Genomic DNA, 57,283 nt, shown 5'->3' with positions numbered 1-57,283 from the left:
GGGTGCCGTAGTCCATGACCTGCAGCAGGATGTTGAAGATGTCGGGGTGGGCCTTTTCTATCTCGTCCAGCAGGACCACGGAATATGGGGCCTTGCGCACGGCCTCGGTCAGCAGACCGCCCTGGTCGAAGCCCACATAGCCCGGCGGCGAACCGATGAGCCGCGAGACCGTATGCGGCTCCATATATTCGCTCATGTCGTAACGCAGGAACTCCACTCCCATGATTTGGGCCAGCCCGCGGGCCAGCTCCGTCTTGCCCACACCGGTGGGACCATAGAAGAGGAAGGTGCCCGTGGGCCGCTGGCGCTGCCCCAGGCCCGCGCGCGAGCGCAGGATGGCGCGCACGGTCTGCTCCACGGCTTCTTCCTGCCCGAAGACGATCTGCTTGAGGTTCTTTTCCAGATTGGCCAGGCGGTTCCGCTCCTGCCCGGAGACCGTCCTCACGGGCACACCGGCCATGCGGGCCACGACGCGTTCCACGTCCGCCACCGTGACGGCGGCCGTCCGCTTGTCATCCTTGCGGCGCAGGTCAACGGCGGCCCCCACTTCGTCCATCACGTCGATGGCCTTGTCCGGCTGCAGGCGGTCACGGACATAGCGGTTGGAAAGGTCCACGATGCTGCGCAGCACGGTCTCGCTGTAGCGCACGCGGTGGTGCCCCGCGTAATGGGCCTGCAGGCCGTTGAGGATGGCAAGGCAGTCCTCGGCATCGGGTTCCCCCACGTCGATGCGCTGGAAGCGCCGCGTCAGGGCCCGGTCTTTTTCCAGATGGTTGCGGAACTCCTCATGGGTGGTGGAGCCGATGCAACGCAATTCCCCGCTGGCCAGCACCGGCTTGAGCAGGTTGGAAGCGTCCATGGAACCGCCGGAAGTGGCCCCGGCGCCCACGATGGTGTGGATCTCGTCGATGAAGACCACCGCATCCGGGATGGCCCTGAGCTCTTCCACGATGGCCTTGAGACGGCTCTCGAATTCACCGCGGTAGCGGGTGCCGGCCAGGATCAGACCCATATCGAGGGCGTAGATCTTGACGTCCTTGAACTTTTTGGGGACCTGCCCCTGGGCGATGCGCAGGGCCAGGCCTTCGGCCAGTGCGGTTTTGCCCACACCGGGATCGCCCACGAACAGGGGATTGTTCTTGCGGCGACGGCACAGGACCTCGATGGCCCTGTCCAGTTCTTCCTGACGTCCCACCAGGGGGTCGATCCTGCCCTCACGGGCACGGGCGGTGAGCTCGGTGGCGTACTTTTCCAGAACATTCTCCCCGGCTTCGCCCTCTTCCTTCCCTTTGGCCGCATCGGGGGCCACCCCCCGGGATCCGCCCCCTTCCGGCATGCCGTGCGAGATGAAGGTCAGCGCATCCAGGCGATCCACTCCCTGACGCGTCAGGAAGTAGTGGGCATAGCTGTCCTCTTCATCCAGGATGGCCACGAACAGGTCGCCCAGCTCCACCTGGCTCCGTCCCGAAGCGTGGATATGCCCCAGGGCCCGTTCGAGCACCCGCTGCACGCCGGCCGTCTGATGGACCTCGTGTTCTCCCTGATCCGGCAGCACCTGCATCTCGTTACGGAAAAAGCCTTCCAGCTGTTCGCGCAACACCGCCACACTGGCCCCGCTGCCTTCCAGCAGCAGACGGCCGGGGGCCACGGTCGTCAATGAGAACAGGATGTGCTCCACCGTCAGCAATTCATGCCGGCGGCGTTGCACTTCCTGGACGGCAACCTTCAAAACTTCCTGGACAGCAGCACTGAGCATATGATCCTCAACGATATTTTTCCATGGTGCAGCGCAAGGGAAACCCCGCCGCCCGGGCCCGTTGCCTGACGAGCGCCACCTTTGTTTCCGCTATCTCCTGCGTGTAGACACCGCACTGGCCGATACCCTGCTGATGAACGGCCAGCATGATGGCCGTAGCTTCTTCCGGCGTCTTGTGAAAAATATCGCACAAGACGCCGACAACGAAATCCATGCTCGTGTAGTCGTCATTGTGGAGCAGGACCACATAACGGTCCGGCTCCTTGATCTTTTTCGTGACGATGGTGGCAGTATCCGTTCCCGGCTCGTTCCAGGTTTCATCGGCCATGAGGGCTCTCCTCCACGGTAGGCAGGCCCAGATCCCGGCGCCGGCGGGCCAGTTCTTCGGGCTCGAAGACAAACGACAGGTCGGGCGGCAGACCGTTCTGCTGTCGCCATTGCTGATGCAGATAATGATAACTTTGAGTACTCACAGGCACATCGTCAAGACCCAGCGGGCCTTCCAGGCGCAGGATCTCCTCCTCGGGTCCTTCCAGTTCCACCACACGGGCGAAGGGGACGATATCCATGTCGACAGTGGTGTGCTCCAGCGTCCAGGTCTCCCGGATCTTTTCGTAGCAGGCACGGACCACATAGCCCAGGCCTTCCAGAATGCCGTGCATCTGTGCGGCATCGGTGACGGGCGTTTCCCGTTCTTCGCGCACCTTGAAGGCCGCATCCGGCACGGAGGCGGGCGGCAGCTTGAGCGTCAGCACGTTTTGTACATGATCCGGCCATTCCTGCGTGCGCAGGCGCAGCAAATGATGTCCGGCACGCAGGGATCCGTCAGGCAGGTCATAGATACGGTTCCGTTCCAGATGGACCTCCCCTCCCTGCGCGCCGCACTGGCGCAGGCGCTGGCGCAAGCTGTCGAAATCGACCTCGAGATATTTGCGTTCTATTTCAAGAGCCATGCTATGCTCACTGTTTGCGATGGAAAAGTTTCTGCTGCAGGGCCGCGATGGTCGCGATACCGCCCTTGCCGGGATGGATCACGGGGTCGAAGCCCAGACGGCGTGCCTGGGCCAGGCGGAGGTCATGGGCGGCCACGGGCCGCACCTGGCCGTTGAGGTCCACCTCGCCCCAGAGGACGCATTTTTCCGGCAGCGGAACGTCATAATAGGATGACAGCACCGCCGCCACCAGGGCCAGGTCAAGCCCGGGTTCCTGCAGTTTCATGCCGCCGCCGACCTTGGCGTAGATGTCCACCTGCCCGAAATTGAGCTTGAGGCGCTTTTCCAGCACGGCCAGCAGCAAGTGCAGACGGTTGGCATCAAAGCCGAGGGCCGCGCGCCGGGGGATGCTGAGGAAAGTCCGGGCCACCAGGGCCTGTACTTCCACCGCCAGCGGGCGCTGGCCGTCCACGGCCATGACCACCGCCGTGCCGGACAGGGAGGCGTCGCGGTCGCCCAGAAAAAACGTGGACGGGTCGTCCACCACTTCCATGCCCCGGCCCCCCATGCGGAAGACCAGCAGTTCCTCATTGGGGCCAAAGCGGTTCTTGAAGACACGCAGCAGGCGGAACATCTGGCGGCGGTCGCCTTCAAGGGAGATGACGGTGTCCACCATATGCTCCAGCAGCCTGGGCCCGGCCAGGACACCGTCCTTGGTCACATGGCCCACCAGCACCAGCGTGACGCCCAGACGGCGGCAGGCTTCCAGCAGGGCCATGCTCACGGCACGCACCTGGTTGACATTGCCGGGCAGGCCCTCGGCATCGACGCTGCTCATGGTCTGCACCGAGTCCACCACCAGCAAACGCGGCGGGGCCAGCTCCACAGCGGCGATGACCTCGTCAACGCTGGAGGTGGACATGGCCAGCAGGTTGTCGTGCAGCATGCCGAGCCGTTGTCCCCGGGCCTTGATCTGCGGCAGGGATTCTTCGCCGCTGGCGTAAAGCACCCGGCCCCCCTGGGCAGCGACCAGCCCCGCCACCTGCAACAGGAGCGTAGATTTGCCGATGCCCGGTTCACCGCCGATGAGGATGGCCGCCCCCGGTACCAGGCCCTTGCCCAGCACCCTGTCCAGCGAGGCGATGCCGCTGGGATAGGGATGATGCCCTGTCTCGGTCACGTCCTGCAGCGGCACGGGACGGCTGCCTGCCGGTACGGATCCCCTGGCGCTGCTGCGGGACAGGGCTTTGGGCTGGGCCGCGGCCTGCAGGGTGTTCCACTCATGACAGCCGGGGCACTGGCCGCGCCACTGCAGGGTCTGTGCCCCGCAGGCAGAACAGATAAAGACTTCTCTCGTTTTAGCCATGGCTAAAAAATAAAAAAAAAGTGCAGCCCATGCAAGCATGGCGGCATAGGTTGGCCTTTCGTGGGGATGATGTTGCAGTATCGCGCCTGTATGGATGCAGTCATGATGCGAAATTGCGCCAAAGATCCATCCCGCTACTTGTGTTTTCTATCACATACATGGCAGGGTGATATATCCAGCCCCTTTTCCCCACCGCGGGAGTCAGCCATACCATGCGCAACGGGCGGCCGTCCGGCTGCTTCCACGGCATGCCCAAAGGCATAAAAAAAGCCCCGTCACGGGGCTTTGAATCAGTCTGGCGGATACCTAACGGGGCAGGGGCACGCCCTTTTGCGCATCCACGATGGCAACGTAGAATTCGCTGACATCACCGGGAGGGCTGTCGAATACCACCATGAAGGGGGCACTGGCGCCGGGCAGAAGGGTCACATTGGCCCCCTGCTCTTTTTCCGGGTCAGCCAGGCGGCTGGCCATGGCTTCCTTGTCCAGCACAGTGAGCTGCAGGGGCGTCAGCTGGTTGCCGGCGGTCTGGCGGTTGGACGCGATGGCCTTCTGATCCTGACCGTAGAGCACGGCTTCCACGGTGATCATGCTCACGGGCTGGGGGAATTCATTGACCACCCTGCCCTCGATGACCAGTATCTTGCCCATTTTTTCATTGTTCACATAATACTGGCGCACGTCCTTCATGGTCAGCAGGGCAATATTTTCGGCAGCGGCCGCCGTCCCCTGGACCGGGGCCAGGGGGCGCTCATGCCAGCAGTACCAGTAGACCGCGGCGCCGCCGCAGGCAAGCAAAAGCAGAAGCATCAGCCAGAACAGCCAGCGCCGCCGGGGACGGGGCTGTTCCACATCGTCCGGCAAGAGATCCGGGATGGGCTCATGGGCAGGCTCGGGCATTTGCAGGGCAAAGACCGTCCTGCATACGGAGCAGCGCAGTTTCGCACCTGGCCGGGCAAGGTCTTCCGGCAGGTTGAAACGGCTGGCGCAGTGGGGGCATTGGATTTCCATCTTTTGGCTCCAGGTGCGGGCGGATGCTAATCGGCGGCAGGCTCGAAGACCAGCTCTTCCACATCGGGGAGGGCCCGATATTTTTCAGCATAGTCAAGGCCGTAGCCGATGATGAAGCCTTCCTCGAGCTTGAAGCCCGCAAAATCGACGCGCACATCCGCTTCGCGGCGTTCGTTCTTGTCCACCAGGGCGGCCAGGCGCAGACTGCGGGCCCCGCGGGCCTCGAACTGGCGCATCAGGAACTGCATGGACAGTCCGCTGTCCACCACATCCTCGACGATCAGCACATGCTTGCCGGCGATGTCGCAATCCACGTCCTTGCTGAACACCACATGGCGGGAACTGGATGTCCCCCTGCCGTAGCTGGACAGACGGACGAAATCCAGTTCGAGGTTCTCCGAGCGCATGGCCCGGACAAGATCGGTGAAAAAGAACACCGCCCCCTTGAGGACGCAGACGGCCACCACGGGGTCATCGCCGTAACAGGCATCGATCTCGGCGGCCATGGCACGCACGCGTTCGGCGATCTGGCCGGCAGTAAAGACGATCCTGCGCTCCTTGATGGTGTTCATGCTATGCAAGCTCCAGGAACATGGCGGTTTCGTCGCAGTCGGGATACTTGGCGCAATGCACGCAGTCCGCCCAGATCTTCTGGGGCAGGACGCCCTTGTCCACCTCATGGAAGCCGATGCGCTCGAAAAAAGCCGCCTGATAGGTCAGGGAAAAGACCTTTTTGAGATGCAGGCTGCGACAGTCGTCGACACAGGCCGTCACGATCTTGCGGCCCAGGCCCTGCTTGCGCAGGTCTTCGCGCACCGCCAGCGAACAGACCTCGGCCAGGTCCTCCCAGACAGGCGCCAGGGCGCAACAGGCGGCCAGGCCGCCCCGGGGATCGTCGATGACCAGAAAATTGCGGACATGACCGTACAGGAAGATCAGCGCGCGGGGCAGCAGCAGGCCCTTGCGTGCACTGTCCATCAGCAGGGCGTGGATATCCTTCACATCGTCCATGGTCGCACGGCGCACCGTGTAGGTATCGTTCATTACTTTTGCTCTCCGAGAGAATCGAATATTTCCGTCAGTTCCTTGTTCGAGACCATGCCCGACCCCATCAGGGCCAGCCGACCATTTTTGCCGTAGAAAACGTTGTGCGGGATGGTGCGCACGTTGAAAGCACGGATCACATCCTCGCTGGCCCTGTAAACAGGGTAATTGACCTTCAGCCGCTTGAGGAAGGCCGGGAGCGCGCCCGCGTCTTCGTCCACCGAAAGCCCCACGATGACGGCTTTCCCTTCGTACCGGGACGCCAGACTGACAAGGAACGGGATCTCTTCCCGGCAGGGGGGGCACCAGGTGGCGAAGAAATTGAGCATGACGACCTTGCCCTTGTTCTGGGCCACTATGGCGGTCAGGTCCTTGAGCTCCACGGTCTTGAAGTCCTGAGCCTGCGCAAGGCAGGGCAGGAGCAGCGCCAGAAGCAGCAGGGGCAAAACGAATCGCTTCATGAGATTATCCTGTGACAAACTGTTTGGCGGCCCGCACTGCGCTGACCGCATCTTCACAATAGGCGTCCGCACCAATGGCATCAGCAAAGGCCTGGGTCACGGCAGCGCCGCCCACCAGCACCTTGATAGGAAGCTCACGCTCCCGCACCAGGCGGATGGTGTCTTCCATCCGCACCATGGTCGTGGTCATCAGGGCCGACAGGCCGATGATACGCGCCTTATGTTCCAAAGCGCAAGCGACAATCTGCTCCGCAGGGACATCCTTGCCGGCGTCGATGACCTCGAAGCCGTGGTTTCCCAGCAGCAGGCAGACGATGTTCTTGCCGATATCGTGGATGTCCCCTTCCACGGTGGCCATGACGATCACGGGCCGTTCCTCGGGGCCACGGCTCTTCTCCAGCAGGGGCCTGAGGTGGGCAAAGGCCTTTTGCATCGTCTCCGCCGCACGGATGAGCTGGGGCAGGAAGTACTCCCGGCGCTCATAGCGCGCGCCCACTTCGGTGATGGCCGGGATCAGGACGTCCTGCACCAGGGCGAAAGGCTCGGCACCGGCGGCCAGCTCTTTTTCCAGCAGGGGCAGCACGTTCTCCAGGTCCCCGAAAAGGACGGCATCCCCCAACGTCTCGGCAGCGGCGCCCGGCCCCTTCCCTGCCCTGACCACACCGCCGCTGGCTTTCCAGTCGGCATAGGAGGCGATGAACGAACCGGCGTTGCTGTCGCTCCCCTGCAGCACGGCCACGGCATCACAGGCCTCATGCAGGCGTGGCGCGGAAGGATTGGCGATGCAGGACGAGAGCCCGGCGCCCGCGCACATGGCCATGAAGGTGGCATTGAGCAGGTCGCGGGCCGGCAGGCCGAACGAAACATTGGAAAGCCCCAGCGTGGTCGCCAGCCCCTGGCTGCGGCACCAGCGGACCATCTCAAGGCATTGCAGGGCGCCCTCGGGCTTGGAGGACACGGAAAGGGCCAGGATGTCCACCATCACCAGACGGCGGGGGATGCCCAGGGCATCGGCCTGTTCCAGCAGCTTTTCCACGATGGCGATGCGCTCGGAGGCCCGGACGGGCAGTTTCGTCCCCTGCAGGGGGAGCAGGATGAAGGGCGCGCCGAAATCGCGGCAGACCGGCCCCAGCAGCTCCATGCGCCCGGCTTCGCCGCTGATGGAATTGACAAGGAAGGAGCCCGGACAGTAGGGCAAGGCACGGGCGATGGCCTGGGCGCTGGAAGAATCCAGCGACAGGGGCACGTCCACCCGGGAGACCAGACGCTGCACCAGGTCGGGCAGGAGCACGGTCTCGTCCACCAGCGAGGCGCCCACGTTCACATCAAGGATGCGGGCCCCGGCCTGCAGCTGCTCATCGGCCAGGCGGAAGGCCTCGTCGAACTGTCCGGCCTGCAGCTGGCTGGTCAGCTCCTTCTTGCCCGTGGGATTGATGCGCTCGCCGATGACGCTGAACGGCTGCCCTTCTCCCAGACGCAGGAGCTGCGAACGGCTGGTCAGGCAGATGCCCGCAGGGCTGACCAGCGGACGTTCTTCGCAGGACACGCTTTCCAGGGCCTGGCGCAGGGCCGCCAGATGCCGGGGCGTGGTGCCGCAGCAGCCGCCCAGCACCCGGGCCCCACGGGCCGCGAACGCTGCCGTTTTTTGGGCAAAGGCTTCCGGTCCCAGCGGGAAGACGGTCTCCGAGCCGCGCAGCTCCGGCAGACCGGCATTGGGTTCCGCGACGACAGGGCAGGAACAGGCCGACAGCAGCTCTTCCACCACGGGCAGCATCTGGTCCGGCCCCAGACTGCAATTGGTGCCCAGGGCCGCCACGCCCATGTTCTGCATGGTCTCGGCAAAGATGGTGGGGGAAGAGCCCGTCAGGCTGACGCCCTGTTCGAAGGTCATGGAGACCATGACGGGCAGGTCGCAGACCTGGCGCGCGGCCGCCACGGCAGCCCTGGCTTCGGCCAGGTCGAACTGGGTCTCGATGAAGATGAGGTCCGCGCCACCGGCCACGAGGCCGCGTATCTGCTCCGCGAAGGCCCTGATGAGATCTTCAGGCTCCATATCGCCCAGGGGGCGGGCAAAGTGACCGCTCGGGCCCACGTTGCCGGCCACGAACACGGGGCGTCCGGCCTGGGCGGCCGCGGCGCGCGCTGTCTCCACCATTCGCTTGTTGAAGGCAAAAACATCCAGGGAGGCCGGGAGCTTGCAGGGATTGCCGCCGAACGTGCATGACGTGATGATGTCCACTCCCGCATCAAGGTAGGCCTTGTGGATAGCCTGAAGGATATCCGGCCGCTCCATGCAGAACTCTTCCGGGCTGACCCCGGCCGGCAGGCCGGAAGCCTGCAACATGGTCCCCATGGCGCCATCAAGCAACAACGGGCGCCTTTCCGCAAGGCGCTGAACAAATTTCATTCCTGTACCCAGCCTTTTATAAAATAAGATGTGGCATCCGCCCGTCAGCGGGCCGGCCGCAAGCAGCCGCAAGGCTTTTACTACTGAAAATCATTGAAAAGGACAAATCAAAACTATAGCATGGGGCTGCACCGACATCAGGGATGTCATCAGCCCCCTGAGGAACATAATGAAAAAAAGCAACAAAAATGTCCCTGACCCCTCTTCTTCCGCGCCCGTGGCGGACGTGGAAGTCCTGGATGCCGCCGACGAAGACAGCTCTCTGGACCCCCTGGAAGAGCTCGACGAGGACAGCCTCGACCAGGGTGAGATTCTGGATGTGGGCGAAGACGGCCCCATGCTGCTCACGGAAGGCAGCCATGACGAATCCAGCCTCCCTGCGCCGTCCATGCCCCGCCTGCCGTCTACCGGCGGCCGGGACAGTCTGCAGCTTTATCTGCGCGAGGTGAGCCGTTTCCCCATGCTCAAGCCCGAGGAAGAGCACGAGCTGGCCGTGCGGGTACGCGATCACAATGACCCCGACGCCGCCTTCCGGCTGGTGTCGTCACATCTGCGCCTTGTGGTACGCATCGCCATGGATTTCCAGCGCCGCTGGATGCAGAACGTCCTCGACCTTGTCCAGGAAGGCAATGTGGGCCTTATGCGGGCCGTCAACAAGTTCGACCCCGACAAGGGCATCAAGTTCTCCTACTATGCCTCGTTCTGGATCAAGGCCTATATCCTCAAGTTCATCATGGACAACTGGCGCATGGTCAAGATCGGCACCACCCAGGTGCAGCGCAAGCTGTTCTACAATCTCAACCGCGAGCGGCAAAAGCTGGTGGCCCAGGGCTTCGACCCCGATGCTGCCATGCTCTCCGAGCGTCTGGGCGTCAGCGAGGAACAGATCACCGAGATGGATCAGCGCCTTGCCGCCAATGACCTTTCCCTCAATGCGCAGGTAGGTGAAGAGGCCGGCGGTGCCACCCGCATGGATTTCCTGCCGGCCCTGGGACCGGGCATCGAAGACAGCCTGGGGGATTCCGAAGTGGCGGAACTGCTGCGCGAAAAGCTCAAGACCATCCTGCCCAAGCTCAACGAAAAGGAACTCTACATCCTGCAGAACCGCCTGCTGACAGACGACCCCGTCACCTTGCGCGAGATCGGTGAACGATATAACGTGACCCGCGAGCGTGTACGCCAGCTGGAAGCCCGTCTTCTGGAGAAGATCCGCCAGCACCTGGCCCTGGACATCAAGGACTTTTCCGACGCCTGGATTCAGTGAGTTATGAGAAACAAGACCATCTTCCTGCTCTGCTCTGCCCTGCTGAGCGGTTCGCTTTCCCTGTCCCTGCTGGGCTGTGGCGGCTGTGCCTCCACCCAGCCCCGGAGCGGGGCCGCCTCTCCCTCCTTCCAGGGCATCGAGATCCTGCCCGAGGAAAAAGAGCTTTCGCCGGCCGCCAAGGATACCTACGCCTATCTCCTTTATATGCAGGCCCTTGCCGACGAGGATGAAGAACTGCTCCTGCAGGCGGCCCGGCAGATGACCGGCGGGACCCTTCCGCCCAAGGCCTGGCTGGAAGGTGCCCTGTGGCTGGACAGCCGCCATTCGGAGAACGTCCTTTCCCTGCTGGCACTGGGCTTGCAGGTCTGGCCCGACGATCTGCCCCTCAATCTGTTCAATGCCGAGGCACTGGCGGCCCACGGCAAGGCCGAACAGGGGCTGGAACAGATACAGGCCTTCGTGACGCGGCATCCCGACTCCCTGGATGCCCGCATGGAGCTGATCCTGCTGCTGGTCAAGGCCAAGAGATTCGATGAGGCGGAAAAACATATCGGCAGTATCGCTGCCGGCGAGCGCACGCCCATGGTGGACTATTACCATGCCCGGGCCCTGATCGGGATGCAGCGCCGTGCGGAAGCCATACCGCTGCTCCAGAAGGCCATCCAGGCCATGCCGGATTTCGTCGAGGCCCTGGTGGAGCTGGCCTATGCCTACGAACAGCAGAAGCAGTGGAACGAGGCCCGCTCCGTCTATGAGAAGCTGCTCAAGCTCCAGGTCTCGGAACAGGATGTCTGTCTGCGTCTCGTCCACCTTTCACTGCGTCTCAACCAGCCGGAAAAGGCCTTGAAATATTTCCGCAAGGGCCCGGACTCCGCGGCCTTCAAGCTCACAGCCGTCAGCATGTTCCTGGAAAGCCGTCATTACCTGCAGGCAGAGCGGCTGCTCAAGGAGATGCTGGACGAGCCCGGTGTGCCCCCCGATGTTTTCCTGATGCTGGCCGGCATCGCCCGTGACCAGCGCCGCGACACGGAGCTGGCCCTGAGCTGGCTGGCCAGGATCCCCGCCACCAGCCCCGCAGCCGTACGGGCGGAGGGCCTGAAAGCCCAGATCCTCGCCGATGCAGGCAAGGAGAAGGAGGCCCTGGCCTCCGTGCGCAGCCTCCAGCAGCGCCATGCCCGCAACGAGACCCTGCTGTTGCTGGAGATCCGCCTGCTGGCCCGCATGCACGCCATGGACGAAGCACTGGACAAGGCCCGCCAGGCCGTGACGCTTGTACCGGACAGCCCGGAGCTGGCCTTTACCCTCGGCAGCCTCCTGGACAGCCTCGGCAAACATGATGGAGCCATGAAGGTCATGCAGGGCATCATCGCCAGCCATCCCGAACACTATCAGGCCCTGAACTATGTGGGGTACAGTCTGGCCGTGCAGGGAAAGGACCTGGAGCACGCTCTGGAGCTGCTGCAGCAGGCCGACCGTCTGGCTCCTGACCAGTTCTTCATCGTGGATTCCCTGGCCTGGGCCTTGTTCCGCCTGGGCCGTACGGAAGAGGCACTGCAGGCCATCCGGCGCGCTGTGGCCCTCACCCCCTCGCCTGAAGCCGAGATCCTGGAACACTACGGCGATATCGCCGCCGCCGCGGGTCAGAAAGAAGAAGCCCGCAAGGCCTACGAACAGGCCCTGAAACTCAAACCCGCCAATGCGGATTCCCTGCGCCTGCGTCTGGGGGACCTATGAAAAAGATCCTTTGTCTCATCGTCCTGATGTTCATGGCTTCGGCCTGTGCCCGCCAGCCCGTGACTGTACCGCCGGCTGACGGCGCCGGTCGCTGGCAGGCTTTCGTGGCCCGCAGCGAAGCCATCAAGGAAGCCCCCTACCTGCTGAACGCCAGCCTGCGTTTCGGCACGGAAGGCGATACCCGGCGCGTCACGGCCCTGCTCTGGGGCAATGACAGCCGGAGCCTGCGCATGGATGTCATGGCCGGTATCGGAGCCGTGGTGGCCAAGATCTGGGAATCCGGCGATGAGTTCCTCGTTTACAGTCCCACGGAAAACCGGGCCTTTTTCCATCAGGGCAGCAACAAGCCCCTGCTGCGCGTCGGCGTGCCGGTGCCCTTTGCCCTGGATCAGCTGGCGGCCCTGCTCAACGGCCGCCTCGTGACGGTCTTCGGCGACCGCTACTCCGACAGCCGGGCCCTTGCCAACGGGCATGTCGGCTTTACCCTTTCCTCTGCCACAGGCGGCCTTCTGGAGATCGACGCCCAGGGCCAGGCCGTGGCCTGGCAGGAAAACGGCCGTCGCGGCTGGAGCATGACCATCGCCTACGATGACGCTGGCCTGCCCCGTCGCCTGAGCCTGCGCCACCCTGACGGCCAGACGGCCGTGCTGCTGGTCAAGGAACGTCAGGCCCCGGCTCCTTTCAATAATGCGCAGCTGAGTCTGCTTTTGCCGGACAGCACCCCGGTACTGCCCCTGGAACGTTACACGGTTCCCCAGCAATAACCTCAAGGAGAGATCATGAAATCCATCCACATGGCCTGTGACCACGCCGGTATCGAACTCAAGGAAACCCTGCGCGCCCATCTGGAAAAGATGGGCTATACGGTCACCGATCACGGCACCCACAGCAAGGAAAGCTGCGATTACCCCGTCTTCGCCCACGCCCTGTGCCATGCTGTCGAAGCTGAAGGTGTGCCCGGCATCCTGATCTGCGGTACGGGGATCGGCATGTCCATAGCGGCCAACCGCCACAAGGGCATCCGGGCGGCGCTGTGCACCACGGAACTGCATGCCCGCTTCACCCGCCTGCACAACAATGCCAACGTGCTGTGCCTGGGGGCCCGGGTCACGGGCGTGGAGCTGGCGCTTGCCATCGTCGACACCTTCCTGTCCACCGGGTTCGAGGGTGGCCGCCATCAGCGCCGCATCGACCTCCTCAATGCCTAGTCCGGGGGCCTGTCATGCAGCTCTACAATACCCTTACCCGCAAAAAGGAAGAATTCGTCCCCGTCCGGCCCGGAAAAGTCAACATGTATGTCTGCGGCATCACCGCCTATGACTACTGCCACATCGGCCATGCCCGTTCCGCCCTGGTCTTCGACGTGCTGGTGCGCCACCTGCGCGCCCTGGGACTGGATGTGACCTTTGTCCGCAACTTTACCGACGTGGACGACAAGATCATCCGCCGCGCCAATGAGGAAAAACGTGACTGGCGCGAAGTGGGCCAGACCTATATCGACGCCTTCCATGAAGACATGGACCGCCTGAATGTGGTGCGTGCCGATCACGAGCCCCGCGCCACAGAATACATCCAGCAGATGCAGGATCTCTGTTCCGAGCTCATTGCCCAGGGCAAGGCCTATGCCGTGCCGTCCGGCGACGTGTACTTCCGTGTGCGGGCCTATCCGCCCTACGGCAAGCTCTCCGGCCGCAGCCTGGACGAATTGCAGGCCGGTGCCCGCGTGGCCCCCGGTGAAGAAAAGCAGGACCCGCTGGACTTTGCCCTGTGGAAGGCGGCCAAGCCCGGCGAACCCTTCTGGGAAAGTCCCTGGGGCAAGGGCCGTCCCGGCTGGCATATCGAATGCTCGGCCATGAGCAAGGAATATCTGCCGCTGGATATCCACGGCGGCGGCCAGGACCTCATCTTCCCCCATCACGAGAACGAGATCGCCCAGACCGAAGCGGCCTGCAACTGCCAGTTGGCCCGCTTCTGGGTGCATAACGGCTTCGTGCAGGTCAATGCCGAGAAGATGTCCAAATCACTGGGCAACTTCAAGACCATCCGCGATATCCTGGGCAGCTACCTGCCCGAGACCCTGCGCTTTTTCCTGCTGGGCAAGCATTACCGCAGCCCCATCGACTTCACCGCCGACATCATGGACGAGTCCGAAAAGGCCCTGCAGCGCATCTACGAATGCCAGCTGGAGGCCGGGAAGGCTCTGGAACGGGCCAAGTGGAAAAAAGTCGACCTGCCCGCGGACATCCTCAAAGAATGGGACGATCACGGCCAGGGCTTCAGCGCTGCCCTGGACGACGATGTGAACACGGCCCAGGCCCTGGGGCACATCTTCTCCCAGGTACGTCTGGTCAACCGCGTGCTGGAAGACAAGGCCCTGCGCGCGGGCGAAGGTGCCCGCCGGCTGCTGGAAGAGTTCTTTGAGCGCCGCAGCGACTGGTCGGCCCAGCTGGGCCTGTTCGGACAGGACCCCGCCACCTTCCTGCTGGCCCTGCGAGACCAGCGGGCGGCCCGCCTGAACATCGACGTGCCGCGCGTGCAGGCTTTGCTGGACGAGCGTGCCGCGGCCCGTGCGGCCAAGGACTTTGCCCGCTCCGACGAATTGCGCGCCGCGCTTGCCGAACTGGGTGTGGCCGTGCGTGATACCGTGGAAGGGCAGGTCTGGGACATAGCCTAGCGAGGTGACGATGCTGCATCGTTTCGGGAAGTTCCGTCGCCCTGTGGCGCTGGTGATGCTGAGTGTCTTCCTGGTCGCCCAGCTGCTTCTGCCGCTGACGGCCCGGGCGTTCTTCTTTGGAGGGGTCTCCCTCAAGGACGAGAAGGAGATGGGGCACAAGTTCGATGTGGCCATCCGCTCCAGCCTGCCCATGGTCGACGACCCTGAGGTCAGCAACTATGTGGATGGCCTTGTCCGCCGTCTGGTCAAGGCAATCCCGCCCCAACCTTTCACCTTCACGTCCGGCGTCATCCTGCACAATGCCATGAACGCCTTTGCCATCCCCGGCGGCCATGTCTATGTCTTCACCGGGCTGATCATGAACTTCGAGGATGAGAGCCAGCTGGCCGGCGTCCTTTCGCATGAACTGGCCCATGTGACCCAGCGCCATGTGGCCTCGCGCCTGGAACGGGCCCAGTATCTGTCGGTGGGCAGTTTGCTGCTGGCCATCGCCGGTGTGGCCGTGGGCGGGCCCGCCGGCGGTGCCGTGGCCGTGGGGGCCCTGGGCGCAGGACAGTCCGCCATGCTCAACTACAGCCGTCTGGATGAAAACGAAGCCGACCAGATCGGCCTGCAATATCTGACCAGGGCGGGTTATCCTCCTTCGGGTCTTGTGGGCGGTTTCAAGATCATGCGCCAGAAAAGCTGGATGACAGGCGCCAGTGTGCCCGCCTACCTGTCCACCCACCCGGATATCGGTGACCGCATCAACGGCATCCAGGCCCGCCTGAGCTCCTTCCCCGCAAGCATCCGCAACCGCTCGTTCGACAATCGTCGCTTCAAGAGGGTCCAGACCATCCTCTGGGGCCGTTATGGTGATGTCCAGGCGGCCTTGCAGCGCTTTTCCGGGAAGGATGCCCTTTCCTGCATGGGGCGGGGCATGGTCCTTTCGCGGCAGAACAACATCCGCGAGGCCACCGCCGCCTTTGACCAGGCCCTGCGGCTGGCTCCCAAAGACCCGCTGGTGCTGCGTGAAGCCGGGACCTTCCATTACCGCAAAGGCGATATGGCCAGGGCGGAAGGTCTGCTGCGTCAGGCCATGCAGCTGGACAAAAACGATTTCATGGCCAGATTCTTTTATGCGCGCATGCTGGATGAGACCGGCCGTGCCCGGCAGGCCCAGCCGTACTATACGGAAGTCCTGCGGGTCGTGCCGGAAGCCGCCGATGTCCACGAAGCCTACGCCCGCTCGCTGGGCTCCACAGGCAGGACAGGGCTGGCCTATATCCACATGGCCTACAGCGCCATCTATTCCAACAACCGCAAGCTGGCAGAGCGCTACTTCAAGCAGGCCAAGGCAAAGACGGAAAAATCCGCCGACAGCGCGGCGTTCCGCAAGCTGGATGCGGTGTACAAAGAACGCAAGGAAATCTGGGAAGACCGATGATGGAAACGCACGCGACGACGATCCTGGCAGTCAAGAAGGACGGGCAGGTAGCCATGGCCGGGGACGGCCAGGTCACCCTGGGCCAGTCCATGATCATGAAGCATACCGCCCGCAAGGTGCGCCGCCTGTATGACGGCAAGATTGTGGCCGGTTTTGCCGGCGCCACGGCCGACGCCTTCACCCTGTTCGAGCTGTTCGAAGCCAAGCTCAAGGAATTTCGCGGCAACCTGCAGCGTTCCGCGGTGGAGCTCACCAAGGAATGGCGCAAGGACAAGTACCTGCGCCGTCTGGAGGCCATGCTCCTGGTCTCTGACGGTGAGCACATCCTGCTGCTCTCCGGCAACGGGGACGTGTTCGAGCCCGATGATGACGTGGCGGCCATCGGCAGCGGCGGCCCCTATGCCCTTTCCGCAGCCCGCGCCCTGCTGCGCCACAGCAGCCTGCCTGCCCGGGAACTGGCCCTGGAATCCATGAAGATCGCTTCGGAGATCTGCGTCTACACCAACGACCATTTCGTGGTCGAGACCCTGTAGGGGGAACAGCGTGGAGATCCGCACCGGCTGCAAGATCAACCTGGGGCTGGAGATAACCGGCGTCCTGTCCAACGGTTACCATACCCTTGATTCCGTGTTCTATCCTCTGGCCCGTCCGTTCGACACCCTGCTGGTGGAGCGGAGGAAAGGGGCAGGCATCCGCGTGTACTGCGATACCCCCGGCATCGATCTGGAGCACAACACCCTGACCAGGGCCCACGCCGCTTTTGCGGCCTTGCTGCCGGAACAGGCGGCCTGCCCGGGCGTGGAGGTCACCCTGCGCAAGGGCATCCCCCACGGCGCAGGCCTGGGGGGCGGCAGCAGTGATGCCGCTGCCCTGCTCCTGTGGCTCAATACCTGCCTGGAGACCCCCCTGCCGCTGCAAGAGCTGGAGAAAGCCGCCATCAACGTCGGCGCGGACGTCCCTTTTTTCCTGCACGGTCAGCCCCGGCGTGTGACCGGCATCGGTGAAGTGCTGGCACCGGCCGAAGTCGATCTGCCCGGCTGGTGGCTCGTCTTGGTCTGCCCTCCGGTGCATGTCTCCACACCGTGGGCCTATCGGGCCTATGACGCTTTGACGGCAGAAGCGGAAAAAGCTGGCGGCAAATGCTTGACAAATCCGGGGAGCAAGGATAATGAAACGCTTCTCGTGATGGGTAAAATCGTGACGGGAACGACGTTCCGCGTCACCACAGAGAACGTGCTCCATATCCGCAATGATCTGGAGCCCGCCGTTGTGCGTGAATACCCGCAGCTGGAGACAATCCGACACTACCTGCTCCATTCAGGAGCCGCCTGTGCCCGCATGAGCGGCAGCGGATCGAGCATGTTCGGCCTGTTCCCAGCCCGTCACGCAGCCGAGGCGGCAGCGCAGGGCCTGGCCCCGCAGTACGGGAAGGTCTTTGTGCTGCCCATGAATGCTGGGATGTAGCCAAGTGGTAAGGCAACGGGTTTTGGCTCCGTCATCCGAAGGTTCGAGCCCTTCCATCCCAGCCACACCCAAACCATAACTGCTGCCGCTATCGGCAAGGTGAACGGACCATGTTCAGCGATCTCAAGATTGTCACGGGTTCTTCCAATCCCGAGCTGGCCAAAGCCATTTGCGACCATCTCGGCTGTCAGCTTACTCCTACTCTGGCAACCACCTTCAGCGATGGCGAGCTGCGTATTGAAATCGGTGACAACGTACGCGGTGATGACGTGTTCGTTGTCCAGCCTACCTGTCCCCCGCTGGTCAATCGCAACCTGATGCAGCTCTGCCTCATGCTCGACGCCCTCAAGCGTGCCAGCGCCGGTCGCATCACGGCTGTGATCCCCTACTACGGTTACGCCCGCCAGGACCGCAAGGTAAGCCCCCGTGCGCCCATCAGCGCCAAGATGGTGGCTGACTTCATCAGCGTGGCCGGTGCCGGCCGCGTGGTGACCATCGACATGCATGCCGGTCAGATCCAGGGCTTCTTCAACTGCCCTGTGGACAACCTGTATGCCGCTCCTGTCATGATGGAGCCCCTGCGCCAGATCGAAGGCGACATCGTCATCGTCTCTCCCGACGCCGGCGGTGTGGAGCGCGCCCGTTCCTATGCCAAGCGCCTGAACGCCCCCCTGGCCATCGTGGACAAGCGTCGCGACAAGCCCAACCAGGCCCAGGCCATGCACGTCATCGGGGATGTGGAAGGCAAGACGGCCATCATCGTTGACGACATCATCGACACTGCCGGCACCCTGTGCGCCGGTGCCGACGTCCTGCTCAAGTACGGTGCCAAAAAAATCATCGCCTGCGCCTCCCACGGCGTGCTGTCCGGTCCTGCCATCGACCGCATCAACGCTACCGAGGCTCTGGATCGTGTCATCGTGACCGATACCATCCCGATGGGAGAAAAACTGGTGCAGTGTCCCAAACTGCAGGTGGTATCCGTGGCTGCCCTGCTGGGCAAGACCATCCACAACATCCACACGGGTTCCTCCGTCAGCGTTCTCTTTGTATAGATGCCGGGTTTTCCCGGCTCCATAATATAAGAAAACTTCCCGCACTTTCATGCGGCACTAGGTAAGGAGTTAAACATGACCATTGAAAAGACGTTGAGCGTGCAAAAGCGTGAAGGTAGCGGCAAAGGCCCTGCGGGCCGTGCGCGCACGCAGGACATGATCCCCGGTGTGTTCTACACCGCCAAGGGTGACAACATCGCTGTGCAGGCTCCCGCGCTGCCTCTGGAAAAAATGTACACCGAAATGGGCCGTACCGCCGTGTTCAACCTGGAAATCGACGATAACGGCACCAAGACCGTGCACCCCGTCATGTTCTGGGAAGTGCAGAAGCATCCCTACAAGAAGGCCTTTACCCATGTGGACTTCTACGGCGTGGACCTGGACAAGGAAGTCAAGGTCGATGTGCCGATCGAATTCGTGGGCGTTTCCCGCGGCGTCAAGCTGGGCGGCGTGATGGAAACCTATCGCGAGAGCGTGCGCCTGTGCTGCAAGCCCCTGGACATGCCCAAAAAGGTGACCATCGACGTGACCGATATGGGTATCAATGACAGCGTGACCGTGGAGACCCTGTCGCTCCCCGAAAACGTCAAGGCCGTGTTCGACAAGAACTTCGCCATCGTGAGCGTGTTCTCCAAGAGCAAGGACGCTGCCGAAGCCGCCGAGTAAGGTGCTTGTCACTGCAGTTTTTTCAGGCCGGTCTCTTTTGAGGCCGGCCTGATTTTTATGCCATGCCCAGTCTCCCTCCCCTGCAGCAACACACCCTGCGCAACGGCAACCGGCAGGTATGCATCGAATTATGGCCCAGACCTGGCGCGGCCTGCCTTGTTTTCTATCCGGGGACCATGTTCTGCCCGCTGCAGTATCGGACGTTCCTGCACAGTCTCTGGAAAAACGGTCTTGCCGTCGCGGCCCTGCATCTTACCGGGCATGGCCTCAACCCGCATCACCGCCTGTTCACCTTTTCCGATCTGCTGCGGGACGGACTGGACGCGGAACAGTGGCTGCGCGACAAGGGTATCGGTCCCCTGCTTCTTGGCGGACACAGCCAGGGGGGGATCCTGGCCATGGCCCATGCATCCCGCAGCCGGCAGATGCGGGCCTGCTTCGCCTTCAGCGGGATCTTCCCGCAAAGCCGCCGGGCCATCGAGCTGACCCGTTTTGCCCCCTGGGCGGCGCAACGCCAGCGCCTGCTTGCCGGTCTGAAGATACTCAGTACCTGCCTGCCCCGACTGCCGTTGCCCGTGTTCAGTTATCTGTCGGTCAAAAAGATCCTTGGCGGCTGTCTGCGGCTGCCCCTGGATCGCCGTCAGGCCAGGACGAGTTATCCCTTGTCCTTTCTGTACTCACTGTTCACTGCCTCGGTGGCGTCCACGGTCCACTGTCCGTTCTATCTTTTCAATGCCCGTGATGATGCCCTGTTCACCAGGCCTTTGATCGAGGAGACGTTCGCCGCGGTGACGGCCCCGGAAAAACATTGTATCTGGCTGCCTCGCGGCGGTCATCTGGCCATCCTTTCCCCTGTCGTGGCCGCCAGGACTGCTGCCCATGTGGCGGTTCTGGCCAGCGGGCACGGCCTTCCACTCTCTCTTCACCTGTAAGGAAACTGTCATGGATTTTGGTGGTGTCGTCGTTGGTTTGGGCAATCCCGGCAACCAGTACGCCGGGACGCGCCATAATTGCGGCTTTGCCTTCGTGGAAAACCTGCTGGATCATGCCCGCCGGGAAGGCGGGCAGGTACAGAGCCAGAACGGAGGCAAGTTTTCCTGTGAGCTGTGGCGTCTGCGCTATGCGGCTTTGCCCGGCGACTGGCTGGCGGCCATGCCCCAGACCTTCATGAACCTGAGCGGCCAGTGCGTCCAGCCCCTGCTGGCCTGGCACAAGATCCGCCCGGATCAGCTCGTTGTGGTGCATGATGAGCTGGATATCCCTGCCGGAGAGCTGCGTTTCAAAAAAGGCGGCGGCAATGCGGGCCACAACGGGCTCAAGTCCATCACCCAGCTGCTGGGGACGCCGGATTTCTACCGACTGCGCATCGGCATCGGGCGTCCGCCCCAGAAGGGGGATGTCATCAACTGGGTGCTGGGGCGTCCTGACAGTGAAGATGCCGAAAAAATACGGGCAGCTATCCATAAGGCACTTGATATTTTGGAGATATTTGCCGGCAAAGGGCTGGAAGCCGCCGTACGGGCGACCCGCTCCTGATCCCGGGCCGGCGTGAGCCGGCTTTTTTTATGGCAGTGCCATTCATAAAAAAAATTTTTTTGCTGGACTAATGATCGGGTATGCGCTATGTTCTTTTAACAGTGGAAAAGATTACCTGAATCTTTTCCACATTTGCTATTTTTCTTCGCGTTTGGCGCGGGCACTTCAACCCTTGGACGGAAATGTTTACATCCGAACAGCTTGTAGTGTACCCAGCTCAAGGAGTGGGCCAGATAGAGCGCATCGACAGCCAGAATATTGGTGGTTCGGCGTGCGATTTCTATATCGTGCGCATCAGGGCCAACAGTATCACCCTCATGGTGCCTGTCAAAAATGCCTCTAATGTCGGTCTGCGCACCCTGGTCAGCACCAAGGAAGCAGAGCACATCTGGAACGCGCTGCGCAACAATCCCCAGCAGACCGTCCACACGGGGCAGAACTGGAACCGGCGCTTTCGCGAATACTCCGAGCGTCTCAAGAGCCCGGATCTGTCCATCGTCGCCAATGTACTGCGCGAACTCCTCCTCATCGGCCGGACCAAGGATCTCTCCTTTGGTGAGCGGCGCCTTCTGGAACAGGCCATGAGCCTTGTTACCGGAGAACTGGGAGAAGTTCTCCATACGGAACAGCGGGACCTGCAGTCCGAGCTCATCTCCCTCTATTCCCCGCCTGCCAAGCAGCCTGCAAGCACTGCGCATTAACCATTTTTTACTTGCTTCCGGCCCAAAGATAGGCTACACGCTTTTCACACGCCCTTTTTATCCCGACCCATAACATTTTTTTGCATCGCATTGCCGTATGGCGATGCGTGCTTCCTACGCCCATGGAAAAAGCACCCCGTAAATATGTCCGTAAAAAAAAGGCTGCTCCTGCCTTGCTTTCAGATAGCGGCCTGAGCCTGACAGAACTGAAAACCCGCAGCATGCAGGCTCTTATGGAGCTGGCCGAACAATACGAGATCGAGAATGCCAGTTCCATGCGCAAACAGGAACTCATCTTCGCACTGCTGCAGGCCTGTGCGTCCCAGAACGGCGCCATCTACGGGGATGGTGTCCTGGAGATACTGCCCGACGGCTTCGGCTTCCTGCGCTCTCCCCTGTGCAGTTATATGCCCGGCCCGGACGACATCTACGTTTCCCCCTCCCAGATCCGCCGCTTTTCCCTGCGCAAAGGCGACATCGTTTCCGGCCAGATCAGGCCCCCCAAAGAAGGCGAGCGCTATTTTGCCTTGCTCAAGGTGACGGAGATCGGCTTCGAGCCACCGGAAAACGCCAAGAATCTTGTCCTGTTCGACAATCTGACGCCCATCTACCCTGATCACCAGCTGATCATGGAGAACGGCGAAAAAAATCTCTCCAACCGCGTCATCGACATCATGTCGCCCATCGGCTGTGGCCAGCGCGGTCTTATCGTGGCTCCGCCGCGTACCGGCAAGACCGTCCTGCTGCAATCGCTGGCCAATGCCATCAATGCCAACAACCCCGATGTCTATCTTATCGTCCTGCTCATTGACGAACGCCCCGAAGAAGTCACGGACATGGAACGCACCGTGAAAAAGGCTGAGGTCATCAGTTCCACATTTGACGAACCGCCCCAGCGCCATGTGCAGGTCTGTGAAATGGTACTGGAAAAAGCCAAGCGTCTGGTGGAGCGAAAGCGGGATGTGGTCATCCTCATGGATTCCATCACCCGCCTGGGCCGCGCCTATAACGCGGTGACCCCTTCGTCGGGCCGCGTGCTTTCCGGCGGCCTGGACGCCAACGCCCTGCAACGTCCCAAGCGTATTTTTGGCGCCGCGCGCAATATCGAGGAAGGCGGCAGCCTGACCATCATCGCCACGGCCCTTATCGACACCGGCTCCCGCATGGATGAGGTCATCTTTGAAGAATTCAAAGGGACCGGCAATATGGAGATCTATCTTGACCGTCATCTGGCGGAAAAGCGCATCTTCCCGGCCATCGACATCAATCGTACCGGCACCCGCAAGGAAGACCTGCTGCTTTCCGACGATATCCTCAACCGTGTCTGGATCCTGCGCAAGATCCTGGCGCCCATGTCTTCCATCGACAGCATGGAATTCCTGCTGGACAAGATGCGGGGGACCAAATCCAACAAGGATTTCATGGACGCCATGGGCAAATAGCCCTCCTGTACCTGCTTTTCGAAAAGGCGCTCCTCGGAGCGCCTTTTTTATTGGTCAGGCTGTGCCATAGCCATGCCCTGTTCTCCTTTTCCGCGTCTTTCGTTGCGTGTGAGTGCCGCAGCATGCGCCTTGCGCAGATGCACAAGCTTTCCTTTGCCGGCATCCGCCCGGGAACAGGAAAACAGAGGCGGATGCATACAACAAAAAAGGCTCCCCTAAGGGAGCCCGGAAGCATCGGAGCAATGGCAAAAAGAGCTAGGCCAGTTTCTTTACCGCGTCCAGCACGGCGTCGTAGTCAGGCTCGTTGGTCACTTCGGGCACCAGCTGGCTGTACGCCAGCGTACCGTCAGGAGCCACCACGAAGATGGCGCGGGCCAGCAGGCGCAGTTCCTGGATCAGCACACCGTAGTTCTTGCCGAAATCCACGTCCTTGTAGTCGGACAGGCTTTCTACGGCCTGCACGCCGGCAGCGCCGCACCAGCGGGCCTGGGCAAAGGGCAGGTCGCAGCTCAGGGCCAGGATCTGCACCTTGTCGGACAGGGCGGCGGCTTCCTTGTTGAAGCGGCGCACTTCCATGTCACACACAGGCGTGTCCAGCGAGGGCACGCTCACCAGGACCACGATCTTGCCCGCATAGTCTTTCAGACTGCGGGGTTCGAGGCCGTTGTTGCACACGGTGAATTCAGGGGCCTTCTGGCCCACGGCGGGCAGGTTGCCTTCGAGGTGGAGAAGATTGCCCATAAAAGTGACGGTCATATAAAAAGCTCCTTGCGGCTTTTACGTTCAAGATGTTTTTGCGTATCAGGAGAACCCGACCTTGTCAAGAACATTTCCTAGTTAATGGAATCCCAGACCAGTGCTGCCCATTCGCCGTCGATGATGCGGCGCGGTTCGGGAAGGCCCTGGGCCCTGTAGGCCGCAGCCACACCATCAGCCTGGATCTCCAGCAGGCCGGAAAGGACGAGGCAACCGCCAGGGCGGCAGGCGCGCACGATATCGGCCGCCATCTCGGTCAGCGGACGGGCCAGGATGTTGGCCAGTACAAGGTCGAACCGCTTCCCGGCCACGGCGCCGATGCTGCCTTCGGCCACTGTGAAGTTCTCGGGCGCGACGGCATTGAGGACACGGTTTTCAAGCGCGTTGTCCACGGCCAGCGGATCGATGTCCAGACCTTCGCCTGTGAGACCGGACTTGCAGCAGCCGATGCCCAGCACCCCGGAGCCGGTGCCCAGGTCGAGGAAATGCTGCCCAGCCTGCAGGCGTCCGGCTTCCAGCAGATCGCTGACCACGCGCAGGCACAGGGCCGTGGTGGCGTGATGCCCGGTGCCGAAGGCACTCTTGGGCTCGATGAGGATGGGCGTCCGCCCGGGAAAGTCCGGCGTATCCGCCAGCCACGGCGGCAGGACCACGAACTGCTTGCCGCAGCACACGGGCGTAAAGAACTGGCGCCAGGCCGCCAGCCAGTCGGTCTCCTCCAGTTCGGAAAGTGCGCTCTCCGCGGCCGGGACGGCCTGCTTCAGCAGCCGTTGCAGCCGTTCCAGAAAATCTTTCTGCTCGCAGTGGACCCGGAAGCGCGTCTCACCGGTGGGCAGGCTCTGCTCTTCCCAGCCAAAAGACGCTTCCAGGGCCAGCAGGCCGGTGGTGCAGTCATAATCGCTTTCCGCAACAACAATTTCGAGGCGATGGATGGTTTTCATGCATTCTGCCTAGCCCGCACACCGGGCCCTGTCAAGACGGCATGTTGATTTGCAAGGCAAATGTCTGTATGGATTGTCGGCATCAGCCTTTCACAGGCTTCTTTCACGAGCGCGTCTCCTCATGGGGCGCCTCCTTTTTTTCAGCTTTTACGGGTTTCTTAGTGATTTCCTGTGGATTAGACACGTCCTTCCTGCTGTGCGGTCATGGCGGGCAAGATATACGGGAGACGACGATGCTGGACCAGATCCTTGCGGACATCCGCAAGACCTTCGACGTGGACTTTGTCCCCCTGCAGCTGGATGACGGTCAGCTGCAGGTCCTGAACATCAACAATATGCAGAGCCATCTGGACGGCCTGCTGGCACGGCATGCCATCCATGACCCGCTGAAGGACCTGCCGCTCTGGGCCAAGGTCTGGCCGGGGTCCTTCGTGCTGGGACGCTTCCTGCGCAAGCTGGAGCCCGAGGGCAAGACCATGCTGGAGCTGGGCGGCGGCTGCGGTGTGCTCAGCCTGGTGGCCTCCCGTTACGGATTCCGCCATATCGTGACCAGCGACATCGTCAACGATGCCCTCCAGTTCGCCCGTGCCAACGTGCTGCGCAACAACCTGCAGGACCTGATCGACGTCTGCTATCTGGATGTTTCCCGCCCCGGCAAGGACGAGCGCTTCCCCGAAGGCTTCGACCGCATCGTCGCATCGGAGCTCCTGTACCTTGATGACCTGCACCGGCCGCTGCTGAAGTTCGTTGACCGCCATCTGGCCCCGGGCGGCAAGGCCGTGTTCTGCACGGACATGGCCCGCGCCAAACCGCATTTCGCCAAGCTGGCCGCCAGGACCTTCCAGGTGCAGGAAGGGCATATCGGTGTCAAGAGCCAGGATGGCGACGGCAATGAGCAGCGCCGCATCTACGTCCTGCATATCCTGGAGCGCAAGCAGTAGCCATGAGCACGACCACTCTTCCTGTCATTCGTCTGCAGCCCTGCCCCAAGGGCTATACCCGCGACCTGGACAAGACCATCTCGCCCCAGGAGACCTATGAACGCGTCCAGGCCCGCATGCAGGCCACCGGTCTGGACATCCTGGCCGAAGTCCGCCGCGTGGACGTGGGCCGTCTGGGCATCCCGGTCTACCTCAGTGTCTGCGGCAGGGACGCCCGCGGCATCATGCCCACCCGCAAGCAGATGGGCAAAGGTTCCTCGCCGGAACAGGCCCGTGCCTCCGCCCTGATGGAGCTGATGGAACGCTTTGCCTTTTTCAGTTTCTGGCAACGCCTGCCGCATATGGTCAGCGCCACCTGGGCCGAGGCCGAAGATCGCTTCGGCAAGGACCTGCTGCCCATCGAGGAGATCTGCCGCTCCGTGGAGGACAGCCTTTCCCCGGAACAGGCCCGCGAAGCCATGAGCACCCTGCGCTGGCATTTCTTTCCTGCCACACATCTGGCTGACGGCCGCACTGTCTGGCTGCCGCTGGACTGGTTCAAGCTGCTGGGGGAATTCAACGGCACGTCCGCAGGCAACAGCCCGGAAGAATCCCTGCTGCAGGGGCTTTCCGAGCTGGTGGAGCGCCATGTCTGCTGCCGTATCGACCGGGAACGCCTGACCACCCCTACCATCGATCCGCACGAAGTGGACGATCCCACCCTGCGCGACCTGCTGGCCGCTTTCGAGCGGGAAGGCATCCATATCATGCTCAAGGACTTCTCCCTGGGCATGCCGCTGCCCACTGTCGGTGCGGTGGCCTGGGACCCGGCCACCTTCCCGGCCCGCTCCGAGATCGTGTTCACGGCCGGTACCGCGGCCTCTCCGGCCAAGGCCGCCATCCGTGCCGTCACGGAGATCGCCCAGCTGGGCGGTGACTTTTGCACGCAGGCCTGCTACGAGGCCTCCGGTCTTTCCAAGTTCGAACGCCTGGAAGGCATCCAGTGGCTGCTGGAAGGCCCCGTCTGCCGTCTGTCCGACCTGCCCAGCGTGGAAGCGCCCGACATTCGCGACGAGCTGCTCCGGGCGCTGCATGGTCTGGAGCCGGTGCAGGTCTACGCCGTGGAGACCACCCATCCCGCGCTGGGGGTCCCGGCCCACTACTGCATCGCTCCGGGCCTCGCCTTCCGCGAACGTGACCGCAACCAGAGCATCGGCCTGTTCGTGGGCCGCAAGCTGGCCGAAGAGGCAGATGAGCAAACGGCCCTGCATGGTCTGGCCGTGCTGGAGCGCTGCTATCCCGGCGCGCATTTCCTGCCTTTTTTCCGCGCCATGCTGGCCCTGCGCGCGGAGCGTTTTGACGAGGCCCGCGACCTTTTCGCCCAGGCCCGCCCCCTGCAGCCGGAAAACGACGCCAAGGGTCTGGCCGCCTTTTACGAAGGCTATGTCTCCACGCTGACCGGCGACTGGGAAAGGGCCCTGCCTCCCCTGCGCGATGCCGTGGCCCTGTGCCCGGACATGAAGGAATACGGCAACCTGCTGGGCGTCTGCCTGTTCAAGCTCAAGCGCTATGAAGAGGCCGCCGCTGCCTTCCGCGCCGTGCTCAAGGTGGACAAGGGCTCGGTGATGGATCTGGCCAATCTGGGCCTGTGCGAGAAATTCCTGGGCCAGAGGGAAGCCGCCATGGAACATCTGGCGGCCGCACTGGAAGTGGATCCTTCGCTGGACTTTGCCCGCACGCACCTGGAAGAACTTAAAGCATCACTTTAAATAAAGATCATGTGTTCATAACCGTCGGGGAGAAAGCCGCTGCATGGGGCTTTCTCCCTTTTCCATGGTCTCCGCCCGGCCTGCCGGCTGCTGCTGCCGGCCCTTCCCTGCTCCCCGAAAAGATAGGCAGAAAGCGCCTTTACAAGCCCGGCCCGGGCGCGTACACCTCTTTTCCTGATACGATTTTTTACCGAGGTACCCAATGACCCGTTTTCTTCTGCTGCTTTGCGCGGCCTTTTTACTGGCCGGTTGCGGCGCCAAGGGCGTGACCGTGGTGGACAGGTCCGGCTTCGTGACCATGAGCCAGCGCATGCCCCAGGAACTGAAAGCCCGCGGACTGCTCACCGATGACGGCAGCTATATCTCCCTGCCCGGTGGCGGTGGCAAGAACTACGGCGAGATCCTTTTCCGCCAGCTCTCCCCCGAATTCCTCTATACTGACAGGGGCCACGTCTATCTGGGCAGCACCTTTGCCGCCACGCGCACGCCCTCCAGTCATGCCACCGTGCGCAAGACCGGCTTCACCATCATCCATCCCACCCAGACCATCAATCTGGCCATGCTGGGCATCGTGGACTGGAACAACGACGAAAAGGACGAATGGCTCATCGCCTGTGATGTCCGCCCGCACCTGGGCTCCGAAAGCCGCACTTATTATGTGCTGGTGCCGCCGCCGCTGCGCAAGGGCGAGCCCCTGCAGGCCACTGTGGCCGCGGTGTACGAATGCTACGGCCTGGCCTGCAAGCTCACCGTGCGTGACAGCCGCGCCATCCCCCGCGTGGGCGAAGGCGAACTGCCCCCCACGGACGTGCATGATGCCCTTCCCGGCATGGAAGGCGTGACCGAACCGCCCCGCCCGGACAGCACGCCGCGCTCCGGCCTGCAGGAACGGTCGCTGTAGATAACACCACCAGATATAAAGTATGAAGGAAGCGGGCCTCTCCTTTTCGGCGGGGCCCGCTTCCTTCGCTTATGGTAACGGCTATTTTCCAATGAACTGATGCAAAAGAGGCACCTGCATCACTGCACGTGCCTTGATTTCCTGTTGGCCCTGGGGGATAAATACGATTAATATAATATATTGACTTTTATGTATTATATTTAAATTTTTCCTGAAATACCTCTCTGAATACCCCAATACGATAAAAAATCCGAAAATATTTTTTTACATCTCAAAAACATAGTACTATCCTAAAAATAGACATCGTTGTCTGTGATCTGCTCCTCTATGTCAGATTTCGGGCTGTCCTGTGGAAAGCAGTTGCCAGATTTCTTTGACAGAGCTCCCACGGAGGCTTTCTCGTCTGTCACCTCCAAGTATTTTTTGCTGGAAGCAAGGAAAGCCTTGACCGCCTTCCCGCTTTCAGCATTCCTTTAATATTCCATTTTTAAACTTTTTCGTTCCACAAAATCCATCTTCAAAAAAAGTACCGGGATATCTTTACCGCCGTCGGAAGCAAAGCATGCTCGAGAAACTCATGCCGTCGGTAGTAAAGCGTTTCAGTCATACCTTGCGTCCATAGTCTCCATCGACGAAAAAATACTTTACTGATAGCCGGTTGCGACGCATCTCATCTAGGGACATTGGGGCCCTTATACTGCTCGCATACCTTTTTGCAACTATAAAATCTGAAGTTTCCAAACCCACTCTAAGAAAGACTGTCTACCCATACTTCTTACCGGGCAAATGTTTGCCAATATGGCCAACGTAGACGGTTTCTTTGCCGGTATCGGCATAGAAATAGACGCGATCGCCCCCAGTAATGCGCATATGGGACTCGCAGAGCAAGTCAACCGTCAAGCTGCCCCCCTGTCGCCCCGTAGCATTAAAAGTAAATGTATGCTTTTGCCCTTTTTTACCTTGGGTAGCGGAATCCCCTTCTGCAGGGGTATACTTGAATCCCTTGGGGCAAAAGTTTCGCGTCTCCACAGCTTCCCGCATGGCGCGCTGAAGTTCTTCCAGTATCTTGCGGATGCGCGGCAGCAGGACATGGCCTTGCGGCATATCCCTGAGCTGGTCTTCCGCTACAGTGCTGAAAAGCAGATGCGTCAGTCGGCGGTGCGCATACTCCAGCAGTTCCTTCCCCGTGTTGGTCGGTTCGTAGAACCGGGCTTTGATGCTCTCCTCGTGGTGGGGGATGTCCTCTTCCCCGCAAATAAGCCCGACCTGGCATTCTTCCTCGGAAACGGCGGAAGCAGCTTCATTGAGGCTGTTACGCGTCAGCGTGACATAGGGAGGAACAAAACGGGCATCCCCGGCAAGAGAAAGCGCGGGGATATCCCAGAGGGATGCCAATGCCAAACCTTTGCATGGTTCTTCGTCGATGACGTATTCTTCAAGAATTGTCATTCCCGCATCAGTGCAAAGCTGCTCTACATAGGGCGCATCAGAAAAGCGTTTGAGCAGCAGCTGACACAATGTCTTTTCAATGCCTCCGGCCGGGCGTCTCAGATACTCGTGGATCGTGCAGCCCGGCGTGACGTGACGAACGGCAAAGTCCTCAGTGACGCGGATTTGCGGGGAAAAGCCCAGGGCTTTCAGCTTGTCGGAAGCTTTTTTCAGTTCCAGCAGGGCCGCCTGGGCAGCATGGTCATCCGGCAGTGATGCGGAAAGCGACAGCTCATTGAAGACCTGATCCATGTCCGCCTCCTACAGCAATTCTGAAAGCAGCTTGTCCCATTCGTCAAAGAAATCTTCCGGCCAGAGATCAAGATGCCCGTCCTTGTCGATATGCGGGGTACTGACGCAGCTTGTGCCGTCCTGTTGATGAAAGAAATTGATTTGTACGTTGCCATGCGCAATGGCGCCCTGCTTGACGGCGACCCGGATGCCGTTGAGCACATGATCGCTGTGTGTCTCAATGATGACCTGAACGCCGCAGGCGGCGGCGCGTGCCAGAAAGTGCCCCATAAGCGCCTGTCCCCTGGGGTGGAGGTGGGCTTCGGGATTTTCCACGATCAACAGCGAACCGACCGGCGCGCGCAGGGCAGCGACAAAGACGGGCAAAGCATATGTCAGGCCAAAGCCCACATTGGTGGGGCGGTAATAGCTGCGGGAAATATCCGGGAAGGAAAAACGCAGCACCACGGCATCCGTGCCCGAAGGCCGTTCCGTCTGGATGCGTACCGGCGATCCCAGCTGCGAAAGCCATGCTTCGGTTTGTATGTGCAGACTTGTGGAATCCCCGGCGGCATCAGGGGCCAGCAGATTTGGCCCGGAAGTGTCCGCATGAACAATTTTTGTCTGGCCAAAGGCGTGCAGGTGATAGGCGGCAAATTCCCCCTTGTTGCCGATGGCATTAAAAGAGAGCTGCCCGGCCTTCGGCATGGGGAAAAGCGTTTGCGGGCACAGACGATCCGCATGCAGGTACTGGAAGTGCGCAAGTTCCGGGCAAGCTATAAGATCCCACTCGGCATGCAGCTCGTCACCGTCAAGAACGGCCTTCAGGGGGAAGGTCGCTTCATCCCGTTCAATGGCAATGCCAAAGGCATCATCATCGGCATTGCTGTAGAGCACATCCTCCGGCAGGCCGAGGTTGACCAGCTCCCCGGACAGGAACAGCTTCCCTCCTGCCTCACCTTGTTTTGGCGGGCAGGAGAATGCCGCATCTTCTCCGCAGGAAGCAAAATTCTGTTGCAGGAGGAGCAGGGCCTGAATCACCGTACTCTTGCCCGCGCTGTTCACGCCCGTCAGCAGCGTCAACGGGCGAAAGTCTATCCGTTGGCGCTGAAAACACTTGAAATTCGTCAAATCCATACCGTTAAGCATACAGCACCCCCTGAATCAGCTCGCGAATTGCTTGAAAGCGGCATCTGACCCGCGAGATGGAACCCGTGCCCTGTGTGACGGCCTTTTCAAAAACGCTGTCCTCACGCATAAGGCGCATGAAGGCTTCTTTAAGATTGTCCTTTTTCTGTTCCAGCATCTGCAATTCCTCATCCGTGCAGGTATCCAGGTTGACGCTCCAACTCTCGAAAAGGGCCTTGTTGACAGGAAAGCGCGTAGCATTGCTGTAATAGCGTTTGCGAAAGGCGTCATTGCCGAAGATGCGTTCTGCCGCCCGCATGGCCCGCAGAAAGCGGCGCTGCAAGTCGTCCAGCAGTTCCGCATGAGTATTCAGATAGCGCATACCGGTATTCAGAAAGGCGTCGAAGTCGTCCTTATCATAGCTCTCCGGCGGAAACACGGCAAAAACCAGAAAGCGGGTCACGCATTCGCGGTCATCCATGCGCTTGTCTGAAAGGCCGTATGCGGTCGCCTGCTTGAACTCCTCGCTTTCCGCCAGCTTGCGGATAACGTCCGTCACAGGCTTGCCGTTGAGAGCATGACGAATTTCCTGCGAGCTGAGGGGCAGACCCCCGGTATTGATGCGCCGGAAAACGTCAAATTTCACATTATCCGGCGTTCCGGGCATGATGAGGTACCAGACGAGATCCGCCTCCCGGATGGCCCGCTGCAAGGGACGCGGCAGCTCGGAAAAGGTCTTGCCTTCATGTTCCTTAAGGTACTCCAGATCGCACAGCTTCAAATCCTGATCGATAACAAAACGGCGGATGGCCGTCAGGCGTTGCAGGCCGTCCACCACGAGCCATTTTTCATCATCTGTGCCGTCAAAGTAAAAGGCCGGGATGGGGATGCGCAGCATGAGCGATTCCATGAGACGGGACTGGCTTGTTTTATTCCAGATACCGCCCAGACGCTGGAAATCCGGCGCAAGGTCGATCTCGTCATTTTCCAGCCGGGACAGCAGTGTATTCATATTGCCGGACTTGGATTCAATACGAATAGCCCGCGTATCAAAGGGCTGGGTAATGCGCTCTTCCTTTTCTTCCGGCGGCGTGCTGGTATCGCTGCCTTCCGGCTCCACTTCCGCCTCAGGAACGAGTACAGTATCCATGTCATATTGCGTCTGCAGCGTTTCTTCCGCCATTGTCAGCCTCTCTGCTGCATATCGTTTTCTATCATGTCGCGTTCTTGTGTGGTCAGGCCATACAAATCATAGACAAGTTCGTCTATCTTGCGTTCCTGTGCCGCAATATCGGCAGCGGAATCACGTGCAAGTATATTTTCTATAATAAAATAGATATTTTTAAATTTTTCTGTATACTCTATATATTTTTTTCTAATTGGAACTTGATATAAATATTGTGGTTTAAATTCAAAGGTGTCACCGCTACATTTTGAACAAATTCTTTTTAGGTAAAACATAGATAATTTAGAGTTGAGTATACATAAAAGTGGAATATTTTCAATGGATGTTATAATTGTTGTTTTATCATTTGTATGAGTATCCCCCATATCCAAAAAGGCAAAAAAATCTTGCCTCATGGCAGCAACAACAATTTTCTCTTTTAAAAATTCTTTATAATAAGCAATATTATCCTGAATTTCATACCACTTATATGAGCCTGCCTTGCGTCCCGCCCATTTTTCACCGGGATACGCGGGTTTCCACTCTCTGGGACGAGGCTCTAGTCTGGTTTTAAATTGCTCCAGATGACGCTTGACCGCAGGATACTTTTTTATATCGATACCGCGCCGCGTAAAGATGACAAATTTCCCCGAAGGTTTGGTTTGCCAGCGCTTGAGGTCGCGGCCCCGCAGCCAGGGAAAGATCACATCCGCGCTGTTGGGGTCTTCGTCCAGCAGGCGCCGGCGCGTGGCTCCGTCAATGACAAAGGCCTCATTGCAGCCGGTCTTGATACCGTAATACATCTGCACGCCGGGCAAACTGCCCAGCGGGGTGCTGTTCTGTTGCAGTTTACGCAGCAGCGCCGCAACAGTCGGATCGTCCAGTTGCCAGCCGTCGGGCGCCAGCTGGCTTACCGGGACGGCGTGTCCCCGTTGCTGCACATGATGCCAGAGCTGCGGCAGCAGCGCCGTGTCCCGGATTTCGCAGCACCAAATGGAAGACTGCGGCGGTGTCATTGCCCGCTGTGCCAGCACAATGGATGGATAGGTGGTGGCGCCGTCAAAAAGCTGCGTATCGCCAAAATCAATCAGGGAGCGTACACGCGCCAAGTGTGACGTCAGTAGACTGCGTAAGTTCTTGCCGTAGGCCGCCCGAAAGAACTTGTTGGGCGCAATATAGCAGCAGCAGCCCAGCGGCGTCAGCAGCTGTTTCAGTGCCAAGGCATAAAAATAGGTGTAAATATCCGCCGTACCATCAAAAAAATCGCCAAATGCCGCCTTGAGGCGCTCCTTGCTGGTCGTGATTTTTTCCTGCCGCACATAGGGCGGATTGGCAATGACAATATCAAAGCCCTTGTTTTCCTCCCCCACGCTCCCATGAAAGACCTGGTGGAAATCAATCGTCCATTCAAAAAGAGCAGAGCAGCCAAGTTTCTTGCGGCAGGCCTCAATATCCTTGCGTAAGCGCTGCTTGCAGTTCTTGTCTGTCGTATCAAAATAGGAGTCCTGCGCCTGCTGCAAGGTATGCAGCAGTTGTCCCTGTAACAGGCTGCTTTTATAGGAAACGCGCATGGCATCCAGCGAGTTGCCGTGTATGATGCGGTAATCCAGATTGGGCAGGGGGCGCACATGGGCAAGATCGTCCTCGTCAACCACAAGCGAGAGCCAGAGCCGCAGCTTGGCAATATCAATGGCGGATGCGTCAATATCCACACCATACAGGCTGTGCTGAATGGCATGGCGCTTCAACGCATAGGAGGTTCGTTCGCCCTCCTGATCGGTCAGGGCCGATCCGAGCGCCTGCCGGGCGCGCACAATCTCGTGCATCATGGCCACGGGAAAGGCCCCGGAACCGATAGCCGGATCGCAGACGCGCACCTCCGCCAGCTTGGCATCCAGCAGGGCCGCATGTTCCTTTACGGAGTCCGGCAAGGAACGCACAAGCTCCGTATCGCGCTCCTGTGCGGCCTGACGCAGTGCCGTTTTGCTGGTTTTGACAGTAAGAAGTTCATCAGCGCGGATGAAACGTTCCAGGTCTTTTCTGGGGATGCGTTCCTGACGGGAAAAACGCGCGCGTACATCCGACTCCAGGGCCTGCGGCTTTTTATCAGGGTTGCAGATTTCTCGGAGGACATTGACGGCCCGATCCAGATACTGCACAAGCGCCTCGCGGCACATATAATGCACAATATCACGCGGCGTATAGTATGTGCCAAGATCGCTGCGCCGTTCGCTTTCCAGCAGATTTTCAAAGACCTTGCCCAGCATTTCCGGATCGACGGCCACTTCCTTTTCCAGCGGCTCGTCTTCGCGCACCGTAAAATTATAACGGTCAAACGTCTCCAGAACGGCCCCTATGCTGCTGTCGGCAAGCGGCACATCCACGCCGCGCCAGTCATACCCCCCGCCGCTGCCCAACGGGTCGAACAGACCGCCGTTCAGGAAGGGAATACGACAGCCAAGCCCCTCATGCCAGCCGCCGTCCTCGGAGCGATCCCGCGCCAGCGCATCATAGAAGAGCGGTTCCAGATAATCGTCAAAAAAGCGATGGCCGTTCGCCTTGGCATGGACTTCATACAGTTCGTGCAACCACTTGCGGCTGCCGCTCCCCCACGGCTGTTCCCGTTTCACGCCAAGCCAGCCTTTGCGCTGTAAAAAATACAGAAAGATCAGCTGACCAAGCAAACGTTTCGCAAAATCCGCATCCGTAATACCGCGATCCGCCCATTCCTTGCGCAAGGAGGCGTGGTTGGCCCGCAAGGCTGCGCATTCCTCGCACAGGCGATGAAAATGTTCCCTGTACTCTTCAAAGAAGCTCCGCGTGATGGGTTCGACCAGAAAAGCTTGTTGCAGGTCTTGCAGGGTACAGGGCTTTTTCAGCTGCAAGAGTCTCGCAAGCTGTTCCTGCGCCGTGTGCGTTCCCTCATACGGTCCTACAAGAAAGGAGCAACGCCGAGGCTCGGAAAGCGTCGTGCGCAGTCCGTCGTCTCCCCAGATATATTCCTTGTAGACAAGGGAAAAACGCCATTCGTCGGCATCGCTGCAATAAAAAGCCACAAGAGCGGCATCCTTTTCCGTTCCGCCCCAGCCGCCGTTCAGATAACGCGCCACAAAATTGCGCTGCATGAATCTCGCGCGCGTCAGCTTTGCCGCACTCCGCAATTTAACGACAAGGACATCCATCCGCAGCCCTTCCGCCTCATGTCTGACAAGGCGACGGAAGGAAGCCACATCGTCACGAAACTTTTCGGGGATGTACTGCCCGCTGATGGGCTTGTCTTCCAACAGAGAGTCGGCAGGAAAAATATTGGCAATCAGCTGCCGGAACGCCGCAAGATCAAAAACGCCGCCCAAAACGCGAGCAACAAGCTGCCGGGCCTCGTCGTGGCTCATAGACATGGCTAGTTCTCCACAAGGTATTCTGCCAGAATGATTTCATGGGGCTGCCGTTCCGAAGCCTTCGGCGTGGCGGCGGCAGGCGTTGTCAGCATATTTTCCGGCGCAAGCGCCCGGAGTGCGGCAAGCATGGGCTGCGGCGCATACTTGCGGGGATTGGCCGTAGCATGAAGTTTTTTGAGCAGAGGACGCGACAAACGTCCCTGATCAACAGCCGCACAAAGCAGAGCAAGATAGGTCCGGTCTTCTTCCTGAAACGCCCGCCACTGCAAGAGCGCCTTAAGTCCGTGCAAAAGCTGCTTGTCGGTGGTGGAACGGGTCGGGGTAAAGGCATCCTCCGCCCCGCGCTGTTCCAGCCAGCGACGCGCGGAAGAAAGAGCTTCATAGTAGACTGGCGGAACCTCCTTGCGCGGCGTCGTCGCAGGGCAGGCAAAAGAGGCTGCCGCTTCCAGAAAGGTCAGCTCCTGCGGTTCCCCCTGCCCCTGGGGAGGAACAAGCACAAATTTTTTGACCTGTCCTTCCTTAAAAAAGATCAACGTGCTGTTCGCGTGTTCTTTTACCTCTCTTCCCGCGCGCGCCTTGCGGGGGAGGTGTTCCAGCCGGGAATACAGCTCCGGCTCGGTGTCGCGTATGGTACGGATGATTTCAAGATATTTGAGTTCGCTGTCTTCTTCATTGTCATCTTCCATGCCTGCCTGATCAAGCCGACGCATCAGGCGCTGCCCGAACAAGCCCTGGGGCACAGGCTGTTCCTCTTCGGAAAGATAGCGGTCATCCTCTCCAAGAACAGTATGAAAGGCATCTATTTTATTGATGATATTGCTTTCCAATCCAAGATGGGCATCTGCCTGCGAGGTGGGGAAAATATTAAAGATATACAGTTTTTCATGCCGTGATCCCACGCGATTGATACGTCCGACACGCTGCATGATGCGCGTTGGGTTCCAAGGCAAATCATAATTGATAATGCGCCCCGCGCGATGCAGGTTGACGCCTTCGGCCAGTACGTCCGTAGCAATCAGCAGCCGGATATCCTGCTCCGGGGCTTCATGACCGGGATCAAAATTCCGTAGAATGCGTTCCCGCGCGTCATAGCTGCTCAAAAACTGACGCGCGCCATCCCGAAAGCAGACGCCCCCCTGACTGTCAAAGACAAGCGATGCGCCGGGGAAAAGCACTTCCAGGCGTTCGCCCAGATACAAGGCTGTTTCCCGTGACTCTGTAAAAATCAAGACCCGTTCATCCTTGAGCAGCGGGCTTGTCTGCAACATAGCGGCGACAGCTTCAAATTTGGAATCTGTCGTCACAGCGGTCCACAGCCGGGCTATGCTGCGCAAGACCTCCAAATCCTGCTCGACATCTTTCCGAAGTTCATCGGAAAATTCCGCCGCGTCGTAGCGTTCTCCATCCGCAGCATCCAGCGCCTGCGTCAGCGCATCGTCGTCGAGGCCGGCAAAGGCTTCCACGTCAACATTCTTGCCAAGTATCACGCAGCCGGCAGCAAGCATTTTCAAAAAAGTCTCGTGCGACTGAATAAAACGGGAAACAGTGCCGCGAAATGCCTGAAAGCTGCTTTCCAGTCGCTTGATCAAGATGCATTTCATAAAGCCGCTGATATTGTGCTGTCCCTGCCGCTGTTGTGCGCTGATCCCGCGCTCAAGATAGAGAAGCGCCTTGTAGCGCGCATACTGAAGCGTTTTCAGAAGCGCGATAGTCTCGTCAAAAACAACTTCCGTCTCTGCGTCAAATTTATAAATAATGCGCTGCGGGGGCATCATCTCAGGAAAATGCAGCTGCTGCCGCTGCAAATCGGCCTGAAAATAACGCCGGATTTCAGAGCGCGTGCGCCGCACCATGACATATTTCAGCACCTTGTCACGTACAAGCGCAGCACTTTTCCTGACGATATCGGGATAGGACGGATCATCACGCGGAACGGATTTAAGCTCTTCCTGACGTTTTTTAAAAAATCCCTCCAGATTGCTGACGCCCTGAATACTGCTCTGACGCGCTGCCTGAAAGAGCTTGAGCTGTGCCAGCAAATCCCCCAGCTGATTATTAAGCGGCGTAGCGGACAGAAGAATAACTTTTTTATTGGCGCAGATAACTTTCAGCTGTGCATAGCTTTGCGTATTTTCATTACGAAAGCGATGGGCTTCGTCAACAACAATAATCTGACATTGCGAAGCTTTTGCGGAGGCAACATCCAATTTTCCACTGGAAACGACACGACAATGCGGTACCATAAACTGCATAAGCGTATCTCTCCAGTAGTCACAGAGGACGGGGGGGCAGATAATCAATTTTTTTCCGGGTAGTGTCTGTAGCAGCAAGGCAGTAATATATGTTTTCCCCAGTCCTACGACATCAGAAAGGAAGACACCATTATGCTTTGAAAGAATACGCGCTGCGGCAGCAACAGCCTGTCGCTGATACTCAAGATTGTACATACCTTCCGGAAGCACAAGAGAGGCGGATGCCGCAAGGTCCATATCCTCCCTGAAGTATTCATACAAAACCTTTAAATACAGTTCATAGGGAGTAATACTTTCTGAAAGCCACGTCTTTTGCTGCACTGTGGCAACAAAAATATCTGTGAGTGCAATCCCTTCCTGCCAGAGTTTTTCAAAGCGCTCCAGGGCAAAATCGACGTCCGGCCTGTCCTTGAGCTCCACATTGAACTCGCATTGCGCTATAAGTCCTGATGCGGAGAAATTACTTGACCCCGTAATGACACTGCCGTACAGCAAATCCCCCCGATACCGTGAGATATACACCTTTGCATGAATAGTCCGGCTGGGATGGCCGCGTAATTCCAGCTTTCCCTGCTGAAGCCACTGCATAAAAATCCTGATGGATTCTTCTGTTGCCTGCGTCTCTTCAGCAGATTCTATCTCCTGTACCAGCTGACGACTATAAAGATTGCGAGCTTCCTGATGGGAAAGAAGATTGCCGGGCAGGGAAAGCATAGCATCCTGTGAGGCCGAAAAAATTTGTTCGTCCACATTCAGGCCGACAAGAATGCGTATTTTTTCGACATCCTGAAGAGAATGGCAAAGAAGATGGAAGCCGCTTGCCCGGAAATAACCGACAAGCACATCAAAAAAACGCGCTTCCTTGAGCGTTGCAGCAAAGCGCGTTACCAGCGAACTATTTTCCGTATTGGTAAAAAATCGGGTATCACTGTGTGGCATAGCGGTTCTGGGATAGAAACGTTGGAGAAGGGCTGACGCATACTTTCAAACCATACGGCCTGTCGTGTCGCGCTTTACCTTTTTTCAAAGGTAAAACTATCTCTATGCCAGCTGGCAAACCAAAGGGCAGAGTTTTAAAGGACCATGGTTTTCCAGTATAGCCAGCTCTGCCGTATTCCGCAAGCAACGGTACCGGAGAGGTTGCCAGAAGAAACAAACAGATTGCTATGCCCTGTCCAGAGAACTGGGCGGGGCTTGCCTTTTCGCCAGTTCGCAAGCTCGAAGCCGCGCTTGCGCATCCGCTCCAGTGTCGGGGGCCGGGCAAAGATAGCTTCCCTGACAGCCAAAGAACAGCTTCCGTCAAGGCGGATGCTGGCGGGCTTGAGGCGGAACAATTCCGTCCTAATGGTCTTGCTCTGATCCGGGGTTCTGCTTGTGGCTGTTCTTCTCCTCTGCCGCTTTTGCCTTTCCCGGTCAAGCGGGACGCTTGCCCACAGGCTTCACGCACGTGAAGCATAGTGGGCTATATCTTCGGCCGGGGCGAAGATGTCCCGCCAGACACCTTACCGCATCCGCACGGTGCCCTGTCTGTCCTGCTCGGCAATCGCTGCGCGTTGCCTTTCCTCCTCCTGCCGCTGCTGTTCCGCTGCCTGCTGTTCCTGAAGGAAGTCCGTCAGGCGTTGCCGGATTTCCGGCTCCCGGGCAAACTCCCGGTAGGTCTCAAGCTCCTGGCCCATGCGTGCCTGTCGGCTTTCCATATCCGCCTTTTCCTGATCACGGGCTTTGCAGAGAGCTTCAAGCTGTGCCAGCTGTTTTTTCAGAACAGCCGCTTCGCGTTGCAGTTCATTCTTCTGGTGTGCGATGAGGTGCTTTGCGGACAAGGCCTTGCGCAGCCGGCTGATAGTCTGTGCCGACATTTCCAGCACGCGCCTGTAGTTAAAAAAAGAGGCTTCCGGGAGTGGTTCTTCCTCCCGCAGCAGGCGTTCCGCCTCCTCGGCCTGTCGTTCATAGTCGGCAACGCGCTGTTTCAATTCCGCCTCTCGCTGCCCCAGTCTGCCGATGGTACGGAGCGCATCCCGGACAAGCAACAATCCTTCCCGGGCAAGGCGATTGTTTTCTTCCTGCTGCTGTTTGTATTCGCGCGTATCCAGATGCTTTCTGGTCGCGCCGGGCTTCTGTTCCACGCCGCGCTGAATGGCAAAGCCGCAGCGTTGCAGATGGAGAGGCAGATCACTTTGCAACTTTTTCAGACTTTGCCGCGTATACATCTTGTTAGCATTCAGGCGTCCTTCCCGTGTCACGGGCACATGAAGAAAGTGCATGTGCGGCGTCTTTTCATCCATGTGCACCATCGCGGAAATGACATTTTCCGCTCCCACAAAATCCGTGAGAAAGGCTTTGCTTTCCTCAAAGAAACGCCGGATTTCTTCTGGAGAAAGGCTTTTGAAAAAATCGCTGTCAGACGTGACGATAAGCCCGCACATGTGTACGGCATCCTTTCTGACAGCCTTGATCAGCCGCAAATCGTCAATGCGCCGCTGGATGGCCTGCGCGTAATTTGTCGCGGCCTTGTCGTGCAATTCGTAATTGCCGCAGCTGCGCTGATAGTCGATATCCGGGTTGGAATGGCTCTCGCGTTCCCGGCGATTGTGACTCTGAATGCCTCTGACGGCCTCTTTCTTGAACTTGTCCATATGCAGGACGAGATAAGACATGGTCGGACTTCCTTGTATCTCTGAACCGCACAGGTTTCTGGCGGCTGCAAAGCGGTACACTTTTGCCGTTGTAGCGGTACAGCCGGAGAAGACCTCGGCGGACAATACTGGACATATCTGGACGCTTGTTCGGGAGGTGTACCGCTGTACCGCCCCTTAGAGACTGGTACAGCGGTACACCTGCACGCAGGCAGGTCAATTTTTCTCTTCCAGCTTCTTTTTCAGACGCTGGACAGCAGCCTTGGACTTTCCCATTTCCTCGGCGCAGTCGCGGATGCTGTAGCCCTCGGCCAGCAGGCGTTTCAGTTCGGCCAGTTCCACGTCCTCAAACTCTCTGATGCGCCAGTGCAGCACGTTGCCTTCGGTGATCAAATTGGCCTCAAAGGGGCGGGCATCATCGCCCACAATGCCCCGTGCCTTGGTCAGATGGGCTTCAAAGCGTGCGCCTTCGGCCATGCTGTACTCTCTGGGCCTGCGCAGACTGATGACCGTATCCATGATATCTTCTCTGGCGCTGGTGCCGCGCTGATCGCCGGCTTTCCCGGCATGATGGATAAGCAGGACAGCCATGCCCCGGCGACGCAGCTCCAGCAGCCATGCCTGCATGGTCTGCCATGACTGGGCTTCGTTTTCCTTGCCGGTACGGCACAAGGTGGCAATATTATCCAGCACGACCATATCCATGCCTTTCAGGAATGGTTCCAGCATGACCTGCCCCTGCGCGGTGGAGAGATCCGGCATAGGACAGGGCTGCAGGTCCGGCGTGATAAGCGCCATATTTTTCAGTGTATGCGGCGGGACGGACATGCCACTGACAAGCGCGGCAAGACGATGCTGCATGGCTGTGGCGGGCATTTCTCCGTCCACATACAGCGTCCGTTTGGGCATGGGGGCGCGCCAGTTGAACACCGCGCCGCCGGAAGCCACGGCAACGGCGACGCTCAAGGCGGCAAACGTCTTGCCGATGCCGCGCGGAGCATACAGAATGCCTATCCCTTGAACCGGAAGAATGGGGGATAAAAGATACCCCCGTTCAGGTATGGACATGGAAAGAAACTCGCCCATATCCAGCGATACCAGCGACGGAGGATTGTCCGGCAGAGCGCTTTCCAGCTGGCGGCGTATGCTTTGCAGTCCCTCTGTCAAATGCAGATCGTTGAAGTCCTTGCCGCTGCCTGTGGTAAAGTGCGGCACAACAAGATGAGCCTGTGCAGCCTGCGCGGCCTCCTGCCCCTTGTCGCGGCCCGTTTCGTCATTGTCGCCGCAGATCAGAATCTGCGCGTCCGGGAACTGTTTTCGCACGGCAGCCGCCACAACAGGCAGATTTCCGGCCGAAAACGTCACATAGACCGTCCATGCACAGGCAAGGTGAATGCTGGCCCCGGTGGCGTAGCCCTCACAAAGTGCCAGCGGTTTTTCAGCATTGTCGGGAATAACGAATTGCCCGCCCTGAACCTTGCCGCCCGTAAGAAAGCGCTTTGTGCCGTCCGGTGCGATATATTGCAGACTCTGCACCCTGCCGGAACTGTCCCTGACCGGAATGAGAAGCATCCCATTTCTGTCCTGACGCATATCCGCAAGCGCGGGAATACCTTTGCAGCTCAGGTACGCGTACCTCTCTGAACAGGGAAAGGATGCCTGTAAACGCTTGTGTGCCTGCTGCGCCGCCTCTGCATGACGCCTGGCGCATTCTTCGTCACGCTGTTTCCGCATGGCCTGCTGCCGCCTGTGCCACGCCGACAGCTCAACAGGTGAAAGCGTCCGCTCACTTTCCGTGTGGAGCGTCCCCTGATCGCCTGTCTCCCAGTTACACCGCCAGAGAGTCGCGGGCCTGTCCTGATGAGCAATATATGCGCCGTTGCGCTTGTACGGTTTGTTCCGTGTCGGACAGCGATACAGATTCCCGTCCGCAAGAATGTCTTCCGGCAGAAGGTCATGCTGCGCGAGAATTTCCCGGAAGGTCCCCAGAAGGCTAGTCATGGTCTTCCTGCTCCCGTCCCGCGTTTTCTATGAACGCTCTGATGTCTTCCGCCCGCCAGACAGTGGTACGGGGGCCGAGCTTTACAGGCTTGGGATAGCGCCCGGTACGGCAGCCCTGCCACCAGGCGCTTTTACTGACGGGGACAAGGGCAAGCACCTGAGGGAGACGAAGAAATCCAGTAGAGGGAATATTTGTCGCCATAGTAACAACTCCCTATAAAGAAGAAGATTACGGAGTATATAGCATAAAAGAAATGACATGTGCAGAGCAGATGTTTTGCAACCCAGGTACTTACAGCTACCTTCAAGAGCATTTTGGGTGTACAAAAATGTCATGCATTTTCTTTAAAAAACAGAGTCGGAATTTCATAACATTCTAAAATATAAAATGATTATGGGTAAGCATAGAGGGGGATGTCAGCGGCCAAAAGATTACAAAAAAACACAGCTTTTACGAATGGCATTTATTTGAGACTCTTCGTAAAAGCAGTGTAATTATAGCATGTTATCAATTGATTATTTTGCCAGATTTCTGGAAAAAAACGCTCTGTGCGTGTTTGGACGCTGTCTCCCCAGATATTTTTATCAGAACATGCTCTTTTTAGCGGCTGTTACGCCTGCTCGGATTTGCCCGTGCGGAGTCTGTCGAGATAGTCGGCCCACTCCTGCATCATCCTTCGGCGCTCCGGCAGGTACTCCGCATAATTGTATGCCGCACGGACCTCATTTCGTTCGCCATGTGCAAGCTGACGCTCAATCTAGTCCCGATTGTAGCCCAGTTCGTTGAGCAGCGTCGATGCAATGGAGCGAAAGCCGTGGACGCTCATTTCGTCTTTTTGATAGCCCATGCGGCGCAGGGCATTGAGCATGGTGACGTCAGACAGGGGACGCGCTTCCGTGCGCACAGAAGGAAAACAGATACCTGCCCGTGCCGGTCCAGGGCTGCAATTCCCGCAGAATGGCCACAGATTGTGCAGACAGCGGCACAATATGCGGACGCCGCATTTTCATGCGCTCGGCCGGAATACGCCATTCCGCAGCCTCAAGATCAAACTCGCCCCACTGCGCGGCCCGTAATTCCGTGGGGTGGGTAAAGACCAGCGGGGCCAGCTTCAAGGCGCAGACCAGCGGGAAATAGCCGTCATAGGCATCTATGTCCCGGAGCAGCTGACCGACCTTTTCCGGCGTCAGCACAGCGGCACGATGCGTTACCCGGCGAGGGCTCAGGGCTCCCCGAAGATCGGCGGCGATGTTGTGCCGCGCCCGCCCCGTAATGACGGCATAGCGGAAAACCTGATTGATGATTTGCAGGACTCGCCGGGAGGTCTCGTAACAACGTTTCATCTCCAGCGGTCTGAGCACGGCCATGATATCCTGCACTTCCAGCCGGGCGATGGGCGCCGTGCCGATAAACGGGAAAATGTAGTTGCAAAGACGATACATGACCGTTCCCTGATGCTTTGCGGAGAATGCCGTCATGCGTGTGGTGTGCCATTCGCGGGCAATGTTTTGAAAACTGTCCCGTTCGGCAATTCTTCGGGCTTCCTGCTGCTGTCGCTTATACGCGGAGGGATCGATACCCTTCGCCAGCAGACGCCGGGCCTCATCACGGCGCTCTCTGGCATCCTTGAGAGATACGGCGGGATAGGCCCCGAAGCTGAGGAGCCTGCTTTTGCCCTCAAAGCGGTAGGCCATGCGCCAGAGCTTGCTGCCGCTGGGAGGAATGAAGAGGAAAAGCCCGCCGCCGTCGGAATACTTGTGGGGCTTGTTTGCGGGCTTCAAACTGCGGATACGAACGTCGGTAAGAGGCATGGGGTACTCCTTGGCTTCTGCTGGATGTCTCGATACCTCTCAGGACAAAAAACACAGTAATACAACTATGTTATCCGTGAGGGTATCACGCTTTTCATAGCATGGATCTACCCTCGGATATACCCCTGCAAGAATTGGATGCAACCGGACAAACGTGGACGACGGGAAACCCTGTTGACACAAAAAAAGAAAGGATACCAATGTGTTTTGCACATCGATATCCTTTATCGTACCTTATTTTGGCGTCCCCAAGGGGATTTGAACCCCTGTCGACGGCGTGAAAGGCCGTTGTCCTGGGCCGGCTAGACGATGGGGACGCGATGAGGCGTATCTACGGGAAATACGGGCCATCGTCAAGCAAAAAATCGAGAGCTTGCTTTTTTCTTTGCCACACGTTGGTGTGTCCTGCCCGCTGCGGAGCAGGCCCTCCCCCCAACGTCAACAGGATGACAGACCTTCCCCTTTCCCTATCGGGTCCCAGCGCAGGCAGTGATGCCTCACAAAGACCCAAGAGCCCATAAGGCTGCTGACGTCAAAACAACGCAGGGAACAGAAAAAAACGGCTTCCCTTGACGGCGGTACTGCAACAGGAGAAGCCGTTCACCAATCAGCGATGATGCTGTCTTAGCCCTTGCAGACCTTGCAGGGACGGTACCCGGCGGCCTTGGCATCCGCCGGAGAGGCAAAGCTTTTGCTGGCACTCTTGCTCTTGTAATAGCGGCAGGAAGAATTGTGGTAGATCTTGCTTTCCGGGTTGCCGCGGTAGCCCGCCTCCACCTTCTGGGGCGCAGCCTTGGGAGCAGGTTTGGCGGCAGGGGCCGGAGCCGCGGCCGTCGCCGGGGCAGCCTGCTGGGCAGGCGCGCTCAGGACGAGACCGGAGGAAGAACAGACAAGCCCCAGGGCCATCAGGATGGCGAGCATTTTTTTCATGGCAGGTACTCTCCGAAATGGATTTTGAACTGTCCGAGCCGGGCAAGACATCTCCGCATCCGGCCCGTGCCGTACAAGATACACGATTCCGCCAAAAGCATAAAGGTACGGCCCCCCATCCTCGCGTATAGTGCCGGCAAGGCCCTACCGCAGCGGGCCGTCCTGTGGAATCGCCTGGCGCACGTCAGGGCGAGGCGTGCCCCCAATTTCCCGGTCATGCCCTTTTGCGGGAGCAGCAGCGCACCCGTCCCGACAAAACAGTTGTGACCAAGTGGCCGTCTGGTCTATCATGGCCGGAAACCGCTTCTGGAGGAATCCCATGAGCCATCAGCATCCCCACCCGCAAAGCATGGCGGGGAAAAATTTTGCCAATGCCAGCCTTGCCGGCAAGGATTTTCGGGGCGTCGAGCTGCGGGGAGCCAATTTTGCCGGGGCCGACTTGCGGGGCGCCGATCTGGAGCTGGCCGATCTGGCCGGGGCCAACCTTGTCAGCGCGGAGCTGGCCAAGGCCAATCTTTCCTGGGCCAATCTGGCCGGAGCGGCGCTCAATGAAGCAGACCTGAGGAGTGCCGACCTGCGGGAAGCCCGGCTGAATGGTGCCATCCTGGAGAATGCCCTGCTGGACGGTGCGAATCTGACGAGTGCCAGCCTCCAGGGAGCCGACCTGAGTGGTGCCAGTCTGCGAGATACCTGCCTGGAAGGGGCATGGCTGGAAGGCGTCACAGGGCTGTTGGACAAATAAGCCAACCTTCCTGAACAAAGTCTTTTCTAAAAAAACAGGGGACAGCAGCCACTCCTGATATTGCCTGCTAATGCAGGCAACCAAAGGCCACTGTCCCCTGCCCTGTTTCGCCTGTCAGAGGATCCGACAGGCAAACCATGCCTCTAGCGGATGCCCCTGCCCAGATCGCGGGCAGCATCCAGCGCCGCAGGCGTCCGCCGGATATCACCCGCTTCCGTCACGCCAAGGGCCTGTACCACGCCGCACAGCCGGGCCTTTTCAAAGCAGACCACCCAGCCCTCCAGAGCTTTCTTGGGGCCTTCCATGGCCTTTTCGTCCGTGTCGGCAGCACTGGCCAGTAAATAGATGTCGCGAAAAGCATAGTCCCCGGCGAACAGAGGATTGGTACGATCCAGCAGGGTCTTCAGCTGACCGCACAGCGAATAGAAATAGACGGGGCTGGCAAAAACGATCACCTCGGCCTGCTGCATGCGCGGCAGGATGTCATCCATATCGTCCCGAAGGATGCAGCGCTGCGTTTTCTGACAGCCGAGACAGCCCCTGCAAAAACCGATCTTTTTGTCATGCAGGCTTATCTTTTCCACGGTATGACCGGCTTCCTGCGCTCCCTCGATAAAGGCATCGGCCAGCAGATCGGAATTGCCCCTCCGGCGGGGACTGGAAGAAATGACGAGGATGTTTTTTCCACTCATGGATCTTTCTCCTTGCATACACTGGCCAGGGCCGGACGCAATGGCGGCGCCCGGCCCTGCACCCGGGACGATGGTCTGCCTTGCCGGAACGTTCGTCAACCTTTTGCGGTAAAAAATCTTGGAACGGCGGCCAGGTACAGGCCTTTCCTGCCGCGTGCGGGCGGGGCTTTTTTCTGCAGACATCCTGCCCGGCCACCCGCGATATCTGGCACGCCCCTCACATTCCAGGCATGCTCTTCCCTGCCGGCCAGTTCCGGCGCGGGCTTTTTCCCTCCATCCGGGTGAAGCCAGGCAGGAAAACAGCTCCTTTGCAGGAGCTGTTTGTCCATACGTTCTTCTGTTGTCGCAGCAGTTATGCTTTCTTGCTGCCATCCAGCTTGTTGCGGACCTGACGGCACAAGCCCATCAGCGCGTCATATTCATGCCGGCGCACCTGGGCCCGGGCCAGCAGACGCCGCCAGGGCATCAGGAAGTAGTCCGGGTTGTCACCATGCAGACAATCCAGCCGCAGCAGCATGTCCTTCAGATTGTCCAGAAGGCGCTCATAGTCGGCCGAGGAGATGACGCGGCCGGAGCCGCCCTCCGCCGGAGCCTTTTCTCCGGCAGGCTCATGCTGACGAGCCCGCACGGCCTTGGCGCACTCATACAACAGCAGCAATACCGACTGCGCCAGGTTGAGCGAGCTGGCCTCAGGATTAGTGGGGATGGTCACCAGCCGCTGGCAGTGCTGGATGGCATCATTATCCAGGCCCCGGTCTTCGGGACCGAACACGATGGCCACCTTTTCCCCCCGTTCCAGGGCCTGGGCCACTTCACCCGCGGCCTGCCCGGGGGACAGCAGGGAACGCCGCCAGCCCCCGGTCCGGGCCGTGGTCCCTATGACCAGCGAGCAGTCCGCCACGGCTGCCGACATCTCCGGCAGGACCTGCACAGCATCCAGCACGCCCTGCCCTTTGGGGGTAGCCAGAGGCCGGGCCTTTTCCCTGTCCCAGCGTTCCGGTGCCACCAGACGGATGCTCCGGCTGCCCATATTGACACAGGCGCGGGCAGCCATGCCGATGTTTTCGGGGAAGCGCGTCTGAACCAGAACCACTTGCAGTAAATCCAGCGACATGATCACCTCAACACAACCAGTTCTTCAACAGCATCACGACCTGCCCCGGCTCCGGCACTGCAGGATGCAACGGCGGCGGCACCGGTACGGCATCCGGCCAGATGCGACGGGCCGTCAGCACGACCATGGCGCTGCCCGTGCCCAGCTTGCAGACCGTTCCCAGAAAGCGCCCCATCATGGTGCCGAAGGCTGCATCAAAGGCTTCCTTGCCGGGGCGGCCGCGCAGCAGCTCCATGACCAGGCAGCCCAGCCAGGCGCCTGCCAGAGCCCCGATAAACGCCCCCAGCCCGAAAAAGAGCGGCGCCAGGAAGATGGCCCCGGCAATGGCCCCCACCATGCCGGCCACTGTGCCGGATGTGCTGGAGCCGTGCCGTCTGGCGTTCATGACCTGTACGCCCATTTCCAGCACCTCACCCAGGACAGCCAGGCCCAGGAACATGATCCAGAACCAGACATCCAGGGCCCCGGCGGCCGGGTGCAGGAATTTCCACAGCACCACCAGCAGCACTACCACCCAGTTGGCGGGCAGGCCAAGGATGTTGAGCAGCAGGATCAGCCCCAGCAGGACGATGAACGCATAGGCCAGGCTGAACGAAGCCAGCGCGATGAACCCTTCCATACCCTACTTCTTGACGCGGGTATCGTACACGCGCACGGCCTTGCCTTCGCTGCTGGGCAGGCTGTTGCTCTGCACCAGTTCCACACGCGGCGTCACCAGGATCTCGTCACGCAGCCGCTGGGCGATGGTTTTCTGCAGGCCCTGCAGGCAGCGCATGTCTTCCACGAAGTATTCGTCGCGAATCTCCACCTGCACGCGCATGACGTCGCCGATGCCGTCGTTCTCCAGCAGGATGCAGTAATTCTGCCCCACTTCGGGGAAGGTCATGATGACCTGCTCGATCTGCATGGGATAGACATTGACACCCTTGATGATGAACATGTCGTCCGCGCGGCCCAGGATGCGGTCGATGCGGCGGTGATGACGGCCGCAGGAACATTCCCCGGGCAGGAAACGGGTCAGGTCGCGGGTGCGGTAACGCAGGATGGGCATGCCCTGACGGCACAGGCAGGTCATGACCAGTTCGCCGATCTCGCCGTCGGGCACGGGCTCGCCGGTCCTGGGATCCACGATCTCCGGCAGGTACGCATCCTCCCAGACATGCAGGCCGTTCTGGTTCTGGCATTCAAAGGCCACGCCCGGGCCGTTCATCTCGGAGAGGCCGTAAGAGTTGTAGGCCTTCATGTCGAAGAGTTCTTCGATACGGCGCCGGAATTCCACCGTATAGGGCTCGGCCCCCACCACGGCGATGCGCAGGGGAAAGTCGCGCGGATCTTCGCCCATATTGCGCAGATGCTCGCCAAGGATGAGCGCATAGGACGGCAGGATATGGGCGACCGTGGTCCTGAAGTCCTTGGCCAGCTTGATCTGGCGGCGCGAGTTGCCGGGGCCGGCGGGGATGGTCATGCAGCCCAGGCGCTCGGCGCCGAAATGGATCCCCAGGCCCCCGGTGAACAGACCGTAACCGGACATGTTCTGGAACACATCATCACGGCGTACGCCTACCATGTACAGGCAGCGGGCCATGAGATCAGCCCAGCAGTTGATATCGTTCTGCGTATGGCAGATGGCCACAGGACTGCCCGTGGTTCCACTGGAGCAGTGCATGCGCACGATCTCGCTGCGCGGCACGCACAAAAGCCCCGTGGGATACTGGTCCCGCAGATCCTGCTTGGTGGTGAAGGGAATGCGCCGGATATCGTCCAGCGACGTGATGCTCCCGGGCGTCACGCCGGCTTCATCCAGACGGCGGCGATAGAACTCGCTCTTGCGCACATGGGCCACCGTGGCCCTGAGACGCGTCAGCTGGGTGTGTTCGATCTGATCCCTGCTCCACAATTCCGCTGTATCGAAAACTTCCATGTCAAAACCTTGTTGCTGCTTGTCCATCTTTATAAACGCCCGGCGTCATCGCCCCTGTGCGCCCATCCCCAGAGCAGGCCAAAACAGCCCGCCAGCATCATATCGCCATACGGGGCCAGGAACTGTCCCTGTCCCTGCAAAAATTCCCGCTTCGGCCCCAGGATATAGGTGGGTTCGTAGCCTCCGGCTTCCTCACAGTAAGGGCCAAACGCCGTACCGTGCCCCCCGTGCGCAAGGACCTCCTCGCACGGCAGCCAGGAACGCCGGAACTGTTCAAGATCCGCAAGGTATTCCTGCAGGGTGCGCATGCCGGTGTGGTGCTCGTAGATACCGCGTACCTGTCCCTGATAGACCAGCGCCGCCACGGTATGACTGTTGCCCACATTGATGATGGTGATCCCTTCGCGCCAGCTCCGCTTCATGACCTCCGGCACACACAGGGCTCCCAGCAGCGCGCAAGTACCGGTATCAGCCACCGGGCCTCCTGTCCTTTTCTGCAAAGCCAGCAGACGGGTACATTGCGCCGGTGGCTGCTCATAGATCCAGTTGGCAGGCAAGGCCGAGGACTGCAACAGGGCCGTCCAGGCCTGCATGCGTCCCATGCGGTTGCCATTGGGATGAAAGCCATGATCCTGACAGCCCGCCAGCACCAGATGGGGCAACGGGAGCCCGGCCTGCCGCAGCAGTCCGGCAAAAAATTCCGGCGAATAATCCGAGAGCGGCACCGGCACAGCCCCGGGCGGGCATTGCTCCGCTATCTGCACGCCCATGCTTTGGACCACCGCAGGATTGTCGTGCAGGGCGCTGGCAGCGCTGGCCGTACTGCAGACAGTGAAGCCGGCCTTGATATGGTCGCGCACGGCAAGGCCAAAACCGCCGCCGATATTTTCTCCATAGAGCCATACCGCCTGCTTGAGCAGGGTCAGTTCGCGTATGCGCTGTGCTGCCATCCGGGCTGGCGAAGGCAGCACAAAACGTGGCCAGTTATGGACCTCGAGTCCCGGGCGGGCCAGAAGGACGTCCTGCGTGCCGCTGCCGATGTCAACGCAAAGGACAGGGCCTGTTTTTTGCAAAAATGAGCGAACAGCGTCATCCATGATCTTTCTCCAGGCAAAACAATGGTAAAGTTTGCCGTTTCTTGGTGTACCGGTAAGCTGTGCCCAACGCAAGCCCCCAGCCTCCTGGACGGACAGGACAAAAAAATTTCCAAAACGAAAAAAAGTTCTTGCCAAGGCCAGCGGTTTTCTGTATCACTCCACTTGTGCCGAGGTGGTGGAATTGGTAGACACGCTATCTTGAGGTGGTAGTGGCAACCGCCGTGCGGGTTCGATTCCCGCCCTCGGCACCAGCAAGATATCAAGGGTTGTGGCAAGTAGCCGCAACCCTTTCTTTTTTTCTTGTTTCGAACAGCGCTGCAAGCCCATCCTGTCCCCTGTTTTTCCTGCCTTGACGAATTTGGGGCAAACAGGTGGTACAAAAGGTGCCTCAAATGCCATCCGCTGCCGCTTCTTCTGACACCGCTGCTCACCCGCACAGCATGTGCCACTCCCACCCAGCAACCCGCCGTTCCGGCCAGCATCTTCTTTGTGTGGGCCGCATCTTCTATTTTCGTTGCGCTCTGCCTGCTGCTGCCAAAAAACGTCTGGGGAATGCCGAGATACGCCTGAGCCTGGGAACCTGTTTTCGTCAGGAAGCCAAGCTGCTTGCCTGCCAGCTTTTTGCCTTGCTGCATGCTTCGTTGCCTGGCGTACCTAATCTTCCCACGCTGCGGCATATCCTTATCCAGCATCTGTCTTCTCTACAGGGAAAGGATGTCAGCCCCCCAGACAGTGCCGACAAAAAACGTCCTCCTTTTTCTTCTGGTCGCAGGACAACAGGGGATGTCGTGCCAGCACGCCGCATTATTCAGAACCGAGAACAGCGCGATATTGGGGTGCAACAAATCTGAGGAATATCCCCAGTGAAACAAGCTGTCCCCAGGCTGCAACCATATAGGCGACATCCATTCCCAATGACTGTGAGATAACACCTCCCATCAGGAGGGAAAGGCATATGCCACTATCCATCCCGATAAAGTACATGGCATTGGCGACCCCCCGCTTTGTTTTGTCCGCCAGATGTACAAGCACTGTCTGATAGCTGGGCAGGAGCGCCCCCAGCGACATGCCCAGCAGCCCACCGCATCCCAGAAAAAGTACCGGCGATGTCGTCCGGGCAAGAAGCAGCGCAGCGCCCAGTGCCACCAGATCCGCCATGCAGACAAGAAGGACGAGATACCCTTTATCCACAATATAGCCGGAAAACAGACGGCTCACCAGGAGCCCTATCCCCATCAGCAAAAAGAACGCACTGGCATAGGAGTCCAGACCGGTGTCTCTGGCCAGTACTGAGGTATAATTTGAGATCATCCCAAGCATGAATGCTGCAATGAACAATGAGGACAGGGCGTAGAGGCCTTGCGGCATGAAAAGCATGTCCCAGGTAGGCTTTCTGGATTTTGCCGCCTGTATTTTTTGCGGTGATGTTATGAAGAGCTGCAAGCAGGTACCCAACATGGCAAAGATAAAGGGCAAGCCAAAAGCAGCAGCATAAGAAAATCTGCTTGTTACATACAAGCCCAGCATGGGACCAAGGATCATCCCCAGCGACAGCATGCTGCTGAATACCCCGATCCCCATCCCCAGTTTTTTCTCAGGAATAAAACCGACTGCCATCGTTGCCTGTGAGGTCGTCATGATGGAAAAGCTTACACCGTGCAACAACCGTATGCAGATAAAAATCGATATTGTCGCTGCCATGTATGTCAGAGGGAAAAAAATGGCGCAGCAGGTGGTGGCAATCAGCAGGAGCCGCTTGCAATCCATCATATCTGACATCATTCCAGAGAAAGAACGTACTGCAAGGGCAATCAGGGGGAATGCTGCAAGCCCTATCCCCATCACCGATTCCTTGCAATGCAGGACATCGATCAGATACAGAGGAAGTACGGGCATGACTGAATATATTGCCATGCATGTACATAGATTTGCAATACAGATTAGATAAAAATTTCTTGTAAAAAGTATTTTATCTATATTCTTATCTTTAGTACGTTCTATATTTTTCATAGAAACCTCCTTTTATATTCTATAATTATCAACTATATAATTCAATATATAATAATTACAATTATTAATATTTCTACAGAATATAAGGATGCTGTTTTCCATTTTCTACCCTTGTGCAGAATATAAGCCACACGCAGGACACGGGGAGGACATTTACCCGTAATCTTGACAGCCTGCTGCCTTCCTGAGCACTATACTGATCAACGGGAGGTTTCAGCATGAAGCGGCTCCTTCATTGCCATCAATATTATTTTTGCATCCTTTTGCTGTTCATATCGCCTCTGTTTTTTTCCTGTCCCGATATGATATATGCCGTTCCCTCCGCCCCTTCGGAAGGCTTCATCATGGATATGGTTCCGCTCCTTGGCAGCAATGGACGGATCAAGGCCATCGCACCGGACTGCCGGGCTATGACCGGCTTTCTTGATGGCGCCCCCTTTGTCTGGAGCCGGGACTTTGGTCTGGTCCGCCTTGCCCCTCCGAAAGGACATTTTGGTATGGGGGATTTCCTCAGCGATGACGGGCGCTCCATGCTGGGGTTCGTATCCATCAATGATGCCATCCACCCTGCTCCGTACGGCCAGACCTGGGCACGCCCCGGGTTCATCTGGCGCTACGGCGAACCGCTGCAGTATATGTCCAAACACGGCATCGCAGATGTCGAATGGTACGGTCTGTCGGCGGACGGCAAGACCGCCCTGGGGTATGGCAAAAGAAATCCCCCCTCTTCCCCCGCAGCTGCGAAAGGCAAAGCTGCTGAAAATCTGGAATTGACGCCGTATTACAACCGCTGGTTCTCCGTCAGGAACAGGCATCAATTCCGCGTACTGGACAAAATCGCCCGGCCTGACGCCAGCCCGTACTACAGACTCCTGAGTCGCGACGGCAAAAAGCTGCTGCAAAAGCAGCAAAACAACAGCGTTCAGGTCGTCGATCTGCAAACAGGCAAACTACGTCCACTTGCATTTGGCGGTGTGCTGCCCCACGCCTCTGTAGATTTGGCCAAGGGGGAGAAACGCATCCTGCAGGCGGGTGATCCGCAAAATCCTCTCTTTCGCTGGGGAAGATGGCCGGGCTTCCGGCGCAGCCGCATTCTTTCGGACAGCGAACTGAAAAAAGCGGCTCCAGACAGCCCCCTGCATGCGGACTGGATACTTGACGATTTCTTTTGTTCCATCCCCAGCTTTGATGCCCGCTTCACCCTGTGTGCACTCTATCTGAAGCAAGTGCCCAAGAAGCCTGCCCGCCCGTTCCTCCTTGATTCCAAGACCCTGACCGTTCTGGTCCGGCTGGATGCCAAGGGAAACGATATCCCCATCGACGATGGCCCGGCGCTGATGGGGCTGGATATCAGCGATGACGGCAAAACCATCCTCTATGAGATGGATGCTGAAATCTGGATCTGGAATGAAGACCTCCTCCTGCCCCATGACAGCATTCCCCGTCCCATGCCGCTCGCGCGCTATCTGGAACATTTCGGGCTATCTCTGCCTTCGGAGCGAACCATAAAATCAGCTGTCATGAGCCCGGATGGACAATGCTTTTTTGGTGAACTTGGCCTGTACGATGACGAACAATTCCCCTACAAACAGTTCCTTGCCTGTATCAAAGGGGACTATCCGCGGCCTCGCTGGGAGCTGCACAGTAAAAAGATATCGAATCGTGGGGATCAGCCTGTCCGGTAGGCGCAGGAAGACCACAATGGTGTGTCTAGCATCCTGACTTTATTCACAAGGACAGTTTCGTTCTTGCACGCTCCGGTGCCCTAAAGTCCCAAGTCCTCACGGCTCAGGGACTTTAGGGCACCGGCAATCGGCTAGGCATCTCAGGGAAAGAAAGACCTGAACAAGTCCCCTGTGGAGTCCTCTCAACGACGGCACAGTTATCGTACCCGTTATCCGTAGTACGGCGGGTCAGGCCAGAAGCCTGCTTCTACAGACTGAAGAGGAATGACAGCCATGTATCCACATCCTCTCCTGCCGGGCAAAGGTGTGCTGCGGTGTTCCAAGGAGCTCCCGTTGGCCATCAAAGAAGCCTGCCGCCTGAGGCAAAGCATCATCGCTGCCTCTTGTCGCCTGTTACGCCCCGCATGTTGCTGTGGCAAACCTGCGTGCGCCTACTTGCTTAGGAGGCAGTCGCTCGGGCAGGTTTGATTCTCCATATCGACGGTCGGCAAAAGAGCAAGGGCGCGTCAACGCGTTTGCCCGTCGCCTCCCGGTAATCCCCCTGCCGACAGTCCTTTTGGAAACTGGCGGGAGCGCACGAGCGCCCCCGCACAGGCGGTAGAATCAGATATCCAGAGCGGCGTGGTAGCCCCAGTAGACGGCATTGGTGATGGTGGAAACACGGGCGGCATCACCGATGATGCGCACAAAGGGCGCGCCATCCTGCAATTCTTCCACGATATCCGTACACGAGCGCTGCCCAAGGGCCGCGATGACGCTTTTGCCGGGCACGAGGAACTGATGCCCTTCCTTGTCTTCACACCAGATGCCGTCAGGGCGGACTTCCAGCCCCCGGCAGCCGGTGTGGACGGTGGCGTACTTCTCCACTTCCTTCAGCAGCAGAGGACGGTGGCGCACATTGGCATCAGGTGCAAGGACATCCCGCATCTCCACGATGTGGACGGTCCTGCCTTCCTGGCCCAGATGGATGGCGCACTCACACCCGGCGAGTCCGCCGCCGAAAACGACCACATCTTCCCCGACCTTGTCCTTTTCCTTGTAGTAATTGTTGACCACGACCACATTGTCGCCCTTCAGGCCGGGGATGGGAGGCAGCAGCGGACGGGAACCCACGGCGATGATCAGGGCATCGGGCGCCTCCCGCTCCACATATTCCGCGGTCACTTCCGTATTGAGGCGGATCTCCACGCCAGCCTTGCGGGCAAGGTGGGTGTAGGTACCGGCCAGCTGATACATCTCGTACTTGAAGGGGAGCGCCTGCTCACTGCGCAGGATGCCGCCAAGGCTGTCTTCTTTTTCGCACAAAATCACCTGATGGCCGCGCCGGGCCGCTGTCCAGGCCGCATACAGACCGCCGGGGCCGCCGCCCGCCACCAGGACTTTTTTCTTTTCCGGTGCGGGCAGCACGCGGTCGCCTTCCATTTCGCGCCCGATGAGCGGATTGACCGTACAGCGACGTGTGGCCGTGGCCGCACGTTCAGCCATGCAGGTAAAGCAGCGCAGGCAGCGGACGATCTCCTCGTCCCGGTTGGCCATGACCTTTTCCGGCAGGAAAGGATCGGCCAGCAGCGCACGCGCCATATAGACCACGTCGGCCTTGCCGGACTTGATGATCTCCTCCATCTGGGCAGGATCGTTCAGGCCGCCGATGGTGGCCACGGGGATGGAGACATGCTTTTTGATCTCCGCCGCCAGATAGACGTTGCAGCCATGCTCCTTGAACATGGAAGGATGCGTGTCGCCAAAGCCACGCTGGTACGTACCGGCGGAAACATGCAAAAGGTCGATGCCATCTTCCAGCTCCCTGGCGATGGCGATGCCGTCTTCCAGCGTATAGCCGCCCTCGAACAGCTCGGAACCGCTCATGCGGAATTCGATGGGGAAACCGGGGCCCACGGCCTCGCGCACGGACTGGAGCACCCGGCGGGCAAAGCGGCAACGGTTCTCGATGCTGCCCCCGTATTCGTCCGTCCGGTGGTTGAACCAGGGCGACAAAAACTGGTTGATGAGCCAGCCATGCCCGCCGTGAACCATGATCATCTCAAAGCCCGCACGTTTGGCCAGACCGGCGACCTGACCGTAAGCGGCCACGATCTCGTCGATCATCTCATGGGTCAGTTCGCCTACTTCCACACCGTCGGGACGCACACAGGCCGAAGGTCCCCACTGGGCAAGGCCGTGCTGGCGGCTCTTGTCCGTCATGTAGGTACCGGAATACATGCCGGAATGCGAAAGCTCCACACTGGGGATGGCGCCATGCCGACGAATGGCGTCCGCCGTGTAGGTGAAGGAGGCCAGAGAATTCAAAATGGCCGTATCCAGATGATAGGCATGGCTGCCGTCGGTCTTCGGATGCACCATGCATTCGCTGATGGTGACGGCACCGGCGCCGCCCTTGGCCCGCAGCTCATAAAAGGCGGTGGACTTGGGGCCGATGCAGCCGTCGTTGGTGATGTCCGTACCACCCATGGGAGCGGAAAACATGCGGTTGCGGAACGTGACACGCCCGATGGTGATGGGTTTGCACAAATAGGGGAACTTTCTTTCCATAAAAACTCCATTCTGTCGCCGTGGCGGCATGACGCTTCACCTTTTCAGGGAAGTATCTGAAAAACAAAAAAATGGATGGGATAGCATGTTAGCGATCTGAACAGGCTCTGGCGGCCATCCGTGAAGGAAACTCCTGTGACACAAAGGTCTGCTGACCTCTTCCGGCCGGGACTTGCAACAGAACAGCCTCGCGCGGCCACGGCAGCAG

At 59.1% G+C, this 57,283-nt stretch carries 50 protein-coding genes and 3 tRNA genes (1 of these 53 running past the window's edge); 22 read left to right on the top strand and 31 right to left on the bottom strand.

From position 1 onward, the window contains the following. The 9 genes from clpA to DESPIGER_RS02995 all read right to left on the bottom strand — a co-directional run. Positions 1-1,756, bottom strand: the 5' portion of a protein-coding gene (gene clpA, locus DESPIGER_RS03035) for an ATP-dependent Clp protease ATP-binding subunit ClpA (protein ID WP_072332910.1). Its footprint begins 551 nt before the window's first position; only the first 1,756 of its 2,307 coding nucleotides appear in the window; it begins with the start codon at positions 1,754-1,756; its stop codon lies beyond the left edge, outside the window. Between the two features lie 7 nt (positions 1,757-1,763). Continuing rightward, the gene (clpS, locus tag DESPIGER_RS03030) at positions 1,764-2,084 is read right to left on the bottom strand and encodes an ATP-dependent Clp protease adapter ClpS (RefSeq protein WP_072332908.1); all 321 of its coding nucleotides are present in this window, start codon (positions 2,082-2,084) and stop codon (positions 1,764-1,766) included. Then, on the bottom strand, positions 2,074-2,709 hold the full coding sequence (locus DESPIGER_RS03025; protein ID WP_072332905.1) for a class IV adenylate cyclase: 636 nt from the start codon (positions 2,707-2,709) through the stop codon (positions 2,074-2,076). The genes clpS and DESPIGER_RS03025 overlap by 11 nt, the downstream gene beginning before the upstream one ends. 7 nt (positions 2,710-2,716) lie before the next feature. Further along, on the bottom strand, positions 2,717-4,054 hold the full coding sequence (gene radA / locus DESPIGER_RS03020; RefSeq protein ID WP_072337507.1) for a DNA repair protein RadA: 1,338 nt from the start codon (positions 4,052-4,054) through the stop codon (positions 2,717-2,719). Between the two features lie 306 nt (positions 4,055-4,360). Next, positions 4,361-5,065, bottom strand: a complete 705-nt coding sequence (locus DESPIGER_RS03015; RefSeq protein ID WP_072332902.1) for a DUF3426 domain-containing protein — start codon at positions 5,063-5,065, stop codon at positions 4,361-4,363. A gap of 26 nt (positions 5,066-5,091) precedes the next feature. Further along, positions 5,092-5,637 (bottom strand): hypoxanthine phosphoribosyltransferase, encoded by a 546-nt coding sequence (hpt, locus tag DESPIGER_RS03010; RefSeq protein WP_072332899.1) that lies wholly within the window; start codon positions 5,635-5,637, stop codon positions 5,092-5,094. Between the two features lies 1 nt (position 5,638). Beyond that, positions 5,639-6,109: an N-acetyltransferase gene (locus DESPIGER_RS03005; protein ID WP_072332896.1), complete on the bottom strand. Its 471-nt coding sequence runs from the start codon at positions 6,107-6,109 to the stop codon at positions 5,639-5,641. Beyond that, entirely contained in the window at positions 6,109-6,570 is a 462-nt protein-coding gene (locus tag DESPIGER_RS03000; RefSeq protein WP_072332893.1) for a TlpA family protein disulfide reductase, read from the bottom strand. The genes DESPIGER_RS03005 and DESPIGER_RS03000 overlap by 1 nt, the downstream gene beginning before the upstream one ends. A 4-nt stretch (positions 6,571-6,574) precedes the next feature. Beyond that, positions 6,575-8,977 (bottom strand): homocysteine S-methyltransferase family protein, encoded by a 2,403-nt coding sequence (locus DESPIGER_RS02995; protein WP_072332890.1) that lies wholly within the window; start codon positions 8,975-8,977, stop codon positions 6,575-6,577. A gap of 169 nt (positions 8,978-9,146) precedes the next feature. On the opposite strand from DESPIGER_RS02995, the gene DESPIGER_RS02990 reads away from it, so the two are divergent. The 15 genes from DESPIGER_RS02990 to rho all read left to right on the top strand — a co-directional run bounded on the left by DESPIGER_RS02990 (position 9,147) and on the right by rho (position 22,939). Continuing rightward, positions 9,147-10,241, top strand: coding sequence for a sigma-70 family RNA polymerase sigma factor (locus DESPIGER_RS02990; RefSeq protein WP_072332887.1), 1,095 nt, complete (start codon positions 9,147-9,149; stop codon positions 10,239-10,241). 3 nt (positions 10,242-10,244) lie between these two features. After that, complete coding sequence (locus DESPIGER_RS02985) at positions 10,245-11,975, top strand: tetratricopeptide repeat protein (protein ID WP_072332885.1); 1,731 nt, start codon at positions 10,245-10,247, stop codon at positions 11,973-11,975. Next, the gene (locus DESPIGER_RS02980; protein WP_072332882.1) at positions 11,972-12,739 is read left to right on the top strand and encodes a hypothetical protein; all 768 of its coding nucleotides are present in this window, start codon (positions 11,972-11,974) and stop codon (positions 12,737-12,739) included. The genes DESPIGER_RS02985 and DESPIGER_RS02980 overlap by 4 nt, the downstream gene beginning before the upstream one ends. A 15-nt stretch (positions 12,740-12,754) precedes the next feature. Further along, on the top strand, positions 12,755-13,183 hold the full coding sequence (gene rpiB, locus DESPIGER_RS02975; protein ID WP_072332879.1) for a ribose 5-phosphate isomerase B: 429 nt from the start codon (positions 12,755-12,757) through the stop codon (positions 13,181-13,183). Between the two features lie 14 nt (positions 13,184-13,197). Further along, positions 13,198-14,649, top strand: a complete 1,452-nt coding sequence (cysS, locus tag DESPIGER_RS02970) for a cysteine--tRNA ligase (RefSeq protein WP_072332876.1) — start codon at positions 13,198-13,200, stop codon at positions 14,647-14,649. Positions 14,650-14,659: 10 nt separating this feature from the next. After that, complete coding sequence (locus DESPIGER_RS02965; RefSeq protein ID WP_072332872.1) at positions 14,660-16,075, top strand: M48 family metallopeptidase; 1,416 nt, start codon at positions 14,660-14,662, stop codon at positions 16,073-16,075. Beyond that, complete coding sequence (hslV, locus tag DESPIGER_RS02960) at positions 16,075-16,608, top strand: ATP-dependent protease subunit HslV (protein WP_072337505.1); 534 nt, start codon at positions 16,075-16,077, stop codon at positions 16,606-16,608. Before DESPIGER_RS02965 ends, hslV begins: the two co-directional genes overlap by 1 nt. A 10-nt stretch (positions 16,609-16,618) precedes the next feature. Then, positions 16,619-17,539, top strand: a complete 921-nt coding sequence (gene ispE / locus DESPIGER_RS02955; protein ID WP_083575264.1) for a 4-(cytidine 5'-diphospho)-2-C-methyl-D-erythritol kinase — start codon at positions 16,619-16,621, stop codon at positions 17,537-17,539. Beyond that, positions 17,530-17,604: transfer RNA gene (locus DESPIGER_RS02950), tRNA-Gln, on the top strand. Before ispE ends, DESPIGER_RS02950 begins: the two co-directional genes overlap by 10 nt. Positions 17,605-17,649: 45 nt before the next feature. Further along, complete coding sequence (locus DESPIGER_RS02945) at positions 17,650-18,594, top strand: ribose-phosphate diphosphokinase (protein WP_072332866.1); 945 nt, start codon at positions 17,650-17,652, stop codon at positions 18,592-18,594. Positions 18,595-18,669: 75 nt separating this feature from the next. Beyond that, positions 18,670-19,260 carry a 50S ribosomal protein L25/general stress protein Ctc gene (locus tag DESPIGER_RS02940; protein ID WP_072332863.1) on the top strand — a complete coding sequence of 197 codons (591 nt, stop codon included), beginning with the start codon at positions 18,670-18,672 and terminating at the stop codon, positions 19,258-19,260. 62 nt (positions 19,261-19,322) lie between these two features. After that, a complete protein-coding gene (locus DESPIGER_RS02935) occupies positions 19,323-20,192 on the top strand; it encodes an alpha/beta hydrolase (RefSeq protein WP_072332860.1) in 870 nt (289 codons plus the stop codon). Between the two features lie 10 nt (positions 20,193-20,202). After that, positions 20,203-20,796 (top strand): aminoacyl-tRNA hydrolase, encoded by a 594-nt coding sequence (gene pth, locus DESPIGER_RS02930; RefSeq protein ID WP_072332857.1) that lies wholly within the window; start codon positions 20,203-20,205, stop codon positions 20,794-20,796. Between the two features lie 182 nt (positions 20,797-20,978). Continuing rightward, positions 20,979-21,497 carry a CarD family transcriptional regulator gene (locus DESPIGER_RS02925; RefSeq protein ID WP_072332855.1) on the top strand — a complete coding sequence of 173 codons (519 nt, stop codon included), beginning with the start codon at positions 20,979-20,981 and terminating at the stop codon, positions 21,495-21,497. A 191-nt stretch (positions 21,498-21,688) separates the two neighbouring features. Further along, complete coding sequence (gene rho / locus DESPIGER_RS02920; protein ID WP_040369422.1) at positions 21,689-22,939, top strand: transcription termination factor Rho; 1,251 nt, start codon at positions 21,689-21,691, stop codon at positions 22,937-22,939. A gap of 255 nt (positions 22,940-23,194) precedes the next feature. Here rho and tpx read toward each other — a convergent pair whose 3' ends face one another. Both tpx and DESPIGER_RS02910 read right to left on the bottom strand, forming a co-directional pair. After that, positions 23,195-23,695, bottom strand: a complete 501-nt coding sequence (gene tpx / locus DESPIGER_RS02915) for a thiol peroxidase (RefSeq protein ID WP_072332852.1) — start codon at positions 23,693-23,695, stop codon at positions 23,195-23,197. Between the two features lie 77 nt (positions 23,696-23,772). Further along, positions 23,773-24,636 carry a 50S ribosomal protein L11 methyltransferase gene (locus tag DESPIGER_RS02910; protein WP_072332849.1) on the bottom strand — a complete coding sequence of 288 codons (864 nt, stop codon included), beginning with the start codon at positions 24,634-24,636 and terminating at the stop codon, positions 23,773-23,775. Between the two features lie 233 nt (positions 24,637-24,869). Here DESPIGER_RS02910 and DESPIGER_RS02905 point away from each other — a divergent pair, with 233 nt between their 5' ends. The 3 genes from DESPIGER_RS02905 to DESPIGER_RS02895 all read left to right on the top strand — a co-directional run bounded on the left by DESPIGER_RS02905 (position 24,870) and on the right by DESPIGER_RS02895 (position 28,226). Further along, positions 24,870-25,577: a class I SAM-dependent methyltransferase gene (locus DESPIGER_RS02905; RefSeq protein ID WP_072332846.1), complete on the top strand. Its 708-nt coding sequence runs from the start codon at positions 24,870-24,872 to the stop codon at positions 25,575-25,577. Between the two features lie 2 nt (positions 25,578-25,579). After that, positions 25,580-27,325, top strand: a complete 1,746-nt coding sequence (locus DESPIGER_RS02900) for a YcaO-like family protein (protein ID WP_072332843.1) — start codon at positions 25,580-25,582, stop codon at positions 27,323-27,325. 202 nt (positions 27,326-27,527) lie between these two features. Continuing rightward, entirely contained in the window at positions 27,528-28,226 is a 699-nt protein-coding gene (locus DESPIGER_RS02895) for a hypothetical protein (protein ID WP_072332840.1), read from the top strand. A 762-nt stretch (positions 28,227-28,988) separates the two neighbouring features. Here DESPIGER_RS02895 and DESPIGER_RS12795 read toward each other — a convergent pair. From DESPIGER_RS12795 to DESPIGER_RS02840, 12 genes are all read right to left on the bottom strand, one after another. Then, the gene (locus tag DESPIGER_RS12795; RefSeq protein ID WP_156831619.1) at positions 28,989-29,966 is read right to left on the bottom strand and encodes a hypothetical protein; all 978 of its coding nucleotides are present in this window, start codon (positions 29,964-29,966) and stop codon (positions 28,989-28,991) included. A 9-nt stretch (positions 29,967-29,975) separates the two neighbouring features. After that, a complete protein-coding gene (locus DESPIGER_RS02885; RefSeq protein ID WP_072332834.1) occupies positions 29,976-31,094 on the bottom strand; it encodes a DUF3696 domain-containing protein in 1,119 nt (372 codons plus the stop codon). Then, positions 31,087-32,256, bottom strand: a complete 1,170-nt coding sequence (locus DESPIGER_RS02880; protein WP_072332831.1) for a DUF262 domain-containing protein — start codon at positions 32,254-32,256, stop codon at positions 31,087-31,089. Before DESPIGER_RS02880 ends, DESPIGER_RS02885 begins: the two co-directional genes overlap by 8 nt. 2 nt (positions 32,257-32,258) lie before the next feature. Continuing rightward, positions 32,259-35,630 (bottom strand): Eco57I restriction-modification methylase domain-containing protein, encoded by a 3,372-nt coding sequence (locus DESPIGER_RS02875; RefSeq protein ID WP_231927622.1) that lies wholly within the window; start codon positions 35,628-35,630, stop codon positions 32,259-32,261. Between the two features lie 8 nt (positions 35,631-35,638). Further along, the gene (locus DESPIGER_RS02870; RefSeq protein ID WP_072332825.1) at positions 35,639-38,827 is read right to left on the bottom strand and encodes a helicase-related protein; all 3,189 of its coding nucleotides are present in this window, start codon (positions 38,825-38,827) and stop codon (positions 35,639-35,641) included. Positions 38,828-39,390: 563 nt separating this feature from the next. Then, a complete protein-coding gene (gene mobV / locus DESPIGER_RS02865; RefSeq protein ID WP_072332822.1) occupies positions 39,391-40,542 on the bottom strand; it encodes a MobV family relaxase in 1,152 nt (383 codons plus the stop codon). A 195-nt stretch (positions 40,543-40,737) separates the two neighbouring features. Continuing rightward, the gene (locus DESPIGER_RS02860; RefSeq protein ID WP_072332819.1) at positions 40,738-42,522 is read right to left on the bottom strand and encodes an AAA family ATPase; all 1,785 of its coding nucleotides are present in this window, start codon (positions 42,520-42,522) and stop codon (positions 40,738-40,740) included. Next, complete coding sequence (locus DESPIGER_RS02855; RefSeq protein ID WP_072332816.1) at positions 42,515-42,724, bottom strand: helix-turn-helix transcriptional regulator; 210 nt, start codon at positions 42,722-42,724, stop codon at positions 42,515-42,517. The genes DESPIGER_RS02860 and DESPIGER_RS02855 overlap by 8 nt, the downstream gene beginning before the upstream one ends. 556 nt (positions 42,725-43,280) lie before the next feature. Continuing rightward, positions 43,281-43,427 carry a hypothetical protein gene (locus tag DESPIGER_RS13445; protein ID WP_331712388.1) on the bottom strand — a complete coding sequence of 49 codons (147 nt, stop codon included), beginning with the start codon at positions 43,425-43,427 and terminating at the stop codon, positions 43,281-43,283. Continuing rightward, a complete protein-coding gene (locus DESPIGER_RS02850) occupies positions 43,399-44,334 on the bottom strand; it encodes a tyrosine-type recombinase/integrase (protein ID WP_331712387.1) in 936 nt (311 codons plus the stop codon). The genes DESPIGER_RS13445 and DESPIGER_RS02850 overlap by 29 nt, the downstream gene beginning before the upstream one ends. Before the next feature lie 240 nt (positions 44,335-44,574). Continuing rightward, positions 44,575-44,651: transfer RNA gene (locus tag DESPIGER_RS02845), tRNA-Glu, on the bottom strand. A 307-nt stretch (positions 44,652-44,958) separates the two neighbouring features. Then, positions 44,959-45,264: an Ada metal-binding domain-containing protein gene (locus DESPIGER_RS02840; RefSeq protein WP_072332813.1), complete on the bottom strand. Its 306-nt coding sequence runs from the start codon at positions 45,262-45,264 to the stop codon at positions 44,959-44,961. Between the two features lie 319 nt (positions 45,265-45,583). On the opposite strand from DESPIGER_RS02840, the gene DESPIGER_RS02835 reads away from it, so the two are divergent. Then, complete coding sequence (locus DESPIGER_RS02835) at positions 45,584-46,006, top strand: pentapeptide repeat-containing protein (RefSeq protein WP_072332810.1); 423 nt, start codon at positions 45,584-45,586, stop codon at positions 46,004-46,006. A 143-nt stretch (positions 46,007-46,149) separates the two neighbouring features. On the opposite strand, the gene DESPIGER_RS02830 is transcribed toward DESPIGER_RS02835, so the two are convergent. The 6 genes from DESPIGER_RS02830 to DESPIGER_RS02810 all read right to left on the bottom strand — a co-directional run bounded on the left by DESPIGER_RS02830 (position 46,150) and on the right by DESPIGER_RS02810 (position 50,683). After that, entirely contained in the window at positions 46,150-46,698 is a 549-nt protein-coding gene (locus DESPIGER_RS02830) for a flavodoxin family protein (protein WP_072332807.1), read from the bottom strand. A gap of 95 nt (positions 46,699-46,793) precedes the next feature. Continuing rightward, positions 46,794-47,027 (bottom strand): hypothetical protein, encoded by a 234-nt coding sequence (locus tag DESPIGER_RS12790; RefSeq protein ID WP_156831617.1) that lies wholly within the window; start codon positions 47,025-47,027, stop codon positions 46,794-46,796. A gap of 23 nt (positions 47,028-47,050) precedes the next feature. After that, positions 47,051-47,812 (bottom strand): RNA methyltransferase, encoded by a 762-nt coding sequence (locus tag DESPIGER_RS02825; RefSeq protein WP_072337503.1) that lies wholly within the window; start codon positions 47,810-47,812, stop codon positions 47,051-47,053. Between the two features lie 7 nt (positions 47,813-47,819). Beyond that, entirely contained in the window at positions 47,820-48,431 is a 612-nt protein-coding gene (locus DESPIGER_RS02820; RefSeq protein ID WP_072332802.1) for a DUF456 domain-containing protein, read from the bottom strand. 3 nt (positions 48,432-48,434) lie between these two features. Continuing rightward, positions 48,435-49,733: a phenylacetate--CoA ligase family protein gene (locus DESPIGER_RS02815; protein ID WP_072337501.1), complete on the bottom strand. Its 1,299-nt coding sequence runs from the start codon at positions 49,731-49,733 to the stop codon at positions 48,435-48,437. Positions 49,734-49,762: 29 nt separating this feature from the next. After that, positions 49,763-50,683 (bottom strand): DUF1786 domain-containing protein, encoded by a 921-nt coding sequence (locus DESPIGER_RS02810; RefSeq protein ID WP_331712386.1) that lies wholly within the window; start codon positions 50,681-50,683, stop codon positions 49,763-49,765. Between the two features lie 313 nt (positions 50,684-50,996). Here DESPIGER_RS02810 and DESPIGER_RS02805 point away from each other — a divergent pair. Beyond that, positions 50,997-51,081 (top strand) — tRNA-Leu (locus tag DESPIGER_RS02805). 240 nt (positions 51,082-51,321) lie between these two features. Further along, positions 51,322-51,681: a DUF6538 domain-containing protein gene (locus DESPIGER_RS12785; protein ID WP_231927621.1), complete on the top strand. Its 360-nt coding sequence runs from the start codon at positions 51,322-51,324 to the stop codon at positions 51,679-51,681. Here DESPIGER_RS12785 and DESPIGER_RS02800 read toward each other — a convergent pair. Beyond that, positions 51,635-52,840, bottom strand: coding sequence for an MFS transporter (locus tag DESPIGER_RS02800; RefSeq protein ID WP_072332796.1), 1,206 nt, complete (start codon positions 52,838-52,840; stop codon positions 51,635-51,637). The genes DESPIGER_RS12785 and DESPIGER_RS02800 overlap by 47 nt on opposite strands. A gap of 218 nt (positions 52,841-53,058) precedes the next feature. Between DESPIGER_RS02800 and DESPIGER_RS02795 the strand changes: the two genes are divergently transcribed. After that, positions 53,059-54,525, top strand: coding sequence for a hypothetical protein (locus tag DESPIGER_RS02795; protein WP_072332793.1), 1,467 nt, complete (start codon positions 53,059-53,061; stop codon positions 54,523-54,525). A 603-nt stretch (positions 54,526-55,128) separates the two neighbouring features. Here the strand turns inward: DESPIGER_RS02795 and DESPIGER_RS02790 are convergent. Beyond that, entirely contained in the window at positions 55,129-57,075 is a 1,947-nt protein-coding gene (locus DESPIGER_RS02790; protein WP_072332790.1) for an FAD-dependent oxidoreductase, read from the bottom strand. Between the last annotated feature and the right edge of the window lie 208 nt (positions 57,076-57,283).

It is taken from the genome of Desulfovibrio piger (assembly GCF_900116045.1).
GTDB lineage: Bacteria > Desulfobacterota > Desulfovibrionia > Desulfovibrionales > Desulfovibrionaceae > Desulfovibrio > Desulfovibrio piger_A.
The sequence above is the reverse complement of the archived record's forward strand: the minus strand, read 5'-3'. Positions and strand labels throughout refer to the sequence as shown.

What these genes read in the sequence shown, in the direction of transcription:
- clpS (WP_072332908.1), bottom strand. Translation starts at nt 2,084, where the DNA reads ATGGCCGATGAAACCTGGAACGAGCCGGGAACGGATACTGCCACCATC.
- DESPIGER_RS03025 (WP_072332905.1), bottom strand. Translation starts at nt 2,709, where the DNA reads ATGGCTCTTGAAATAGAACGCAAATATCTCGAGGTCGATTTCGACAGC.
- radA (WP_072337507.1), bottom strand. Translation starts at nt 4,054, where the DNA reads ATGGCTAAAACGAGAGAAGTCTTTATCTGTTCTGCCTGCGGGGCACAG.
- DESPIGER_RS03015 (WP_072332902.1), bottom strand. Translation starts at nt 5,065, where the DNA reads ATGGAAATCCAATGCCCCCACTGCGCCAGCCGTTTCAACCTGCCGGAA.
- hpt (WP_072332899.1), bottom strand. Translation starts at nt 5,637, where the DNA reads ATGAACACCATCAAGGAGCGCAGGATCGTCTTTACTGCCGGCCAGATC.
- DESPIGER_RS03005 (WP_072332896.1), bottom strand. Translation starts at nt 6,109, where the DNA reads ATGAACGATACCTACACGGTGCGCCGTGCGACCATGGACGATGTGAAG.
- DESPIGER_RS03000 (WP_072332893.1), bottom strand. Translation starts at nt 6,570, where the DNA reads ATGAAGCGATTCGTTTTGCCCCTGCTGCTTCTGGCGCTGCTCCTGCCC.
- DESPIGER_RS02995 (WP_072332890.1), bottom strand. Translation starts at nt 8,977, where the DNA reads ATGAAATTTGTTCAGCGCCTTGCGGAAAGGCGCCCGTTGTTGCTTGAT.
- DESPIGER_RS02990 (WP_072332887.1), top strand. Translation starts at nt 9,147, where the DNA reads ATGAAAAAAAGCAACAAAAATGTCCCTGACCCCTCTTCTTCCGCGCCC.
- DESPIGER_RS02985 (WP_072332885.1), top strand. Translation starts at nt 10,245, where the DNA reads ATGAGAAACAAGACCATCTTCCTGCTCTGCTCTGCCCTGCTGAGCGGT.
- DESPIGER_RS02980 (WP_072332882.1), top strand. Translation starts at nt 11,972, where the DNA reads ATGAAAAAGATCCTTTGTCTCATCGTCCTGATGTTCATGGCTTCGGCC.
- rpiB (WP_072332879.1), top strand. Translation starts at nt 12,755, where the DNA reads ATGAAATCCATCCACATGGCCTGTGACCACGCCGGTATCGAACTCAAG.
- cysS (WP_072332876.1), top strand. Translation starts at nt 13,198, where the DNA reads ATGCAGCTCTACAATACCCTTACCCGCAAAAAGGAAGAATTCGTCCCC.
- DESPIGER_RS02965 (WP_072332872.1), top strand. Translation starts at nt 14,660, where the DNA reads ATGCTGCATCGTTTCGGGAAGTTCCGTCGCCCTGTGGCGCTGGTGATG.
- hslV (WP_072337505.1), top strand. Translation starts at nt 16,075, where the DNA reads ATGGAAACGCACGCGACGACGATCCTGGCAGTCAAGAAGGACGGGCAG.
- DESPIGER_RS02945 (WP_072332866.1), top strand. Translation starts at nt 17,650, where the DNA reads ATGTTCAGCGATCTCAAGATTGTCACGGGTTCTTCCAATCCCGAGCTG.
- DESPIGER_RS02940 (WP_072332863.1), top strand. Translation starts at nt 18,670, where the DNA reads ATGACCATTGAAAAGACGTTGAGCGTGCAAAAGCGTGAAGGTAGCGGC.
- DESPIGER_RS02935 (WP_072332860.1), top strand. Translation starts at nt 19,323, where the DNA reads ATGCCCAGTCTCCCTCCCCTGCAGCAACACACCCTGCGCAACGGCAAC.
- pth (WP_072332857.1), top strand. Translation starts at nt 20,203, where the DNA reads ATGGATTTTGGTGGTGTCGTCGTTGGTTTGGGCAATCCCGGCAACCAG.
- DESPIGER_RS02925 (WP_072332855.1), top strand. Translation starts at nt 20,979, where the DNA reads ATGTTTACATCCGAACAGCTTGTAGTGTACCCAGCTCAAGGAGTGGGC.
- tpx (WP_072332852.1), bottom strand. Translation starts at nt 23,695, where the DNA reads ATGACCGTCACTTTTATGGGCAATCTTCTCCACCTCGAAGGCAACCTG.
- DESPIGER_RS02910 (WP_072332849.1), bottom strand. Translation starts at nt 24,636, where the DNA reads ATGAAAACCATCCATCGCCTCGAAATTGTTGTTGCGGAAAGCGATTAT.
- DESPIGER_RS02905 (WP_072332846.1), top strand. Translation starts at nt 24,870, where the DNA reads ATGCTGGACCAGATCCTTGCGGACATCCGCAAGACCTTCGACGTGGAC.
- DESPIGER_RS02900 (WP_072332843.1), top strand. Translation starts at nt 25,580, where the DNA reads ATGAGCACGACCACTCTTCCTGTCATTCGTCTGCAGCCCTGCCCCAAG.
- DESPIGER_RS02895 (WP_072332840.1), top strand. Translation starts at nt 27,528, where the DNA reads ATGACCCGTTTTCTTCTGCTGCTTTGCGCGGCCTTTTTACTGGCCGGT.
- DESPIGER_RS12795 (WP_156831619.1), bottom strand. Translation starts at nt 29,966, where the DNA reads ATGGATCAGGTCTTCAATGAGCTGTCGCTTTCCGCATCACTGCCGGAT.
- DESPIGER_RS02885 (WP_072332834.1), bottom strand. Translation starts at nt 31,094, where the DNA reads ATGCTTAACGGTATGGATTTGACGAATTTCAAGTGTTTTCAGCGCCAA.
- DESPIGER_RS02880 (WP_072332831.1), bottom strand. Translation starts at nt 32,256, where the DNA reads ATGGCGGAAGAAACGCTGCAGACGCAATATGACATGGATACTGTACTC.
- DESPIGER_RS02875 (WP_231927622.1), bottom strand. Translation starts at nt 35,630, where the DNA reads ATGAGCCACGACGAGGCCCGGCAGCTTGTTGCTCGCGTTTTGGGCGGC.
- DESPIGER_RS02870 (WP_072332825.1), bottom strand. Translation starts at nt 38,827, where the DNA reads ATGCCACACAGTGATACCCGATTTTTTACCAATACGGAAAATAGTTCG.
- mobV (WP_072332822.1), bottom strand. Translation starts at nt 40,542, where the DNA reads ATGTCTTATCTCGTCCTGCATATGGACAAGTTCAAGAAAGAGGCCGTC.
- DESPIGER_RS02860 (WP_072332819.1), bottom strand. Translation starts at nt 42,522, where the DNA reads ATGACTAGCCTTCTGGGGACCTTCCGGGAAATTCTCGCGCAGCATGAC.
- DESPIGER_RS02855 (WP_072332816.1), bottom strand. Translation starts at nt 42,724, where the DNA reads ATGGCGACAAATATTCCCTCTACTGGATTTCTTCGTCTCCCTCAGGTG.
- DESPIGER_RS02850 (WP_331712387.1), bottom strand. Translation starts at nt 44,334, where the DNA reads ATGCCTCTTACCGACGTTCGTATCCGCAGTTTGAAGCCCGCAAACAAG.
- DESPIGER_RS02840 (WP_072332813.1), bottom strand. Translation starts at nt 45,264, where the DNA reads ATGAAAAAAATGCTCGCCATCCTGATGGCCCTGGGGCTTGTCTGTTCT.
- DESPIGER_RS02835 (WP_072332810.1), top strand. Translation starts at nt 45,584, where the DNA reads ATGAGCCATCAGCATCCCCACCCGCAAAGCATGGCGGGGAAAAATTTT.
- DESPIGER_RS02830 (WP_072332807.1), bottom strand. Translation starts at nt 46,698, where the DNA reads ATGAGTGGAAAAAACATCCTCGTCATTTCTTCCAGTCCCCGCCGGAGG.
- DESPIGER_RS12790 (WP_156831617.1), bottom strand. Translation starts at nt 47,027, where the DNA reads ATGGACAAACAGCTCCTGCAAAGGAGCTGTTTTCCTGCCTGGCTTCAC.
- DESPIGER_RS02825 (WP_072337503.1), bottom strand. Translation starts at nt 47,812, where the DNA reads ATGTCGCTGGATTTACTGCAAGTGGTTCTGGTTCAGACGCGCTTCCCC.
- DESPIGER_RS02820 (WP_072332802.1), bottom strand. Translation starts at nt 48,431, where the DNA reads ATGGAAGGGTTCATCGCGCTGGCTTCGTTCAGCCTGGCCTATGCGTTC.
- DESPIGER_RS02815 (WP_072337501.1), bottom strand. Translation starts at nt 49,733, where the DNA reads ATGGAAGTTTTCGATACAGCGGAATTGTGGAGCAGGGATCAGATCGAA.
- DESPIGER_RS02810 (WP_331712386.1), bottom strand. Translation starts at nt 50,683, where the DNA reads ATGGCAGCACAGCGCATACGCGAACTGACCCTGCTCAAGCAGGCGGTA.
- DESPIGER_RS02800 (WP_072332796.1), bottom strand. Translation starts at nt 52,840, where the DNA reads ATGAAAAATATAGAACGTACTAAAGATAAGAATATAGATAAAATACTT.
- DESPIGER_RS02795 (WP_072332793.1), top strand. Translation starts at nt 53,059, where the DNA reads ATGAAGCGGCTCCTTCATTGCCATCAATATTATTTTTGCATCCTTTTG.
- DESPIGER_RS02790 (WP_072332790.1), bottom strand. Translation starts at nt 57,075, where the DNA reads ATGGAAAGAAAGTTCCCCTATTTGTGCAAACCCATCACCATCGGGCGT.